This window comes from Mesorhizobium sp. M0626, assembly GCF_040320665.1.
GTDB lineage: Bacteria > Pseudomonadota > Alphaproteobacteria > Rhizobiales > Rhizobiaceae > Mesorhizobium.
In genome coordinates this window covers 166,266-220,844 of the sequence record NZ_JAMYQD010000001.1, presented here as the reverse complement: position 1 = coordinate 220,844, position 54,579 = coordinate 166,266, and the positions used below count along the sequence as shown (strand labels likewise).

Annotated in this window: 60 protein-coding genes (2 of these 60 running past the window's edge); 35 read left to right on the top strand and 25 right to left on the bottom strand. The window is 63.0% G+C overall.

Annotation, left to right across the window (positions count from 1 at the left end; all coding sequences use genetic code 11):
• Together NKI37_RS01180 and NKI37_RS01175 are read right to left on the bottom strand one after the other, a co-directional pair.
• Positions 1 to 1,482 carry the 5' portion of an MDR family MFS transporter gene (locus NKI37_RS01180; protein WP_023673505.1) on the bottom strand. 3 nt of this gene lie to the left of the window's left edge, so the window shows 1,482 of its 1,485 coding nt (coding positions 1–1,482); it begins with the start codon at positions 1,480 to 1,482; its stop codon lies off the left edge, out of view.
• Between the two features lie 231 nt (positions 1,483 to 1,713).
• Complete coding sequence (locus tag NKI37_RS01175) at positions 1,714 to 2,334, bottom strand: DUF922 domain-containing Zn-dependent protease (RefSeq protein WP_023728091.1); 621 nt, start codon at positions 2,332 to 2,334, stop codon at positions 1,714 to 1,716.
• A 148-nt stretch (positions 2,335 to 2,482) separates the two neighbouring features.
• Between NKI37_RS01175 and folP the strand changes: the two genes are divergently transcribed.
• Genes folP through folK form a run of 3 tightly spaced genes read left to right on the top strand, consistent with a single transcriptional unit; the run spans position 2,483 to position 4,207 of the window.
• The gene (gene folP, locus NKI37_RS01170; protein WP_023673503.1) at positions 2,483 to 3,328 is read left to right on the top strand and encodes a dihydropteroate synthase; all 846 of its coding nucleotides are present in this window, start codon (positions 2,483 to 2,485) and stop codon (positions 3,326 to 3,328) included.
• Positions 3,329 to 3,345: 17 nt separating this feature from the next.
• Positions 3,346 to 3,705: a dihydroneopterin aldolase gene (gene folB, locus NKI37_RS01165; protein ID WP_023673502.1), complete on the top strand. Its 360-nt coding sequence runs from the start codon at positions 3,346 to 3,348 to the stop codon at positions 3,703 to 3,705.
• Positions 3,689 to 4,207: a 2-amino-4-hydroxy-6-hydroxymethyldihydropteridine diphosphokinase gene (folK, locus tag NKI37_RS01160; RefSeq protein WP_023685987.1), complete on the top strand. Its 519-nt coding sequence runs from the start codon at positions 3,689 to 3,691 to the stop codon at positions 4,205 to 4,207. The genes folB and folK overlap by 17 nt, the downstream gene beginning before the upstream one ends.
• Here folK and NKI37_RS01155 read toward each other — a convergent pair.
• Positions 4,204 to 4,752: a DUF924 family protein gene (locus NKI37_RS01155; RefSeq protein WP_023673500.1), complete on the bottom strand. Its 549-nt coding sequence runs from the start codon at positions 4,750 to 4,752 to the stop codon at positions 4,204 to 4,206. The genes folK and NKI37_RS01155 overlap by 4 nt on opposite strands.
• Positions 4,752 to 6,599, bottom strand: coding sequence for a monovalent cation:proton antiporter-2 (CPA2) family protein (locus NKI37_RS01150; RefSeq protein ID WP_352788328.1), 1,848 nt, complete (start codon positions 6,597 to 6,599; stop codon positions 4,752 to 4,754). The genes NKI37_RS01155 and NKI37_RS01150 overlap by 1 nt, the downstream gene beginning before the upstream one ends.
• A gap of 160 nt (positions 6,600 to 6,759) precedes the next feature.
• Here NKI37_RS01150 and NKI37_RS01145 point away from each other — a divergent pair, with 160 nt between their 5' ends.
• The 3 genes from NKI37_RS01145 to NKI37_RS01135 all read left to right on the top strand — a co-directional run bounded on the left by NKI37_RS01145 (position 6,760) and on the right by NKI37_RS01135 (position 9,468).
• Positions 6,760 to 7,749 (top strand): AraC family transcriptional regulator, encoded by a 990-nt coding sequence (locus NKI37_RS01145; protein ID WP_352788333.1) that lies wholly within the window; start codon positions 6,760 to 6,762, stop codon positions 7,747 to 7,749.
• A gap of 60 nt (positions 7,750 to 7,809) precedes the next feature.
• Entirely contained in the window at positions 7,810 to 9,018 is a 1,209-nt protein-coding gene (locus NKI37_RS01140) for an MFS transporter (RefSeq protein WP_023688655.1), read from the top strand.
• A gap of 183 nt (positions 9,019 to 9,201) precedes the next feature.
• Positions 9,202 to 9,468, top strand: coding sequence for a hypothetical protein (locus NKI37_RS01135; RefSeq protein WP_023754918.1), 267 nt, complete (start codon positions 9,202 to 9,204; stop codon positions 9,466 to 9,468).
• A gap of 344 nt (positions 9,469 to 9,812) precedes the next feature.
• On the opposite strand, the gene NKI37_RS01130 is transcribed toward NKI37_RS01135, so the two are convergent.
• The 4 genes from NKI37_RS01130 to NKI37_RS01115 form a co-directional block, all read right to left on the bottom strand.
• Positions 9,813 to 10,361, bottom strand: a complete 549-nt coding sequence (locus tag NKI37_RS01130; RefSeq protein ID WP_023673495.1) for a hypothetical protein — start codon at positions 10,359 to 10,361, stop codon at positions 9,813 to 9,815.
• A gap of 82 nt (positions 10,362 to 10,443) precedes the next feature.
• A complete protein-coding gene (locus NKI37_RS01125) occupies positions 10,444 to 11,511 on the bottom strand; it encodes a YcjF family protein (RefSeq protein ID WP_352794343.1) in 1,068 nt (355 codons plus the stop codon).
• Entirely contained in the window at positions 11,508 to 12,986 is a 1,479-nt protein-coding gene (locus NKI37_RS01120; protein WP_023707484.1) for a YcjX family GTP-binding protein, read from the bottom strand. The genes NKI37_RS01125 and NKI37_RS01120 overlap by 4 nt, the downstream gene beginning before the upstream one ends.
• Before the next feature lie 86 nt (positions 12,987 to 13,072).
• A complete protein-coding gene (locus NKI37_RS01115; RefSeq protein WP_023693370.1) occupies positions 13,073 to 13,576 on the bottom strand; it encodes a SixA phosphatase family protein in 504 nt (167 codons plus the stop codon).
• Between the two features lie 69 nt (positions 13,577 to 13,645).
• Between NKI37_RS01115 and NKI37_RS01110 the strand changes: the two genes are divergently transcribed.
• Both NKI37_RS01110 and dksA read left to right on the top strand, forming a co-directional pair.
• Positions 13,646 to 13,825 carry a hypothetical protein gene (locus NKI37_RS01110; RefSeq protein ID WP_023696495.1) on the top strand — a complete coding sequence of 60 codons (180 nt, stop codon included), beginning with the start codon at positions 13,646 to 13,648 and terminating at the stop codon, positions 13,823 to 13,825.
• 5 nt (positions 13,826 to 13,830) lie between these two features.
• Entirely contained in the window at positions 13,831 to 14,247 is a 417-nt protein-coding gene (gene dksA, locus NKI37_RS01105; RefSeq protein WP_023673491.1) for an RNA polymerase-binding protein DksA, read from the top strand.
• Between the two features lie 175 nt (positions 14,248 to 14,422).
• Here the strand turns inward: dksA and NKI37_RS01100 are convergent, their stop codons facing one another.
• A complete protein-coding gene (locus NKI37_RS01100) occupies positions 14,423 to 15,139 on the bottom strand; it encodes a flagellar biosynthetic protein FliO (RefSeq protein ID WP_023693371.1) in 717 nt (238 codons plus the stop codon).
• 205 nt (positions 15,140 to 15,344) lie between these two features.
• On the opposite strand from NKI37_RS01100, the gene cckA reads away from it, so the two are divergent.
• Both cckA and NKI37_RS01090 read left to right on the top strand, forming a co-directional pair.
• Positions 15,345 to 17,915: a cell cycle histidine kinase CckA gene (gene cckA, locus NKI37_RS01095; protein ID WP_352794341.1), complete on the top strand. Its 2,571-nt coding sequence runs from the start codon at positions 15,345 to 15,347 to the stop codon at positions 17,913 to 17,915.
• Between the two features lie 83 nt (positions 17,916 to 17,998).
• Positions 17,999 to 18,709 carry a purine-nucleoside phosphorylase gene (locus NKI37_RS01090; protein WP_352543550.1) on the top strand — a complete coding sequence of 237 codons (711 nt, stop codon included), beginning with the start codon at positions 17,999 to 18,001 and terminating at the stop codon, positions 18,707 to 18,709.
• A 5-nt stretch (positions 18,710 to 18,714) separates the two neighbouring features.
• Here NKI37_RS01090 and NKI37_RS01085 read toward each other — a convergent pair whose 3' ends face one another.
• Positions 18,715 to 19,017: a ribbon-helix-helix domain-containing protein gene (locus NKI37_RS01085; protein WP_023670924.1), complete on the bottom strand. Its 303-nt coding sequence runs from the start codon at positions 19,015 to 19,017 to the stop codon at positions 18,715 to 18,717.
• A gap of 220 nt (positions 19,018 to 19,237) precedes the next feature.
• Here NKI37_RS01085 and NKI37_RS01080 point away from each other — a divergent pair, with 220 nt between their 5' ends.
• From NKI37_RS01080 to NKI37_RS01070, 3 genes are all read left to right on the top strand, one after another.
• The gene (locus NKI37_RS01080) at positions 19,238 to 19,633 is read left to right on the top strand and encodes a VOC family protein (RefSeq protein WP_023670926.1); all 396 of its coding nucleotides are present in this window, start codon (positions 19,238 to 19,240) and stop codon (positions 19,631 to 19,633) included.
• An 81-nt stretch (positions 19,634 to 19,714) separates the two neighbouring features.
• Entirely contained in the window at positions 19,715 to 20,239 is a 525-nt protein-coding gene (locus NKI37_RS01075; RefSeq protein WP_023696497.1) for a twin-arginine translocation pathway signal, read from the top strand.
• Between the two features lie 50 nt (positions 20,240 to 20,289).
• Complete coding sequence (locus tag NKI37_RS01070) at positions 20,290 to 21,861, top strand: GMC family oxidoreductase (RefSeq protein ID WP_023688646.1); 1,572 nt, start codon at positions 20,290 to 20,292, stop codon at positions 21,859 to 21,861.
• 62 nt (positions 21,862 to 21,923) lie between these two features.
• Here NKI37_RS01070 and NKI37_RS01065 read toward each other — a convergent pair whose 3' ends face one another.
• Positions 21,924 to 23,837, bottom strand: a complete 1,914-nt coding sequence (locus NKI37_RS01065) for a PhoX family protein (RefSeq protein ID WP_023754911.1) — start codon at positions 23,835 to 23,837, stop codon at positions 21,924 to 21,926.
• Between the two features lie 117 nt (positions 23,838 to 23,954).
• Positions 23,955 to 24,350: a hypothetical protein gene (locus NKI37_RS01060; RefSeq protein WP_023688644.1), complete on the bottom strand. Its 396-nt coding sequence runs from the start codon at positions 24,348 to 24,350 to the stop codon at positions 23,955 to 23,957.
• Positions 24,351 to 24,662: 312 nt separating this feature from the next.
• Here NKI37_RS01060 and urtA point away from each other — a divergent pair, with 312 nt between their 5' ends.
• The 6 genes from urtA (at position 24,663) to NKI37_RS01030 (ending at position 31,156) form a co-directional block, all read left to right on the top strand.
• Complete coding sequence (gene urtA, locus NKI37_RS01055) at positions 24,663 to 25,973, top strand: urea ABC transporter substrate-binding protein (protein WP_023688643.1); 1,311 nt, start codon at positions 24,663 to 24,665, stop codon at positions 25,971 to 25,973.
• Between the two features lie 112 nt (positions 25,974 to 26,085).
• Positions 26,086 to 27,702: an urea ABC transporter permease subunit UrtB gene (gene urtB, locus NKI37_RS01050; protein ID WP_023684622.1), complete on the top strand. Its 1,617-nt coding sequence runs from the start codon at positions 26,086 to 26,088 to the stop codon at positions 27,700 to 27,702.
• A complete protein-coding gene (gene urtC, locus NKI37_RS01045) occupies positions 27,699 to 28,931 on the top strand; it encodes an urea ABC transporter permease subunit UrtC (protein WP_023688641.1) in 1,233 nt (410 codons plus the stop codon). The genes urtB and urtC overlap by 4 nt, the downstream gene beginning before the upstream one ends.
• Before the next feature lie 4 nt (positions 28,932 to 28,935).
• The gene (gene urtD, locus NKI37_RS01040; protein WP_023696501.1) at positions 28,936 to 29,682 is read left to right on the top strand and encodes an urea ABC transporter ATP-binding protein UrtD; all 747 of its coding nucleotides are present in this window, start codon (positions 28,936 to 28,938) and stop codon (positions 29,680 to 29,682) included.
• Between the two features lie 69 nt (positions 29,683 to 29,751).
• A complete protein-coding gene (gene urtE / locus NKI37_RS01035) occupies positions 29,752 to 30,447 on the top strand; it encodes an urea ABC transporter ATP-binding subunit UrtE (protein ID WP_023706182.1) in 696 nt (231 codons plus the stop codon).
• 532 nt (positions 30,448 to 30,979) lie between these two features.
• A complete protein-coding gene (locus NKI37_RS01030) occupies positions 30,980 to 31,156 on the top strand; it encodes a hypothetical protein (protein ID WP_023670936.1) in 177 nt (58 codons plus the stop codon).
• A gap of 91 nt (positions 31,157 to 31,247) precedes the next feature.
• On the opposite strand, the gene NKI37_RS01025 is transcribed toward NKI37_RS01030, so the two are convergent.
• From NKI37_RS01025 to NKI37_RS00990, 8 genes are all read right to left on the bottom strand, one after another.
• Positions 31,248 to 32,393 (bottom strand): GGDEF domain-containing protein, encoded by a 1,146-nt coding sequence (locus tag NKI37_RS01025; protein ID WP_023670937.1) that lies wholly within the window; start codon positions 32,391 to 32,393, stop codon positions 31,248 to 31,250.
• 314 nt (positions 32,394 to 32,707) lie between these two features.
• Positions 32,708 to 33,511 carry a DUF72 domain-containing protein gene (locus NKI37_RS01020; RefSeq protein WP_023693383.1) on the bottom strand — a complete coding sequence of 268 codons (804 nt, stop codon included), beginning with the start codon at positions 33,509 to 33,511 and terminating at the stop codon, positions 32,708 to 32,710.
• A 28-nt stretch (positions 33,512 to 33,539) separates the two neighbouring features.
• Positions 33,540 to 34,004, bottom strand: coding sequence for a GNAT family N-acetyltransferase (locus tag NKI37_RS01015; protein WP_023670939.1), 465 nt, complete (start codon positions 34,002 to 34,004; stop codon positions 33,540 to 33,542).
• Between the two features lie 34 nt (positions 34,005 to 34,038).
• Positions 34,039 to 36,960 (bottom strand): excinuclease ABC subunit UvrA, encoded by a 2,922-nt coding sequence (gene uvrA / locus NKI37_RS01010; protein ID WP_352787713.1) that lies wholly within the window; start codon positions 36,958 to 36,960, stop codon positions 34,039 to 34,041.
• A 783-nt stretch (positions 36,961 to 37,743) separates the two neighbouring features.
• Complete coding sequence (locus NKI37_RS01005) at positions 37,744 to 37,965, bottom strand: hypothetical protein (protein ID WP_032891865.1); 222 nt, start codon at positions 37,963 to 37,965, stop codon at positions 37,744 to 37,746.
• A 146-nt stretch (positions 37,966 to 38,111) separates the two neighbouring features.
• The gene (locus NKI37_RS01000) at positions 38,112 to 38,720 is read right to left on the bottom strand and encodes an ATP-dependent Clp protease proteolytic subunit (RefSeq protein WP_023684630.1); all 609 of its coding nucleotides are present in this window, start codon (positions 38,718 to 38,720) and stop codon (positions 38,112 to 38,114) included.
• A 29-nt stretch (positions 38,721 to 38,749) separates the two neighbouring features.
• Entirely contained in the window at positions 38,750 to 39,217 is a 468-nt protein-coding gene (locus tag NKI37_RS00995; protein ID WP_023696505.1) for an SRPBCC family protein, read from the bottom strand.
• A complete protein-coding gene (locus NKI37_RS00990; protein ID WP_023670944.1) occupies positions 39,214 to 39,528 on the bottom strand; it encodes an ArsR/SmtB family transcription factor in 315 nt (104 codons plus the stop codon). The genes NKI37_RS00995 and NKI37_RS00990 overlap by 4 nt, the downstream gene beginning before the upstream one ends.
• Before the next feature lie 133 nt (positions 39,529 to 39,661).
• On the opposite strand from NKI37_RS00990, the gene NKI37_RS00985 reads away from it, so the two are divergent.
• From NKI37_RS00985 to NKI37_RS00970, 4 genes are all read left to right on the top strand, one after another.
• On the top strand, positions 39,662 to 40,156 hold the full coding sequence (locus NKI37_RS00985; RefSeq protein ID WP_023715843.1) for a hypothetical protein: 495 nt from the start codon (positions 39,662 to 39,664) through the stop codon (positions 40,154 to 40,156).
• A 116-nt stretch (positions 40,157 to 40,272) separates the two neighbouring features.
• On the top strand, positions 40,273 to 40,803 hold the full coding sequence (gene ssb, locus NKI37_RS00980) for a single-stranded DNA-binding protein (RefSeq protein WP_023715842.1): 531 nt from the start codon (positions 40,273 to 40,275) through the stop codon (positions 40,801 to 40,803).
• A gap of 37 nt (positions 40,804 to 40,840) precedes the next feature.
• Positions 40,841 to 41,239, top strand: a complete 399-nt coding sequence (locus NKI37_RS00975) for a DUF2306 domain-containing protein (RefSeq protein WP_023726685.1) — start codon at positions 40,841 to 40,843, stop codon at positions 41,237 to 41,239.
• 23 nt (positions 41,240 to 41,262) lie between these two features.
• Complete coding sequence (locus tag NKI37_RS00970; protein WP_023706191.1) at positions 41,263 to 41,688, top strand: OsmC family protein; 426 nt, start codon at positions 41,263 to 41,265, stop codon at positions 41,686 to 41,688.
• Positions 41,689 to 41,698: 10 nt separating this feature from the next.
• On the opposite strand, the gene NKI37_RS00965 is transcribed toward NKI37_RS00970, so the two are convergent.
• From NKI37_RS00965 to NKI37_RS00955, 3 genes are all read right to left on the bottom strand, one after another.
• Complete coding sequence (locus NKI37_RS00965; protein ID WP_023670949.1) at positions 41,699 to 42,328, bottom strand: MarC family protein; 630 nt, start codon at positions 42,326 to 42,328, stop codon at positions 41,699 to 41,701.
• Between the two features lie 106 nt (positions 42,329 to 42,434).
• On the bottom strand, positions 42,435 to 42,812 hold the full coding sequence (locus tag NKI37_RS00960; RefSeq protein ID WP_023715840.1) for a VOC family protein: 378 nt from the start codon (positions 42,810 to 42,812) through the stop codon (positions 42,435 to 42,437).
• Positions 42,813 to 42,846: 34 nt separating this feature from the next.
• Entirely contained in the window at positions 42,847 to 43,383 is a 537-nt protein-coding gene (locus tag NKI37_RS00955) for a hypothetical protein (RefSeq protein ID WP_023706193.1), read from the bottom strand.
• An 87-nt stretch (positions 43,384 to 43,470) separates the two neighbouring features.
• Between NKI37_RS00955 and NKI37_RS00950 the strand changes: the two genes are divergently transcribed.
• Both NKI37_RS00950 and gyrA read left to right on the top strand, forming a co-directional pair.
• Positions 43,471 to 44,322, top strand: coding sequence for a helix-turn-helix transcriptional regulator (locus NKI37_RS00950; protein ID WP_023739981.1), 852 nt, complete (start codon positions 43,471 to 43,473; stop codon positions 44,320 to 44,322).
• 222 nt (positions 44,323 to 44,544) lie between these two features.
• Positions 44,545 to 47,334 carry a DNA gyrase subunit A gene (gene gyrA, locus NKI37_RS00945; protein WP_023696506.1) on the top strand — a complete coding sequence of 930 codons (2,790 nt, stop codon included), beginning with the start codon at positions 44,545 to 44,547 and terminating at the stop codon, positions 47,332 to 47,334.
• A 55-nt stretch (positions 47,335 to 47,389) separates the two neighbouring features.
• Here the strand turns inward: gyrA and NKI37_RS00940 are convergent, their stop codons facing one another.
• A complete protein-coding gene (locus tag NKI37_RS00940; RefSeq protein WP_023670953.1) occupies positions 47,390 to 47,536 on the bottom strand; it encodes a hypothetical protein in 147 nt (48 codons plus the stop codon).
• Positions 47,537 to 47,730: 194 nt separating this feature from the next.
• Between NKI37_RS00940 and coaD the strand changes: the two genes are divergently transcribed.
• The 7 genes from coaD (at position 47,731) to tgt (ending at position 52,384) form a co-directional block, all read left to right on the top strand.
• Complete coding sequence (coaD, locus tag NKI37_RS00935) at positions 47,731 to 48,231, top strand: pantetheine-phosphate adenylyltransferase (protein ID WP_023670954.1); 501 nt, start codon at positions 47,731 to 47,733, stop codon at positions 48,229 to 48,231.
• 169 nt (positions 48,232 to 48,400) lie between these two features.
• Positions 48,401 to 48,895, top strand: coding sequence for a peptidylprolyl isomerase (locus tag NKI37_RS00930; RefSeq protein ID WP_352545852.1), 495 nt, complete (start codon positions 48,401 to 48,403; stop codon positions 48,893 to 48,895).
• Between the two features lie 44 nt (positions 48,896 to 48,939).
• Complete coding sequence (locus NKI37_RS00925) at positions 48,940 to 49,452, top strand: peptidylprolyl isomerase (RefSeq protein WP_023693397.1); 513 nt, start codon at positions 48,940 to 48,942, stop codon at positions 49,450 to 49,452.
• 12 nt (positions 49,453 to 49,464) lie between these two features.
• On the top strand, positions 49,465 to 49,914 hold the full coding sequence (locus NKI37_RS00920) for a DMT family transporter (RefSeq protein ID WP_023693398.1): 450 nt from the start codon (positions 49,465 to 49,467) through the stop codon (positions 49,912 to 49,914).
• Positions 49,914 to 51,002, top strand: a complete 1,089-nt coding sequence (queA, locus tag NKI37_RS00915) for a tRNA preQ1(34) S-adenosylmethionine ribosyltransferase-isomerase QueA (protein WP_352787716.1) — start codon at positions 49,914 to 49,916, stop codon at positions 51,000 to 51,002. The genes NKI37_RS00920 and queA overlap by 1 nt, the downstream gene beginning before the upstream one ends.
• The gene (locus NKI37_RS00910; RefSeq protein ID WP_023684641.1) at positions 50,992 to 51,261 is read left to right on the top strand and encodes a hypothetical protein; all 270 of its coding nucleotides are present in this window, start codon (positions 50,992 to 50,994) and stop codon (positions 51,259 to 51,261) included. The genes queA and NKI37_RS00910 overlap by 11 nt, the downstream gene beginning before the upstream one ends.
• Positions 51,254 to 52,384: a tRNA guanosine(34) transglycosylase Tgt gene (tgt, locus tag NKI37_RS00905; protein WP_023824852.1), complete on the top strand. Its 1,131-nt coding sequence runs from the start codon at positions 51,254 to 51,256 to the stop codon at positions 52,382 to 52,384. Before NKI37_RS00910 ends, tgt begins: the two co-directional genes overlap by 8 nt.
• A 7-nt stretch (positions 52,385 to 52,391) precedes the next feature.
• Here the strand turns inward: tgt and NKI37_RS00900 are convergent, their stop codons facing one another.
• Positions 52,392 to 52,814, bottom strand: a complete 423-nt coding sequence (locus tag NKI37_RS00900; protein WP_023730151.1) for a DUF4864 domain-containing protein — start codon at positions 52,812 to 52,814, stop codon at positions 52,392 to 52,394.
• A 192-nt stretch (positions 52,815 to 53,006) separates the two neighbouring features.
• On the opposite strand from NKI37_RS00900, the gene NKI37_RS00895 reads away from it, so the two are divergent.
• The 3 genes from NKI37_RS00895 to NKI37_RS00885 form a co-directional block, all read left to right on the top strand.
• Positions 53,007 to 53,618 (top strand): DsbA family protein, encoded by a 612-nt coding sequence (locus NKI37_RS00895; RefSeq protein WP_023824853.1) that lies wholly within the window; start codon positions 53,007 to 53,009, stop codon positions 53,616 to 53,618.
• A 68-nt stretch (positions 53,619 to 53,686) separates the two neighbouring features.
• Positions 53,687 to 53,923, top strand: a complete 237-nt coding sequence (locus NKI37_RS00890; RefSeq protein WP_023670963.1) for an Lrp/AsnC family transcriptional regulator — start codon at positions 53,687 to 53,689, stop codon at positions 53,921 to 53,923.
• 273 nt (positions 53,924 to 54,196) lie between these two features.
• Positions 54,197 to 54,579, top strand: the 5' end (the start) of a protein-coding gene (locus tag NKI37_RS00885) for a circularly permuted type 2 ATP-grasp protein (RefSeq protein ID WP_023670964.1). Its footprint extends 1,030 nt past the window's final position; 383 of the gene's 1,413 nt are visible here — the first part of the coding sequence; the start codon lies at positions 54,197 to 54,199; its stop codon lies beyond the right edge, outside the window.

Here is a 54,579-nt window from a genome sequence, read left to right as displayed (position 1 = left end):
CTCCACCAGAACGACTGGCGCCTCGGCGTCGTCGCGGCCGCGCAGTGACTTCTCCGGCATCAGCGCCAGCGTCATCAGCGCCAGCACGAGCGTGACGGCCGCGGCAAGGAAGATCATCATGAAGGGCGTCGCCGAGACGATCTGTCCGGCAGCCGGCGCGCCTTCGCCGGCAAGCGGCAGGCCATAGCCGAGCGCGACGGCGCCGAGCATGGCGACGCCGAGCGCGCTGCCCAGCGAACGCAGGAAGGTCAGCACGCCGGTGGCAACGCCGAGATGCGCGCGGTCGACGGCGTTCTGCACCGATACGGTGGCGACCGGGAAAGTGGTGCCGCTTCCAAGGCCGATGCAGATGGTCAAGAGCTCGACCACCAGCAGCGAGGCGCGGCCGGCGACCAGGCTGAGCACGCCAAGGCAGATAATGGCGAAGAGAACGCCGACCATGGCTATACGCTTGTAGTGGAAGAAGCGCGGTATCGTGCGGCCGCTGAAGGTCGCGCCGGCGACCGTTCCGAGCAGCAGGCCGAGCATGGCAAGGCCCGACTGGCTGACCGACAGGCCGATGATCGACTGCAGATAGACCGGCAGGTACACCGACAGGCCGATATTGGCGGCCTGCAGCAGGAACATCGACGCCGTGCCGGCAAGCACGATCGGATTGCTCAGCACTTCAAGCGAAATCAGCGGCTCGGCCGCACGCATCAGCCTGAGGGCGAACGCACCCCAGAAGACCGCCGAACAGGCGAGCAGGCCGACGATCTCGCGCGAGGCCCATGGATAGGCGCTGCCGCCCCAGTTGAGGGCCAAAAGCAGCAATGCCGTCGCCACCACCAGAAGCAGCGCGCCCGGCGCGTCGATGCGATGCCGCTTTGCGGCGACCGGCAGTTTGCGCAGCGGCTTGTTGATGATGGCCATGGCCAAGATGCCGAGCGGGATATTGATCCAGAAGATCAGCGACCAATGCAGATGTTCGGCAAATCCGCCGCCGAGCAAAGGCCCGGCGATGCTGGCGACCGCCCAGGTGCCCGAAATCCAGGCGGCATAACGCGCGCGTTCGCGCGGCGGCACCAGGTCGCCGATGACGATCTGCGCCAGGGCGAACAGGCCGCCGCCGCCCGCACCCTGGATCGCCCGGCCGACAACCAACACGAACATGTTGGGGGCCATGGCGCTGACCAGCGATCCCAGAAGGAAGATCAGGATCGCCGCATAGACGGTCGGCCGGCGGCCATAGACGTCGGAAATCTTGCCGTAGAGCGGCGCCATGGCCGTCGCCGTCAGGAGATAGCCGGTCACGATCCACGGCAGGTAGTCGGCATGGCCGAGCGAACGGCCGATGGTCGGCATGGCCGGCGCGACGATTGTCTGGTCAAGCGCTGCCAGCAGCATTGACAGTAGGATGCCGGCGATGATGACGTTCTTCTCGCTTTCCGTCAGCGGTGCGGCGGGAGGCAGCCTAGCCGGCTTGTCGACAGCTTGGTCCATATCAGTTCATCCATAAAGTTTGAGAGCGATTGCGCGGCGCCAAATGGCCGCTCCGCTACGCGCCGCCTCAATTGGTCTTGATCTGGTGTTTCGAAGCTCGCGCCTTGCCAGCCTGACATATCTTGCGAGCCTGACATATGTCGTCCCGTATAGGCCGATTTCGACCTATGCCCGAAAATTTTCTGGGGCTGGCCTCATGTTTCGGCAGAATTGGCTTGGTATCGCCGTGTTTCAGCCGGGCGGAAGCTGGCCGTTCTCGACGCGCTGCATGCGGTAGCGCAGCAGCCGCAGGATGCGGCTTTCGAAATTCACGCCTTCCACGCGGTCGAAGCGCAATTGGTCCTGGTCATGCCTGGCGAGTTCGGCCGCGGTGATCTGCGCCGCCTTCGCCTTTGCCCCGGCGCAGGTCTTTTGCGCAAAGCTCGCGTTCAGCGCGTCTTCGAGCAGACGGCCGTGGTTCTTGGCGATCTCGACATGACGCTCCTCATGGCGCTTGATGTCGGCCGACAGGGTGTCCCAGAACAGCCTGACATCGGGATCGGCCTTGCGCGGCCTGCGCCACTCCGGAAGGATGACCTTGACCTTGACGGTAACGGCGGCCTTGGCGATGCGGCAGGTGTCTGCGGTTTGCGCGTAGCTGATGCGGGTGGTGAACGCCATCTGGGTGGCGCCTGGATGCCGCATCCCGGTGCTTTTCACCTCGGGTCCATGCTTCGACAATTGCGTCTCGATGTCATCGAGCGTGCTGCCGCCGATGGCAAAATAGCTGTAGGTCTTCACCAGATTGGCAGCATTCGCCGGCAGGACGGTCAAAGCCAGCATCAGGGCGCAGAGCAGGGGTCGTTTCATCATGTTGCCTCTTCACTCACCTTGCTTTACGGCCGTTGCCGGCGCAACGGAATTGATCTTCCACCGATCACGCATCGTTGATGGATTGCAAGCGCTCGATGAGCCACATGCCAATGAGCCACATGCCAATGAGACACATGGTTGAAGGACAATGACGACAAGGCGATGGCAACTGGCGCATAAGTGCCATCTCGACCTTGGCGAGAAAGCCATTGTGGTCGGCATTCTCAACGTCACGCCCGACAGTTTTTCGGATGGCGGACTGTTCATCACGCCTGACCAGGCGGTGGCGCAGGCGCACCGCATGGTGGAAGAAGGCGCCGCCGTCGTCGATATCGGCGGGGAATCGACGCGCCCCGGCGCCTCGCCCGTGACGCCTGAAGAAGAGCAGGCCCGCATCCTGCCGGTCATCGCCGCGCTCGCCAGTTCAGGCGAAGCCCTGATTTCGGTCGACACCTATCGCGAGGAAACCGCGCGCCTCGCCGTCGCCGCCGGCGCGCATATCGTCAACGATGTCTGGGGCTTGCAGCGTGAACCCGGCATCGCCCGCGTCGCCGCCGAGACCGGCGCCGGACTGGTCATCATGCATACCGGGCGCGGGCGGCAAAAACTGCCCGACGTCATCGCCGACCAGTTTTTGTTCCTCAAGGCTTCGCTGGAAGTCGCCAGGCGCAGCGGCGTTGCGGACGATCATATCGTACTCGATGCCGGCTTCGGCTTCGCCAAGGAGACGGCTGAGGAAAACCTCGACCTGATGGCGCGGTTTTCCGAGCTTAAGGAGCTCGGTTTTCCCTTGATGGCCGGCACCTCCAGAAAACGCTTCATCGGCACCGTCACCGGCCGCGAAGCCGGCGCGCGCGCCGCCGGGACGGTAGCCACCAGTGTCATTCTGAGGCTGAAGGGCGCCGATCTGTTTCGCGTCCACGATGTCGCAATCAACGTGGACGCACTGGCGGTCGCCGATGCTATGCTGGCGCGCGAAAAGCCAGGACGCTGAGCCCAGGACACTAAGAAATGTACGTCATCCGCATGAAGAACTGCGCCTTCTTTGCCCGGCACGGCGTGCTGGATGAGGAAGAGGCGCTTGGCCAGCGTTTTTATGTCGATGCCGAGTTGACGGTCGAGCCCAGCCGCCCGCTGGAGGATGATTCCATCGAGGACACCGTCAATTACGGCATCGCCTTCACGGTGATTGAAAAGATCGTCACTGGACATCGCCGCTTCCTGATCGAGGCGCTGGCGCTCGAAGTGGCGAAGGCGCTGACTTCACGGTTCCCGCAGATCAGGAAGGCCGAGATCACCGTGCGCAAGCCCAACGCACCGGTGCCCGGCGTGCTCGATTATGTCGAGGTGACCGTTGTCTGGCCAGAGTAACAATAACACGGTCTATCTCAGCCTTGGCGGCAATCTTGGCGATCCCTCGGCCTCGATGGCGGCGGCGCTGCGCCTGCTCGACGCCGACGAGAGCACGCGCGTCGTCGCCGTCTCCTCACTTTACCGCACGCCGCCCTGGGGCAAGCTCGACCAGCCGGATTTCCTCAACGCCGCTGCCGAAATCTCGACCTCGCTGGCGCCAAGGGCGCTGCTCGACCTCTGCCTCGAGGCCGAGCGCAAGCTGAAGCGGGTGCGCGAGGAGCGCTGGGGTCCGCGCCTGATCGACATCGACATATTGGTGTTCGGCGACCGCACAATCCACGAAACCGGGCTGGAGGTGCCGCATCCCCGAATGGTGGAGCGCGCCTTCGTGCTGGCGCCCTTGGCAGAGATCGCGCCGGATCTGGCGGTGGGCGGCAGGAGCGTGACCGAGCGGCTCAGCGCCGTCGATACGTCAGGCATAGAGCGGCTGGCTTCCGGCCGCGATTGGTGGCTGGGTTAACCGGAGAAGCCGCCGCCATCGAGAAATGCCTGTTCGTCCGCCGTCGTCTCGCGGCCAAGCATCTTGTTCCTGTGCGGAAAGCGGCCGAAGCGCTGGATGATGTCGCGGTGCTCGATGGCGTATTTCACATACTCCGGCGCCCTGGCGGTGGTGAGCTCGACCGATCTGTCCTGGTCGGCGGGCAGTTCCGAATGTTCGTAGGGCAGGTACAGGAAGACGCGCAGGTTTTCTTCCAGCGAAAGGTCATGGCCGGCCGCAATCGCCTTGGCGGCAAAGTGCCGTGCCAGCGGATCGGTGGCGTACATATGGCCTGAGCCGCGAAAGCAGTTGCGCGGAAACTGGTCGAGCAGGATCATCAGCGCCAGCGAACCCTCGGCATGCTCCGACCATGCGTCGCACTCGCGCCGCGCGGCGGCAAAGTGCAGGTCGAGAAACCTGCTGCGGAAATCCGCGTCGAAGACGTCGTTCTTCTCGAACCACGCGTCTTCGCCGGCCTCGCGCCAGAATTTGGTGACGGCGAGCGCGCGCTCATCCGATGCGGTCATCAGCTTTCCCCCTGATCGGCGGGCTCGGGCTTGTGCAGCACGCCGGCCGTCTCTTCGTTCAGCGCCTGGCCGGGCCGGCGCGGTTGCGTCAGCGGCGTCGGGATCGGCGTGCCGGTATTGCCCCTGAGGAAACGTTGCCCGGCGCGGACGCCTTCGGCCAGCTGCGTCTCCAGTCGGGCATTGTCGCGCCGTCGCACATCCTCGATGACATCGGCGACATCTTCCGGCTCGACGCCCAAAACCTCGAGCGCGGAACCGCCGAAGACGAGGGCCGATTCGAAGGTCTCGCGCAGCTGGAAGTCGACCCCGGCGCGGATGAGCGACAGGGCGGTGCCGCGATCGAAGGCACGCGCCATGACAGTCAGCAACGGGAACTCCGCCTTGATCAGTTCCGCCATGCGCACCGTGGCGTCCGGCTTGTCGACGCAGATCAGCACGGCGCGCGCGCGGCCTGCACCTGCGGCGCGCAGAATGTCGAGCCGCGTGCCGTCGCCATAGTAGACCTTGAAGCCGAAATCGGCGGCCGCCTGTATCATCTCGACATCATTGTCGATGATCGACACATCGATGCCGCGCAACAAAAGCGGCTGGCTCGCGATCTGGCCGAAACGGCCGAAGCCGATGACCAGCACGCTGCCGGTAAGGCCGTCGGCGATGTCGACGCCTTCAAGCGACTGCTCGTCGCGCGGCGTCAAATATTTGAGCGCAATGATGGCCAGCGGCGTCAGCACCATGGAGATGATGATGATAGCGGTCAGCGTTGCGTTGGCCCGGCTGTCGATGATGCCAACCGCCGCTGCGGCCGAATAGAGGACGAAGGCGAATTCGCCGCCTTGCGCCATGATCACGGCGCGTTCCAGCGCTTCACGATGACCGCTCTTCAGCATGCGGGCGACGAGGTAGATGCCGAGCGCATTCATCGCCATGTAGGCGACGACATAGACGGCGATCAGCCGCCAGTTGTCGGCCACCACATGCAGGTCGAGCGACATGCCGACGGCGAGGAAGAACAGGCCAAGCAGGATGCCGCGGAATGGCTCGACGTCGGCCTCCAGCTGGTGGCGGAAGGTCGATTCCGACAACAGCACGCCGGCCAGGAAGGCGCCCATCGCCATCGAGAGGCCGGAAAGCTGCATAACCAGCGCCGACCCCAGCACGACCAGAAGTGCTGCCGCCGTCATGACTTCGCGCGCCTTGGCGTCGGCCAGGATGCGGAAGAACGGATTGAGCAGATAGCGGCCGGCCACCACCAGCCCGACGATGGCGCCAAGACCGATGCCGATTTCGGTCAGCCTCTGCTGCAGGGTCATCTCGCTGCCGCCCGGCGCCAGGAAGGCGACCAGCGCCAGAAGCGGCACGATTGCCAGATCCTCGAGCAGCAGGATGGACACGATGCGCTGGCCCTTGGGGCTGGCCATCTCGCCACGCTCTTCCAGAAGCTGCATGACGATCGCCGTCGAGGTCAGGACAAAGCCGGCGCCGGCAACGAAGGATTGCGCGATCGGAAAGCCGCCGGCGAGACCAACACCGGTGAGCAGCAATGCGCAGACGCCGACCTGCAGCGCGCCGAGGCCGAAAATCTCGCGGCGCAGGCCCCATAGCCGCGACGGCTGCATCTCCAGCCCGATGATGAACAGGAACATGACCACGCCGAGTTCGGCGACATGCAGGATGGCTTCCGATTCGGAAAAAATGCCAATACCGAACGGGCCGATGACCACGCCCGCGGCGAGATAGCCGAGGATCGAGCCCAGCCCCATGCGTTTGAAGATCGGAACGGCGACGACGCCTGCGGCAAGCAGCGCCACCACCTGAATGAGATCGCTGCCCGATGCTTCCGCTGCCATGCCTCTTGTCCCTGTGTCCGACAGCACTCCTTGCATGCACTGGGAGCGGGAGGCAAGGGCGGGAAGCCTGCCAGGATGGGTAGGGTGCCGCGGCAGCGATTCCCCGGTGGAACAACAGTCTGCGCTTGCCTGTCGGACGGCCGGTATCTATATCTGACAAATGCCTGATTATTCGTCCCGGCCGTCGCCGCTGCCACATATCCCGATGGATGCGCTCAGCGAAGTTCTGCAAGACTTTCGCTTGAGTGGCGTCAACTATGGCCGCTGCGAACTCCGGCACCCATGGAGCATAGACTTTCCGCAACAACAACTGCTTCGTTTTCACTTTGTCGGCCAGGGTCCATGCTGGATTCACACCGAAGCGCAAGGCTGGCAGGAGTTGCGCGATGGCGATCTGGTGCTGCTGCCGCAAGGCATCGCCCATCGGCTGGCGAGTGCGCCGGACGTGGTGGGCGATTCGCTCGAGGGCTGCCAGGTGATCAAGTTGGGCGGCAACGTTTGCGAAGTGATACGGCAGGGAACGGGCGCGACAAGCACCCTTTTCTGCGGCTCCATGTCTCTCGGCTCCTATGCGCTCAATCCGTTGATCACGTTGATGCCGCCTCTCATCAAGGGTTGCGACGTGGCCGGCAATGACCCGATGGTCGGCCCTTTGCTGGCGGCCATGACGGCGGAGGCCGCGCAACCGCAGATGGGCAGCGCCACCATCCTGTCGCGTATGGCGGATTTGCTGACAGCCAGGCTCATACGCTGCTGGGTCAATTGCAACGGCGCCTCGACCATCGGTTGGCTTGCAGCCATCCGCGACCCCCATATAGGGCGCGCTCTGGCGGCCATGCATCGCGATCCCGGCCACAACTGGACGCTGGGAAGCCTGGCCGGCGTGGCAGGCCAATCGCGTTCGATTTTCGCCGAGCGCTTCAGCGCGGTATTGGGTGAGGGCGCCGCACATTATCTCGCCCGCCTGCGCATGCAGCTTGCCCGCGAATTGCTGGGCCAAAACGGCTTGTCTGTTGCCGAAGTCGCTACCCGTTTGGGCTATGATTCCGAGGCGTCCTTCGCCCGCGCGTTCAAGCGCATTACCAATGTCTCGCCAGGCGTTGTGCGCCGCACAATTCCCGGACGAATGGATATGAATTTCGGATTTTAAGGTACATAACATCCGGGCGGACTCGCCTATCTAAGATCTCCAAACTGTGGAGATCTTCCCGTGACTGACACAACATTACAGCTTGAAGACGCCGCCATTGGCCTTGATGCCGATGCACCAGCCGCGTGGAGCGCGGCCACCTGGTTCGCGGTCCTTTCATTGGCGGCCACCAGCTTTGCCCTGGTGTCTGCCGAATTCTTGCCGGCAGGTCTGTTGACGCCGATGGCGCGCGATCTCGGCATCAGCGAGGGAACGGCCGGACAGGTCGTCACCGCCACCGCTTCCGTTGGCGCCGTGACGGCCATGTTGAGCAATGTTCTCATAGGTCGATTGAACCGCAAGGCGGTGCTGGTTGGCCTCATGGCCCTGGCGGTCGGTTCCAATATTCTTGCGGCGCTGGCGCCCAATTTCTGGCTGCTGTTGCTGGGCCGGGCCGGGTTGGGGATCGCTCTTAGCGCTTTCTGGGCACTTTCCGTTGCCGTCGTGGCGCGGCTGGTTGGCGCCAATGCGACAGGTCGCGGCATGGCGATCGTGACCCTCGGCGTCTCGCTCGCCACTATTGCCGCGCCGTCGATGGGTGCGTTGATCAGTGACTGGCTGGGATGGCGCAGCGCCATGGCCATGACGGCGGGGCTGGCCGCGCTTGCCATGCTGCTGCAGCTTCTCAGCCTGCCGACCTTGCCTGCGGCGGCAAGCAACAGCCTTGCAGACGTCTTTCGGCTGACACGGCGGCGTGGCATCCAACTCGGTATGCTTGCCATTGTTCTGCTGATGACCGGGCATTTTGCCGGCTCGGTCTATGTGCGCCCGTTCCTCGAACAGGTGACGCTCCTCACAACCGGGCCGATTGCCCTGGCGCTGCTCGGGTTCGGCATCGCCGCTGTGATCGGCAATATTGCCGGTGGCCGCCTGGCCGACACCAACATCCACATGGCCCTCGCAGTAACCGCCGCGTTGATGGCGTTTGCGGCACTCGCTTTGGTGCTTTGGGGCGCGCAAACCGGCGTTGCCTTCGGCTTTGTTACGCTGTGGGGCTTCGCCTTCGGCATGGCGCCGGTGGTGCTGCCGACCAATATGTCTCGCGCGGCACCTGATGCGCTGGAAGCAGCAGGCAGCCTGATGGTCACTTCCTTCCAGGTTGCCATCACCGTCGGTGCGGTTGTCGGCGGCTATGTCGTGGACACCTATGGCGCTACGGGACCTTTGACCCTAACCGCCGTCCTTGCAGCGGCGACGGCCGCACTGGCGCTGCTGCAGCCTCGTGGCTGAAACCTTGCTTCGTCTGACACGGGCGGCCTCAATCAGGCCTCCCGCGCCGTTGCAGCAGCGCTGCACAGGTTTATGCGCCGCACACGTTGCGTTTTGCCGCAATCGGCGGCTATGGGACGCCAGGCTTCGGCCGTTGGAAGGCAGCGACGATCAAGTTCTGCCTTCGTGAGGAGAATGACTGACATGAAGAAGTTTTTGCTCGTCGGCGTGGGTGTCGCCATGCTTGCCGCATCGGCCTGTTCGAAGGCGCCTGAATGCACGCAGGAAATCGCGGCCAAGAAGGCGCAGGAAATGACCGCCGCGCTGCAGGAAGCGATCACCAAGGATCCGACCAAGGCCGCCGACCTGACCGCCAAGGTGCAGGCTGTGACGACCAAATATCAGGGCGCCACCACGCCGGCCGACGCCTGCAAGGCCTATGACGAGCTGACGGCCTCCATCAAGGGCTGATTCTTCGTTCGGAAATTGAGAAAGGCGGTGGCTCGAGTAGCCGCCGCCTTTTTTGCTGGTGTTCTTAAAGCGCATCGCGCTGACACGAAGGACGGCCGGCACGCACAGGACCCTGACACGTTGGCCTTGCTGTGGCTTGGGCCGTCGGAGACGCTGACATCGTCGGTTGCGCGCCACATGTCCGGTCGCGGCAGAAAGGTGCCGCACCGAGCGGCCCGTGCTTGAGGAGCGCCGACCCGGCCGCAAGGTGGCCTGTCATTTCCCGACATCGAGCTGAGCGGAACAGCTCAGCTATCGCGCAGTGCAACCCCGTTCCGCGCTTTTTTCGGGGAACCGCTTGAGAGTCAGTTTTTGGCGATGGAGCCGACTTCGACGGCGTCGACGCGCTTGAGGCTCATGCCGATGACCGGCACCAGTTGCTGGTCGACGCGCACGGCGATAGTCACCGTCATCGAATTGTCGTCGGGAATGCGGGCCTGCATGACGCCGCGCAGCTGGTTGCGGTTGATAGTGAAGACGACTTTGCGGGCATCGACCACGTTGCCGCCGATGATGTCCAGGCCCGACCCCGCGGCGCCGCCCATGAAATTGCCCTTGTAGTCGCGGCCCTTGCGCTCGACGGTCGCCGACATTTTCTGGGTGAAGACACCGACGCGGCAGTCGCCATCGAGCGTCATGCCGGTCTTGTTGTCCGGCGTCGAGCCGTCGAAGCTGCAGGTGAACTTCGTGCCCTTGTATTTGCCGGCGATGATTTCGCCCGGGCCGACCCATTTGCCTTCAACGGTCCGGAAGAACTGCTTGTCGGGCTCGGCTGCAAAGGCTTTCCCGGTCGGGCCCAGAGGTGCTGCAAGCGCGACCAGGGGCAGGACGCAGGACAAGATTACGCTTTTCATAGACGACACCCGGCAACAAGGAGGCTGTTGTTGGACGACCATGAACAAGATTGGTTAATGCTTGGTGACCGCGAGAGGGCGTTCACTTGCTTGAGGCGGGTGCTTCATTCTCTTTTTTGGCCGCAAACGAGGTCAGCGCCGACAGGAAATCGCCCATACCCGGCCGCCTGCCGGCAATGAAGGGCAGGGGCCGCGCCGTCTCCATGGCAGCAATGCCGATACGCGCCGTCATCATGCCGTTGACCACGCCTTCGCCGAGTTTCGCCGAAAGCCGTGCGGCAAGGCCATGGCCGATGATCTGCTGGACAAAGCTGTCGCCGACGGCGATCGAGCCGGTCACCGCCAGATGGGCAAGAACGCTGCGCGCCAGCCGGAAAAAGCCCAGCGTGCCCGGCCTGCCGCCGTAGAGTTCGGACAAGCGGCGGATCAGGCGCCCGGCCTCGAACACGACATAGGCAACGTCTACGAGTGCGCGGGGGCTGACGGCGGTGACCAGCGACACGCGTTTGGCTGCTTCGAGGATCATCACCTTGGCTCTCGCATCGAGCGGCCCGAGAATCTCGGTCTCGGCCAGTCGCACCAGATTGCCGCCATCGATGATCTCGCCGCGCAATTCGGCCAGGGAGCGCCTGCCGGCCGCGGTTTCGGGTTTCGCAGCGACAAAGGCCGAAAGCTCTTCGACGACGGCCCTTGCAGCCTTCGGATCGTCGCGCGCCATGGCATCGAGCGCCCGCTTTTGCAGTTTTTCGACCTCGGCCAGCCGGGCGATAGCCAAGAATTCGCGCACCAGCACGACCGCGAGGGCCAACACGGCAATTGCGGCCATTCCCGCTGCCAGCCACCCCAGCCACTCTGCGCGCTCGAACAGGTCGCGGATGAGTTGGTCGGTCCACAGGCCGACGGCGAGCGAAACCAGCACGCCGACCGCGCCGAAAAACAGGCTGGCAAACAGCGAGCGCCTGCGTGGCGCGGTCGCCGGCGGCGGTTCGGCGGCGACAATGTCGGGTTCCTCGAAGACATCGATCTCGGCCGGCACGACGACGGCGCGCGACTTGCGTGCCGGCGGCTCGGCATGGGGGCGGCGCGTTTCCTGCTTCGGTTCGGCCTCCGGCTCGATGCGGAAAGCTGCCGGTCTGCGGGGCGCGGTCATGCCAGATGGTCTCCGATCAGGAACTGCAAGGCGCGGTCGAGCCTGATATGCGGCAGCGACAGCGTGACGCCTTCAGCGGTGCGTTCGAGCTTTGGCGGGCGAAAGCGCACGAAACGGATCGCCGGATCGTCGCTGCTCTGCCGGTGGTCGGCTTCGGAAACGTCGAAAACCGCGTCAATTTTCTCCGGCAAGTCCCCGGGAAATATGGCGGTTTCGGCTTTGCCATCAAAGGTTTCGCCGTTGATCTTCTCGCCCTTCAGCGGCGTGCCGATGATCACCGGCAGGGTTTCGCGGCCTTGCTTGACCGTGCCTTCGCGCGTCGCGCGCACCGCCGCCATGGCGACCACGTCGACATCGGCGCCGGTGAAATTTGCCCGCGCCACGGCGCGGTCGGCAAGCCGCCGCACGATTGCCTGCAGCCGGTCATGGCTTTCGTGATGCAAATGGTCGGCCTTGGTCGCGGCAACCAGGATGCGGTCGATGCGGCGTGAAAACAGGTCGGTGAGGAAATTGCCTCGGCCAGGACGGAAACAGGAGAGGATTTCGGTCACCGCGCGTTCCAGGTCGGCCATCGCGCCGGGGCCGGCGTTCAGCGCCTGCATGGCGTCGATCACCACGATCTGCCGGTCGAGGCGGGTGATGTGTTCGCGGAAGAACGGTTTCACCACATGCGTCTTGTAGGCCTCGTAGCGGCGCTCCATCATCGCTTGCAGCGAGCCGGAGCGCGGCCGTTTCTCACCCTTGAGCAGCAAGGGCGCGAAGGTCAGCGCCGGCGATCCCTCGAGGTCGCCAGGCATCAGGAAACGGCCGGGCGGCAAGGTCGAAAGCGCCCGCTCGTCGAACTTGCAGGCCTTGAGGTAGGCGGCAAAACTCTCGGCGAGGCGCCGCGCCGTCATCTCGTCGGCGTCGGCATTGGGGTCGATCCTCGCCGACAGCGCCCGCCAGTCCTGCGACAGGTCGGCCCGCACCGGCAGCATAGCCATCTCAAAAGCTTCATGCGAAAAATCGGCGAAGGATTTGCCGAGCAGCGGCAGGTCGAGCAGCCATTCGCCGGGGTAGTCGACGATGTCGACCGACAATCGGCCGCTGGAAAACATCCGGTTCCAACCGGAGGCAGACTCATATTCGATGGTGAGCCTGAGTTCCGAAATGGCGCGCGTCGAGTCCGGCCAGACACGGTCGTTGACCAGGGCGGAGATATGGTCCTCGTACTGAAAACGCGGCACGGCATCGTCCGGCTGTTCCTCGAGGAAGGCGCGAGCGATCCGTCCCGACTTCTGCGCCTCGAACAGCGGCAGGCGCCCGCCATGGATGAGATTGTGGACGAGAGCCGAGATGAACACCGTCTTGCCGGCCCGGGACAGTCCGGTGACGCCCAGCCGAAGCGACGGCGAAAAAAGCCCGCTCGCACGCCCCGACAGCGTATCCAGGGCAATTCTCGCTTCGTCGGTGAAAGTGGTCAGCGATGATGCCAAAATCTGTTCTCTCAGGCGTGCTCTTGCGCCCGATATAGGCTTTGCGGTTCAAGTTTGAAATGGCGCCCGGCCTCGGCCGGCTCGGCTCAGAGATCGACGGGCGTCAGGAAGGCTTCGAGGTAGCCCGCGCCTTGCGCAGCCTCGGTGAGGGTGCCGTCGAAGCGCACGACCGCAAGGCCGGAGGTCGGGAAACCATGGTTCATGATGGCCCGAGCAGCCTCGTCGCCGTCGCCCGAGACCGCCATGGCAAGGTCTTCCGTCATCGGATTGTGGCCGATGACCAGCAGCGAGCCGGGGCCGCCATTGCTGCGGATGATGGCGAGGTAGCCGGCGGCATCCTCGCTGTAGAGCGTGTCGAAGAACAGCACCCGGCCGGTATCGGTGTGGCCGGCGATGCCTTCCAGCGTCTGGCGCGCCCGCTTGGCGTTGGAGCAGAGCGTGATATCGGGGATGTAGTTGCGGGCACGCATCGCAGTCCCCATCATTTCGGCATCGGCAATGCCGGATGCGTCGAGCGGGCGATCGAAGTCGCGCACGCCGGGAAGGGCCCAGCCAGCCTTCGCATGCCTCAACAGATACAGTCTGCTCACCGGACCCCCAATGGTGTGCTGCCCACCAATGACACAACTGGATTAGCCACGAGAAAGGCCTGAGGCACAATGGGCGGCGACGCCCAAGCGCAGCGAATCATGTGCGAATTCGCCCGCGCCCTTGCTATGGAAGGCTTTGCTGAGGATCGCCCGCGCGGCATTAACAATTGCGTGAAACGCGCGCGGATTACGCTTGTGCAGCCTTCTCTGCGCGAATATATAGGCGCCAAATTTGGGGTTGTTGGGTGAGTCGAATGAACGATATCGTTACAGCCAATTACGTACCCTCCGAAGACGAGCCGTTCATGAACGAACGGCAGAAATCCTACTTTCGCCTGAAGCTCGTCACCTGGAAGACCGACATACTGCGCGAAGCGCGCGAAACCCTCGAAATCCTGCAGCAGGAAAACGCCAACCATCCCGATCTCGCCGATCGCGCTTCCTCGGAAACCGACCGCGCCATCGAGCTTCGGGCCCGCGACCGCCAGCGCAAGCTCATTTCAAAGATCGATTCGGCGCTGCAGCGCATTGATGAAGGCACATACGGCTATTGCGAGGAAACCGGCGAGCCGATCGCGCTGAAGCGGCTGGATGCGCGTCCGATCGCGACCTTGTCGATCGAAGCGCAGGAGCGCCACGAACGCCGCGAGAAGGTCTATCGCGACGATTGAGCCGCTGCCGTCAGGCAGGACTGTTTCATCAGAAATGGCCGGGTTTCCCGGCCATTTCTGTTTTTGGCCGAAGGGTTTAGTCCGCCCCCAAGTTAAAGCGCGTCGCGTTGAAACGGACGAGACGCTTAAGCGGCGTTCGATCGGGAATCGGCAAGATGTGACGGTTCGCCGGGCTTTATCGTTTCTGGCTGGCGAGTTCGCCGAGCAGCTTGGTCATCTCGTCGTCGAGAGACTGCGGTGCCTTCGCAGCCGGCTTGCTTGCCGGTTTGGGGTGCGAATCGTCGAGCGAGACCTCGAGTTCCCGCATCAGGGTATCGTCGATGGACTCATGCTTCGGTGGCGGGGCCTGCCGGGCAGTATTGGCGGCGGAGCCATAGGCCGGCAGCGGTGTCACATTGCTCGCCTGGTAGATTTGAGCCGGTTTCGGCGCCGGTGCGGCCTGGCGCGGCGGAACGGCGGCTGGAGCAGCCCTTACCGGTTGCGGCGGTGGCGCCTGCCTTGCGGGCGCGGTGGGAGCGGGTTGTGCTGCGCGCGGCCGCGGCGCCTGTTGCTGCTGGCCAACACCGCCATCGCCGGTCAATGCCGGACGGCGTGGCGCTGCAAGTCTGATATCGCGCTCGACGACAACGTCGGTCGGGCCGCCGATCAAAAGCAGGTGTTCGATGTCGTCGCGACGGATGAGCACCAGCCGGCGGTGGCTGTCGACCGCCGTCGCGTCCATGACCGCCAGCCGTGTCTTGCGGTTCCTGCCGCCGGCAACGAAGGTGCCGAAGGTCAGGTTGCGGACCAGCCTGATGATGATGAGCACGATGACCAGCAGGACAAGGGCAGCAAACGTCCACAGCAGCGCTGCGGCATATCCGGGACCCGCCACATTATCCAGCCACTGCATCGGTGCCCCCAATCGGCTTTTGAAGTGGAGGGACACTAGACCGTTGCGGCCAGCCACCGCAAGTTGCCTTCACGCTTCGTGAACAGCTTGAAAACACCGACGCGTCATTTTTATCCGACATTTGCCGCCAAGGCCTTTTCCGGATTAGGAGAATGTGATTCAACCGGCCGGGGGCGGTGTCGGACAACTCACGAGCAGGGGGCATATGGCCAGGGAAACGCGAGGCGATTTCTATCCGGTACCGATCGTCGATCAGAACACGCGGCCAGGCGCGGTTACCCGGCTCATCGTGTTCATCATCGTCCTGACTGGGGCCGCGATCGTTTTCGGCATTTTCCGCGAGCGTCTTGGCGATCCGTTCCTGCTCGGCATGCTGGGCGTGCTTGCCATGATCGGCGTCGGCTTCCTGTTCGCCACGGCCATCGGCTTCGTGCAGATCGCGCCGCGTTCGACCGGGGACGAACTGTCGAAGGCCTTCGTCGATTCGATGTCGCAGGGCCTGATCGTCACCGACACCAAGGGCCGCGTCGTCTACGCCAACCGGGCCTACGCCGAGATGACCGGTGCTGCGTCGGCCGCCGATCTGAAGACGGTCGAAGGCCTGCTTTCCGATGTCCCCGAAGCTTCGGTGACCATATACCGGCTGGCCTCGGGCTTGCGCGATGGCCAGGCCGGCGACGGTGAGTTCCGGCTAGCACAGTCGATCCGGCCGGGCGCCGAACCCGGCGCGCGCTGGTACCGGGCGCGGGCCCGGACCTTCAGCGTTCCCGGTCAGCGCCTGCCGATGCTTGCCTGGCAGCTTGCCGATATCTCGCAGGAACGGGCCGAGCAGGAGCGTTTCTTCCTCGACTTGCAGAAGGCCATCGACCATCTCGACCATGCGCCGGCCGGTTTCTTCTCGGCCGACCAGGAAGGCCGTGTCACCTACATCAACGCCACGCTCGCCGAATGGCTGGGCATCGATCTGGCGAGCTTCACCCCTGGCGCCGTGACACTCCCGGAAATCGTCGCCGGCGACGGCATGGCGCTGGTGCGCTCGGTCAAGGCCGATCCCGGCACCACCCGCAACGCCGTCATCGATCTCGATCTTACGACGACGACCGGCGAGGCGCTGCCGGTGCGCTTCATGCATCGGGTCTCGGCCAGCCGCGAGGGGACCAACGGTCCCACCCGCACCATCGTGCTCAACCGCACGCAGGGCGAGGACGCATCGGCCGATCTTCGGGCTTCGGAGGTACGCTTCACTCGCTTCTTCAATTCGACGCCGATGGCCATTGCCGCCGTCGACAATGGCGGCCGCATCCTGCGCACCAATGCGCCGTTCCTGTCGCTGTTTTCCTCCGTCGTCGACGGCGACGCGGTCGACCGCCGCGTGCGGCTGGACACCGTGATCCACGAGCGCGACCGGCCGGCCTTTGCCGCCGCGTTCGAAAAGGCGCGGCTGAGGCAGGCCGACATCGAGCCGATCGACACGCTGCTGCCCGGCAATGAGGAGCGTCACATCCGCTTCTACGTTAACGCCGTCGCCGACGGCACCGGCGAGGGCGCCGAGGAATCGGCCATCGTCTATGCCGTCGAGACCACCGAGCAGAAGGCGCTCGAGGGCCAGATGGCGCAGAGCCAGAAGATGCAGGCGGTCGGACAGCTCGCCGGCGGCATCGCCCACGACTTCAACAATGTGCTGACTGCCATCATCATGGCGTCGGATCTTTTGCTGACCAATCACCGGCCGTCGGACCCGTCCTTCCCCGACATCATGAACATCAAGCAGAATGCCAACCGGGCGGCCTCGCTGGTGCGGCAGTTGCTCGCCTTCTCGCGCAAGCAGACATTGCGGCCGGAAGTGCTGAACCTGACCGACGTGCTTGCCGATCTCCGGATGCTGCTTGCCCGCCTGGTTGGCAACGAGATCAAGCTGAAGGTCGACCACGGCCGCGATTTGTGGCCGGTCAAGGTCGATATCGGCCAGTTCGAGCAGGTGGTGGTCAACCTGGCCGTCAACGCGCGCGACGCCATGCCGGCCGGCGGCGACCTCACCGTGCGCACCCGCAACGTCACCGCCGAACAATGCAAGAGCTTCTCCTACCGCGAGCTCACGCCTGCCGACTATGTCGTGGTCGAGGTCGAGGATAGCGGCTCGGGCATTGCCCCGGACGTGCTGAAGAAGATTTTTGAGCCGTTCTTCACCACCAAGGAAGTCGGCAAAGGAACCGGCCTTGGCCTGTCGATGGTCTATGGCATCATCAAGCAGACCGGCGGTTTCATCTTCTGCGATTCCGAAGTCGGCAAGGGTTCGACCTTCCGCATCTTCCTGCCGCGCCATTTCGTGGAGGCGAAAAAGCCCGGCGACGTCAGCGAGGCGCCGGCTGCGCCGGTGAAAGCCGCCGACAGCGCCAAGGACCTGTCGGGCTCGGCCACTGTGCTCCTCGTCGAGGATGAAGACGCCGTGCGCATGGGCGGCTCGCGGGCGCTGACCTCGCGCGGCTATACCGTCCATGAGGCCTCCTCGGGCGTCGAGGCGCTGGAAGTCTTCGAAGCGCTCGGCGGCAAGGTCGATATCGTCGTGTCAGACGTGGTGATGCCGGAAATGGACGGACCGACGCTGCTCGGCGAACTGCGCAAGCGCCAGCCCGACATCAAGTTCGTCTTCGTGTCCGGCTATGCCGAAGACGCTTTCGCCAGAAACCTGCCGCCTGACGCGCAATTCGGCTTCCTGCCGAAGCCGTTCTCCCTCAAGCAACTGGCCACCGTGGTCAAGGATGTATTGGAGTCCTAGGGCGCCCTAATTCAAAGCTTGCGCAATGACGTGACACTGCCATGATTGCAGGCGAAACGGGCGGCGGGTTTGGGGAGCATGTCGTGACGCCGCACAACGAGGCTGCCAGGGGCGACTATGCCGCAACGGTGCTGTTGCCGGGCGATCCGCAACGCGCCGAGTGGATGGCAAAGACATTTCTTGAGGCGTCGCGCTGCGTCAACCGCCGCCGGGGCGCACTCGGCTTCACCGGCCTCTATCGCGGCCGTCCCATCAGCATCCAGGCCACCGGCATCGGTGTCCCGTCTTTCCTGGTCTATGTGCATGAACTCCTGGATGTTCACGGCGTCAAAACGCTGATCCGCACAGGCACCTGCGGCGGCCTGACACCCCGCGTGCCGCTGCGCTCCTTGGTGATCTCGCAGTCGGTGCGCGCCGAAAGCGACCAAAGCGGCCAGGTCTTCGGCCTCTACGATGCTGCCGCCGGGCCCGATCCCGGCCTGTTCACCCACGCTTTGGCCTGCGCCGCCCAGCTCGGCATCGACCACCAGGCCGGGCTGACCATCTGCAGCGATGTCTTCTACCACCCTGAAGGGCGCGACCGCTTTGCCGAAGCGCAGGCGCTTGGCGCTCTCGCTGTCGATATGGAAACCAGCGCACTCTACCGAATCGCGGCGCATTTCGGCGCCCGCGCGCTGTCGCTGCTGACCGTCGTCGACAACATCGTGACCGGCGAACAGACTGCCTATTCCGAACGTCAGGCGCTGTTCACCGATATGGCGCGGCTCGGGCTCGACGTTGCGGCGGAAGGCTAGCTTCCTCAGGCCGCTTCGCGCTTCGGCGTCAGCTCATCCATGTCTGGCCGGTGACCGCGCAAATAGAGCGCGCAGGTGGTGCGCAGCATCGACGCGAAGTTGGGAATGGCGCCGTTGATCTCGATCGCCTCGTCATAGAGTTTTGAGATGAACTTCGGCGTCGTCAGGCCTTGGCTGTCGGCAATTTCGTCAAGCAGCGCCCAGAACGTTCCTTCAAGCTGGATACTCGTAGAGTGACCGTCGATGCGGATCGACCGGTTGATCTGTCGATAGCCTTCCGGATCCTGCCCGGCAAAAACCCTGCACATCCTTACCTCCCGATATTGTTGGTTTTGGGCGCAGCGTGTCGCGCCTTCAAGTTATGGTTGTCCCTGCATGTTCGGCCTTGTGGGCCGAATCGGCAATCGGACTTTCGTCTTTAGGCGCAGGCATAGCAGCGATTGCAAATTTAGCCGTGGTAACCGGCTGCCACCACCTTTCGCGCGTGCCGCCCATAATCGCCTCCAGCATGCAGCGGCGGAGACTGATTTGGCGAAGGCAATCCATTCCATGATCCGGGTTCTCCAAGAGGCCAGATCCGTCGATTTCTACAGAAACGCTTTCGGGCTCGATGTCGCCGACAGGCTGGATTTCGAGACATTCACGCTGATTTACCTTGCCAACGCCGAAACGGGGTTCGAGCTCGAACTCACCGTGAACAAGGGCCGCACCGAGCCTTATGAGCTAGGCGACGGTTACGGCCATCTGGCGGTCTCGGTGTCCGATCTCGACAGTGAACACGACCGGATCGGCGCGCTCGGCCTCAACCCCAAGAAGATCGTCGAATTCAACCGCGACGGATCGCTGATCGCCCGCTTTTTCTTCATCGAGGACCCCGACGGCTACAAGATCGAGGTTCTGCAGCGTGGAGGCCGCTTCCAGTAGGGGATTATCGGCCGCATTCAGCCGCGCAACGCCAGCAACGGCGCTGTTCAAGGGCGCAAACAGCAAGCAGGGAGGAACAAAATGGTCACGATCTATGACGCGAGGCTCTCACGTCGTGAACTTCTCAAACGCGGCGGCATCGGCGCGTTGCTCGTCATTTCCGGCAGCGCCGTCATCAGCCCTGAAAATGCCTGGGGGCTCGAGACATCGGCGCTCAAGCCCGAAACCATGGCGACGCTGATCCAGATGGCGCGCGACATCTATCCGCACGATCAGGTGCCCGACAAATACTACGCCATCGCGGTAAAAGGCCATGACGAGCAGGCCGGCAAGGACGCTGCCTACAAGATGATGATCGAAGACGGCATCGCCGACCTCGACAAGAAGTCGGGCGAGGGCGGCTATCGCGGCCTCGGCTGGGAGGAGCAGCGCGTCGCCGTGCTGCAGCAGATCGAGGCGACGCCGTTCTTCCAGTCCATCCGCGGCGGCCTCGTCGTCAGCCTCTACAACCAGCAGGAGGTGTGGCCGATCTTCGGCTACGAGGGCGAATCCTACTCCAAGGGCGGCTACATCGCGCGCGGTTTCGACGACATAGAGTGGCTCTGAGCCCTCCGTCGTTCTGAAACCCCGCAAACAGGAATTCATGGGAGGAAACCATGGCAGCTTCATTTGATCTCAACAACGATGGCGTGGTCGTGATCATCGGCTCCGGCGCCGGCGGCGGCACGCTCGGCAACGAACTCGCCCAGAAAGGCGTCGATGTCGTCATCCTCGAGGCCGGCGCGCGCCACGAATACGAGGATTTCATCAATGATGAGTGGGGTTCCTTCAGCCAACTCGCCTGGACGGACAAGCGCACGACGTCCGGCGACTGGCGGGTGTCGAAGGATTTCCCCAATTTGCCGGCCTGGATAGTCAAATCGGTCGGCGGCTCGACCACGCACTGGGCCGGCGCCTCGCTGCGCTTCCAGGAGCATGAGTTCAAGACGCTCTCGACCTACGGCAAGCTGGAAGGCGCCAACCTGCTGGACTGGCCGGTCACATTGGCCGAGATGGAGCCGTACTACGCCAAGGCGGAAGCCAAGATGGGCGTCACCGGCACCAATGGCTGGCCGCGGCTGCCCGGCAACAACAATTTCAAGGTGCTCAAGGCCGGCGCCGACAAGCTCGGCTACAAGGAATGTCATACCGGCAACATGGCAATCAATTCGGTCGAGCGTGATGACCGGAACTCCTGCCAACAGACCGGCTTCTGCTTCCAGGGCTGCAAATGGGGCGCCAAATGGTCGACGCTCTATACCGAGATCCCCAAGGGCGAGGCCTCCGGCCATCTCGAAGTCCGGCCGAATGCCATGGCGATCAAGATCAACCACGACGCCTCAGGCAAGGTGACCGGCGTCGTCTATGCCGACAAGGACGGCAAGCTGCAGGAACAGAAGGCCCGCATTGTCGCCGTCGCCGGCAACTCGATCGAAAGCCCGCGCCTGCTGCTAAACTCCGAGTCAGCGAAGTTTCCGCAAGGGCTTGCCAATTCGTCGGGGCAGGTCGGCAAGAACTACATGCGCCACACCACCGGTTCGGTCTACGCCATCTTCGACCAACCGGTGCATATGTATCGCGGCACCACCATGGCCGGCATTATCCGCGACGAGGCGCGGCACGATCCCTCACGCGGCTTTGTCGGCGGCTATGAATTCGAGACGCTGTCGCTCGGCTTGCCCTTCATGGCCGCCTTCCTCAATCCCGGCGGCTGGGGCCGTTCCTTCACCACCGCGCTCGACCACTATGATCACATGGCTGGCCTGTGGATCGTCGGCGAGGACATGCCGCGCGCGGAAAACCGCGTCACGCTGCACAAGGACGAGAAGGACGCGCACGGCATGCCGATCGCCGACGTGCATTTCGATGATCATCCCAACGACACGGCGATGCGCAACCATGCCTACAAGCAGGCCACAGCGCTTTATGATGCGGTCGGCGCGACGCGCTCCTTCCCGACGCCGCCCTATCCCTCAACCCACAATCTCGGCACCAACCGGATGAGTGAAAAGGCGGAAGACGGCGTCGTCAACAAGCACGGCCAGGCGCACGACATCAAAAACCTGTTCGTGTCGGACGGCAGCCAGTTCACCACCGGTGCGGCTGAAAATCCGACGCTGACGATCGTGTCGCTGGCTATCCGCCAGGCCGAATACATCGCTTCGCAAATGTCGGCCAAGACGATCTGAGCCGTCCTCCCGGATCGCTACGCGGAACGCGCATGGCGCGTTCCGCCCTTTTCCCTAGGACACTATGCGCCGACCGGCTGTCCGTCCTTGCGGCGGATGGCGACGACGGACGGCCGCGGCAATTGGCCATCCCTGAAGTCGGGCCACAGCGTCTGCGCCTTGTCGAGCGTCTCTGCATCTTCCGCAGGGTGCTGCACCGACAGGAACAAAGTCGAGCCGTCCGGCGTGAAGCACGGGCCGGTCGCTTCGGCGCCGTGCGGGCAGGTGAACAGCAGCTTCGGCAGGCCGCGCGCCGCACCTTCGGTGTCGACGCCATAGACGCCGTCCGGCAGGTCGAAATCATTGGCGCCGTCCGTCGCCACCCACAGCCGCCCGGCCGGATCGAAGGTGATGTTGTCGGGGCAGACGAACCAGCCATTGTCCGACGTATCCGGATGGAAGGTGGCGCCGACCTTGGCATCCCTGGGATTGCCGCAGAGCACGAACAGGTCCCAGGCATAGTTTTCGGCCGTGTGGTCGGCGTCCGCGCCGCGGCCGCCGGGCGGGATCAGTTCGACAATATGGCCCCAGAGATTTTCCGGCCGCGTGTTGGCCGGATTGACCTTTGACTGGTCGCGCTTCTTGTTCTTGGTCATCACCGCATAGACGCGGCCGGTCACCGGATTGGTCTCGATGTCCTCGGGCCGGTCCATCGGCGTGGCGCCGAGCGCATCTGCCGCAAACCGCGTCTTCAACAGCACCTCGGCCTGGTCGGCAAAACCGTTCTCGACGGTAAGCTTGCCCTGGCCGTGCACCAACGGCAGCCACGTCATCGAGCCATCGGCATCGAAGCGGGCGACCGACAGCACGCCATCGTCGAGCAGATCGGCGCCGGAGGCCGGGTTGGCCTTGTCATAGGCCTTGGCCGAGACGAAGCGGTACATATATTCGAAATAGTCGTCGTCACCCATATAGACGACAACGCGGCCGTCCTTGTTGAGGACCACGGTCGAGGCCTCATGCGACATGCGGCCAAGTGCCGTGCGCTTCACCGGCCTGGACTGAGGATCGTAAGGGTCGATCTCGACCACCCAGTCGAAGCGGTTGGCCTCGTTCGGTTCCTTGTCGAGGTTGAAGCGGTCATGGAAGCGGCCGCGGCCATAGATGTCGGAGCCGTCGAAGCCGTAACGGTCGAGCAGGTCGGCAGTCGGCGCCTTTTTCGGGTCGCCGCCGAAAATGTCGGACACGCCTTCCTCGCAGGTCAGCACCGTACCCCAGGGGGTGAAACCGCCGCTGCAATTATAGCTGGTGCCGAGCACTTTCGTGCCAGTCGGGTCGGCCGAAGTTTTCATCAGCGCATGGCCGGCAACCGGTCCGGAAACGGTCATTTCGGTGTTGGCGGTGATGCGGCGGTTGAGCGGGCTGTCCGCCACGCTTGCCCACTTGCCGTCCTTCAATTGCACCTCGACGATCGAATGGCCCATCGCGGCCATGCCGAGATCGACCTGTTCCCTGGTCATCGTCTTGCCGGCATCGCCCTCGGTCATCCCCGGAAACATCACATTGGGCGAGATGTATTCGTTGTTGACGCAGAGCAGGCCATGATCGGAATTCACCGTGCCCTTGGGCAGCGGCATGAAGGCGATGTAGTCGCAATTGTAGCCGAAGCGCTTTTCCTGTTCCTCCGCCGCGACCTTGTTGCCGTCGAATTCGGCGAGGCCGGCTGCAAGCGGGTCGCCCCAGCGCGCGACGATGGTCGTCTCATAGCCTTCGGCGGCGGCATGGGTCTTGCCGTAGACCCGTTTCAGCTCGGGAAAGCCGAGCGTCGACTGCGCTGTGGCGGCATGCGTTTCGCCGGCAAACAAGGAGCCGACAAAGCTGCCGCCGGCAATCAGCGCGCCGGAGGCGAGGCTGCCTTTCAAAAGAGACCGGCGCGAGACGCGCTCGGCAATGATTTCGCGGATGACGGGGGAGGATGAAGACGGTGCATTGGCCATGGTGTCTGCCTCTCAGGGTGGATGTTACGGCGCACCGTTGCCCTAGTCTGCCTAGGCAACATTCACATGACATAAGAGGAAGGTTTTGCCGCAACTGGGCGCGGCACTACGCATCGCTCAGCCCTTGGTGCAGGTCGAGGCGGTGAAGGCGCCGTCGGGCTGCTTCAGAATGATGTCGAATGACGGGGCGGTCTCGCCGTCCAGTGTTGCCTGTGTCATGGAGACGGAGTTGCCACCGGTGGTATAGCCGCCCAGCGGCCCGAGCCAGGTGATCTCGCCATTGGCATTCATCTGATAGTTGTAGCCTTGCGTCGCGGTGCCGAATGTCACCGGACCACTATAGACATTGCCCTTGATAGTGATGTCGCCGAGGTTGAGGAAGGCGCCGAGCAAATAGACCTCGCAATGATAGGTGCCGTCCGGAAGCTTGCCCTCGCTGAAATCGGCGCGCGCGGCGCCGCTCGTTGCCATCAGCAGCAGGATGCCGGAAATGCATGAGGTGCGAGATGTCATGACGTCACTCTTTTGAAGGGCGAGCTTGCCCTATTTTTGCGCGGTACCGCAACATTGTTAGCCCGGAACACACGGCCGGAGATCAAAAACTAGGCATTTGTCTCAATTGGGCAAAAATTAGGCAAAAGCCATGTGCGCTGCGCAAATTTGCCTCAATCAATTTTCGCCGGCTACCACTGTTTTCTCGAGGCTAATATACCAACCGGCTGATAACGCTCGGCTATTCCATCTTCGTGAGCGGCGCCTTTGCGTTTGGCACGGCAGTTGCATTGCATTATCGCGGTGCAATCAAACAGCTTGGGAGTCTTCGGTATGAGGGGTAATTTCTCCACAATAACAAAAATGTTTTCGGCCGGCGTGGTCGCCGCCGGCCTGTCGATGTCGTCTCCGGCCCAGGCCGCCGAAGACACGATCAAGGTCGGCATTCTGCATTCGCTGTCGGGGACCATGGCGATTTCGGAGACGACGCTGAAAGACGCCATGCTGATGCTCATCGAAGAGCAGAATGCCAAGGGCGGTCTGCTCGGCAAGAAGCTCGAGGCGGTCGTTGTCGATCCGGCCTCCAACTGGCCGCTCTTTGCCGAAAAGGCGCGCGAGCTGATCTCGAAGGACAAGGTCGCCGCCGTGTTCGGCTGCTGGACCTCGGTGTCGCGCAAATCGGTGTTGCCGGTGTTCTCGGAACTCGACAACATCCTGTTCTACCCCGTCCAGTATGAGGGCGAGGAAAGCGAGCGCAACGTGTTCTACACCGGCGCCGCCCCGAACCAGCAGGCGATTCCTGCCGTCGATTATCTCATGAGCGAGGACGGTGGCTCGGTGAAGCGCTGGGTGCTGGAAGGCACCGACTACGTCTATCCCCGAACCACCAACAAAATCCTCGAGGCCTATCTGAAGGCCAAGGGCGTCGCCGCCGAAGACATCATGGTCAACTACACGCCGTTCGGCTTCTCCGACTGGCAGACCGAAGTCTCCGCAATCAAGAAATTCGGCTCGGCCGGCAAGAAGACCGCCGTCGTCTCGACCGTCAATGGCGACGCCAACGTTCCGTTCTACAAGGAACTCGGCAACCAGGGCATCAAGGCCGAGGACATCCCGGTCATGGCCTTTTCGGTCGGTGAGGAAGAACTGGCCGGTCTCGATACCGCGCCGCTGGTCGGCCATCTCGCTGCCTGGAACTATTTCGAGAGCGTCGACACACCCGAAAACAAGAAGTTCATCGCCGACTGGCACAAGTTCATCAAGAATGACAAGCGCACCACCAACGACCCGATGGAAGCTCACTATATCGGCTTCAACATGTGGGTGAAGGCGGTCGAAAAGGCCGGCACCACCGATCCCGACAAGGTCATCGACGCCATGGTCGGCGTGTCCGTGCCGAACCTCACCGGCGGCTATTCGACCATGATGCCGAACCATCACATCACCAAGCCGGTGCTGATCGGCGAGATCCAGGCCGACGGCCAGTTCGAGACCGTGTCGCAGACGCCCGGCCTCGTGATGGGCGACGAATGGTCCGACTATCTGCCCGATTCCAAGGACCTGATTTCGGATTGGCGCGCGCCTCTGTCCTGCGGCAACTTCAACGTTGCCACCGGCAAATGCGGCGGCAAGGGCACGAACTGATCCCTCCCGGGACCGACCGATCGTGGACGCGTCCACGATCGGTACCGCCAAGCGTCCGGGCGCTTCAGCCCGCCCGGACGCGGAATTTCCCCACAGAAGAGTATCTGAACGGATGATCCTGTTGCGCACTCTCGGCCTCATGCTGGTGTTCCTGGTGGCAAGCCTATTGCCGTCGAACGCAGCCGAAGCCGATCTGCGCGCCATCGTCGCCAAATTCGCCACGGGCACGGGCTTTGCCGCCACTGAGGCCGTCGTGCGCGAACTTGCCGCCACCGGCGATCCGCTGGTCGAGCGCCCGCTTGCAGCGCTCGCCGAAGGCAACCTTTACATCCGTAAAGCCGATTCAGCCGTCTTCGTCGGCAGTGAGGCCGCCGACAGCGTCACGCTGCTCGACCCGCTGAGTGGCGAGAAAGCCGGCGACGCCCCCAAGGCCGACATCACGAAGATCAAGGTCAACAACACGCTGCGTCGTGTCATCCGAGATGCACTGGGAACGCTGACGTTGCGCGCGAAAGATCCTTCTGTCCGCATCGCCGCCGCCGACACCATGTTCAAGACCCCCGATGCCGCCAATATCGAGCCGCTCGATGCAGCCATCGCCGCCGAGACCGACGCCAAGGTCAAGGCATTGTTCGAACAGGCGCGCGCGGCATCGGTGCTGGTCTCCGACAAGCCGGAGGCCGACAAGCTTGCCGCCATTGCCCTGATCGGCGCGCGCGGCGACCGCGACGCGGTCTCGCTGCTCACCGCGGTCGAGGCCAATGCGCAAGGCGCGGTCAAGGATGCCGCGACGGCGGCAATCGCCAGCATCAATTCGAGCCTGGCGCTGTGGGATGCCGGCCAGAACATATGGTACGGCATCTCGCTTGGCTCGGTGCTGCTGCTGGCCGCCATCGGCCTCGCCATCACCTTCGGCGTCATGGGCGTCATCAACATGGCGCATGGCGAGATGGTGATGCTCGGCGCCTACACCACCTTCGTCGTCCAGCAGGTGATCCGAACCTCATTCCCCGGCCTGTTCGACTGGTCGCTGGTGATCGCGCTGCCGCTCGCCTTCCTGGTTGCCGCTTCCGTCGGCCTGATCATCGAGCGCGGCGTCATCCGTTTCCTCTACGGCCGGCCGCTGGAAACGCTGCTCGCAACCTGGGGCGTCTCGCTTGTCCTGCAGCAGGCGGTGCGCTCGATCTTCGGACCGACCAACCAGGAGGTCGGCAACCCCTCCTGGATGTCGGGATCGTTCGATGTCGGCCAACTCGCCGTCACCTGGAACCGCCTCTGGATCCTGGTCTTCGCGCTCACCGTCTTCGGCGTGCTGCTCTTTGTTATGAAGCGCACGCCCTGGGGCCTTCAGATGCGCGCCGTCACCGCCAACCGCCGCATGGCCGCCTCGATGGGCATCAGGACGCCTTGGGTCGATGCGCTGACCTTTGCGCTCGGCTCCGGCATTGCCGGCATTGCCGGCGTCGCGCTCAGCCAGATCGACAATGTCTCGCCCAATCTCGGCCGCGGCTACATCATCGACAGCTTCATGGTCGTGGTCTTCGGCGGCGTCGGCAATCTCTGGGGCACGCTGGTCGGCGCCTTCTCGCTCGGCATCGTCAACAAGGTTCTCGAACCCTATGCTGGCGCGGTGCTCGGCAAGATCGTCGTGCTGGTGCTGATCATCCTGTTCATCCAGAAGCGCCCGCGCGGCCTGTTCGCGCTCAAGGGCAGGGCGGTGGAAACATGATCACGGGACGCTTCTTCGCCGCGGGTGCCGACCGTCGCATCGCCATCACTATTTTCATCCTGCTGACGGCCGCCATTATCGTGCCGCTGCTCAACCTCGCAGTGTCGCCGCAAAGCGCGTTCTATATTCCGTCCTACATCGTCGCGTTGACGGGCAAGTACCTCTGCTATGCATTGCTTGCCTTGGCGCTCGATCTCGTCTGGGGCTATTGCGGCATCCTCTCGCTCGGCCATGGCGCCTTCTTCGCCCTCGGCGGCTATGCGATGGGCATGTACCTCATGCGCCAGATCGGCTCGCGCGGCGTTTACGGCAATCCGATCCTGCCCGATTTCATGGTGTTCCTGAACTACAAGGAATTGCCCTGGTTCTGGACCGGTTTCGACCACTTCTGGTTCGCCGCCATCATGGTGCTGGCGGTGCCCGGCCTGCTCGCCTTCGTCTTCGGCTGGTTCGCCTTCCGCAGCCGCGTCACCGGCGTCTATCTCTCCATCATCACCCAGGCGATGACCTACGCGCTGCTGCTCGCCTTCTTCCGCAACGACATGGGTTTCGGCGGCAACAACGGCTTGACCGATTTCAAGGATATTCTGGGCTTCAACGTGCAGGCCGACGCCACCCGCTCGGCCCTGTTTGCCGCCAGCGCCATCATACTCGCGCTCGCCGTCTTCATCACCTGGGCGATCGTCGGCTCCAAATACGGCAAGCTGCTGATGGCGGTGCGCGACGCCGAGAGCCGCACCCGCTTCCTCGGCTGGCGGGCGGAGAACGTGAAGCTGTTTGCCTTCACCGTCTCGGCTGTCATGGCCGGCATCGCCGGCGCGCTCTATGTGCCGCAGGTCGGTATCATCAATCCCGGCGAATTCGAGCCGTCCAATTCCATCGAAGTCGTGATCTGGGCAGCCGTCGGTGGGCGCGGCACCATTGTCGGCCCGATCGTCGGCGCGCTGCTGGTCAACGCCGGCAAATCCTGGTTCACCGGCCTGCTGCCGGAGTTCTGGCTGTTTGCGCTCGGCGGCCTGTTCGTCGCCGTAACCCTGTTCCTGCCCAAGGGCATCGTCGGCATGTGGGATTCCTGGCGCGGTAACGCTCGGGCGATGCGGGCTGCAGCGATTGCAGAGGAAGCGGGCACAGACCCTGATGCCGCGCCGCCATTGAAGATCGTGCGCAGCGCAGCAACAACGCCCGGTGCCTGGTCCGCGTCCGGGCCTGAACCGCAGCCGGCGGAATAGAGCGATGTCGAAGTCCAACACCATCCTCTATCTCGACGGCGTCTCGGTCTCCTTCGACGGTTTCCGCGCCATCAACAATCTGTCGCTGGTGCTCGACAAGGGCGAGATGCGCGCCATCATCGGTCCCAACGGCGCCGGCAAGACGACGATGATGGACATCGTCACCGGCAAGACCCGGCCCGACGAGGGCGAAGTGTTCTTCGACGGCCAGGTCGATCTGACCCGGCACGACGAGGCGGAGATCGCCATGATGGGCATCGGCCGCAAATTCCAGAAGCCGACCGTCTTCGAAAGCCACAGCGTCGAAGACAATCTGATGCTGGCGCTGAAGGGCCCGCGCTCGATCTTTCCGGCGCTGTTCCATCGCCGCTCGGCCGCCGAAGCCAGACAGATCGACGACATCCTCGGCATCATCCGGCTGGGCGACAAGCGCCACGATCTGGCAGCCAATCTCAGCCATGGCCAGAAACAGTGGCTGGAGATCGGCATGCTGCTGGCGCAGGACCCGAAGCTGCTTTTGGTTGACGAGCCGGTCGCAGGGATGACCGATGCCGAGACCGAGGAAACCGCGCGGCTGCTCAAGGACATAGCGCGCGACCATTCGGTCATCGTCGTCGAGCACGACATGCATTTCGTGCGCGAACTCGGCGTCAAGGTCACCTGCCTGCATGAGGGCTCGGTGCTGTCGGAAGGCTCGCTCGATTTCGTCTCGGCCGACGAGCGGGTCGTCGAAGTTTATCTCGGGAGATGAGCATGGTCTGGCGGGTGCAATTCCATCGCTTCGACTTTTCGTTCCTCCGCTTCTGGAGAAGGCGCTGACATGCTCGAAGTTTCCAACGCCACGCTCCATTACGGCGCTGCTCAGGCGTTGCGCGGTGTGTCGCTGACGGCGGGTGCCGGCAAGATCACCTGCGTGCTCGGCCGCAACGGCGTCGGCAAGACCAGTTTGATGAGATCGATCGTCGGCCACCACCGGCTGACGAGCGGAAGCGTTGCCTTCGAGGGGAAGGCGCTCGACCGGAGCGCGGCGTATGATCGCGCCCGGTCGGGCATCGCATTCGTACCGCAGGGCAGGGAGATCTTTCCGCTGCTGACGGTGCGCGAAAACCTGGAGTCCGGCTTTGCGCCGTTGAAGCGCGCCGACCGCAACGTGCCGGCGCATGTCTTCGAACTGTTTCCGGTGCTGAAGCAGATGCTGGGGCGGCGCGGCGGCGATCTCTCAGGCGGCCAGCAGCAGCAGCTCGCCATCGGCCGGGCGCTCGTCATGCGGCCGAAACTGCTGGTGCTCGACGAGCCGACCGAAGGCATCCAGCCCTCGATCATCAAGGACATCGGCCGCGCCATCCACTATTTGCGCGATCAGGCCGGCATTGCGGTGCTTCTGGTCGAGCAATATCTCGATTTCTGCCGCGAGCTCGCCGACGAGGTCAACATCATGGACCGCGGCCAGATCGTCCACACCGGCCCGGCCGAAGATCTCGACCGGGCGGACGTCAGGAAGTTTCTGACGGTTTAACGCAGGTCGACGGCTGCACGGATCGTACACGTCGAAGATTGGCTGAAATGCCCACAATCACTTCGTCATTCTAGGGCGGAGCCAAGGAGCGGAGCGACGCGCGCAGACCCTAGAATCCATGCCGCGACATCAGCCAAAGAGTGCCGCGATGCAGAACAAGATCGCTTCTGCGGCACATTGGCCATTCCACATTCTGCACCGTTAATGACGCTTCTTCGTCCCGGCATGGATCCCTGGGTCTTCGCTCCGCTTCGCGTCGCTACGCCCAAGGATGATGAAGTCGCGAAGGTCCGCACCCGTTGCGTCGGACTTTCGTCCGAGGCCGCCACACTCTGGCACGCCGAATACTGCATGCTAGTCTTTCCTAGGCCTCGGTGAGTCGGCCGCTTCCGTATCAGTCTGGTTCTGTAGCAGATCGAGGGAATATGCTGGCTCAGCCTGCAAGTTCCACGCAAGCAAGCCACCCTAGCTTCCCTCGCAGTTCTGATTGTCGGTCAATGCGTTCAGATAATCTTGCCAGGAGAATAGGGCTATGGAACGGTTCGTCGAGGACCACCAGAAACGACGGCTGACAGAGCGTGTCGACATCATTACCGCCATCAACATTCTGCGCTCGCAAGGCTACCAGCAGGATGAGCTGATCGGCGAAATCACCAAGGTTTTCTACGTCGACCTCGACACTTACAACGAGATCGTCATAGCGGCCTAAAAACGCCTCGCGCCTGAACGGCCTCATGCGACGCGCTTTAGGTTGTTGTTTTACGTGTGGTGAGGTTCAGGCCCGCTGAATATCAGCCAGCCTACCCGGCGCGCCGGAAGGCGAGCACACGATTGCGGCCGCCGCGCTTGGCGCCGTAAAGCGCCTTGTCGGCGGCGCTGAGCACCTTGTCGAATTTGGTGCCGCCCTCGCTGCCGAAGGCGTAGCCGGCGCTGACCGTGCAGGAGAGCAGGCGGGTCTCGGTATCGATCCGGCGCATGGCAAAACTGGCCCGGATGCGCTCTGCTATGAATTCCACCTTTTCAGGCAAGGTGCGATCGAGCACCAATGCAAATTCCTCTCCGCCCATGCGCGCGGCGACATCGCCTGGCTGGAGATTGGCGGTCAAATCCTTGGCGAATAGTTTCAGCACCTCGTCGCCGGTGGCATGGCCGAACTCGTCATTTATGGCCTTGAAGCCGTCGAGGTCGAACACGATCACGGCGGTGAAGGACCGGACCGGTGTTTTGCCGTGCAGGTCGAACAAAGCGCGCCGGTTGAGCAGTCCGGTCAGCGGATCGGTCAGCGCTTCGCGGCGATGATGCTGCGCCAGGCGTCCCTGGTTAAGCGCCAGCGAGAGCGCGCCGATGCCGGTCATGCAGGCGATGACGACGATGAGGCTGAAATCCTCGGCCCAGTTGCTCGGCGCATGGCCAAGCACCAGCCTGCCATCCCAGACAAGTGCACCGGAGCACAGCACGAAGGAAATTGCGGTGGCGGTGTAGAGCCCTGCAATGCCGAGGATCGGGGCCGGGAATTCCGTACGACCCTTCCAGTATTCATAGGCCGTCGCAAACAAAAGCAGCGCGGCGAAGGCATTCTCCAGCATGAAGCCCAGCCCGTCATAGCCAAGCGCCATCGGCGGCAAGGCGACTGCCAGCGAGACGCCGGCGCCGACAGCTATGCGCGGCAATGGCGAGCGGCCGGTCGTGAACTGATGGGCCGCGCCCAGCATGGTCGCGAAGCCGAGCAGCAGGAACGTGAAGCTGGCGAGGCCGAGCAGGCGTCCGGGCGCGTCGATATAGGCCTGGTAGGCGAAGACGTCGGCGACGATCAGAAGCACGCTGACCGCCCAGGTCAGCAGGAATTTTTCCGAGCGCGCGGTAAGCCAAATGCCGAACAGCGTCAGGCCGAGGCAAGCGGCGGAAAACCCGACAGCCAACAGAAGGGAACTGTAGTCGAGCGACATGCCCTCGTCCTTGCGCGCGGCGGCCGGCCTCTAGAAAGGACCCGCACCGGATTATGCAGGATGGAGGTATCGATAAGGTTACGATGCGCATAAGCTATCACGCTTCGGTTCATCGTAGCAATTCTGGGTTGAAACCCTTTTCAAGGGAAAGCGCTGACCGCTTTCCCGGGAAAACCGTTCCACACTTTTCCTGGAATTGCTCCTAATGCATGTCGCCCAGAAGTGTGCCGCGGTTCTGGGACAACGGCATGCATCAAGACAAAGACTTAAATCGCGGCGTATGAATCCGTTTCAGCGCGACGCGCTTTAACCGATCAGCTCACCCGCTTCATCAGCGCCATGGCGCCGAACGGCGCGCGCACCTTGCCCTCGGTGATGAAGTAGACGAACACATCGCGCGGTTTCACCGGCGCGTCGAAAGTCGGATCGGCGCGCCGCAGATCGGCCGGCTGCTTGCCTTGCGCCCAGGTCTTCACCCGCGCTGCCCATTCGTCCAGGCCATTCGGCGTATAGCAATCCGGATTGTCGTCGCTGCCGGTCTGCAGCCGCGCATAGATAAAATCGCCGGTGATGTCGGCGATACCAGGATATTTGGCATGGTCGGCATAGACGATTGCCGCCTTGTATTTGCGCGCCAGGCCCACAAATTCCGGCACGCTGAAACTGTCGTTGCGCACTTCCAGCGCATGGCGCAGCGCCACGCCATCCTGCTTTTCCGGCAGCAGCTTCAGGAAGGCCTCGAAATCGTCGGCGTCGAACTTTTTCGTCGGCGCGAACTGCCACAGGATCGGGCCCAGCTTGTCGCCCAGCGCGGCAATGCCGGAGCCGAGGAAGCGCGTCATGGACTCGCCGGCTTCGCCAAGCACGCGGCGGTTGGTGACGAAGCGATTGCCCTTCAGCGAATAGACGAAACCGTCCGGCGCCTCGCCCGCCCATTTGACGAAGGTCGGCTCCTTGAAGCTGGAATAGTAGGTGCCGTTGACCTCGATGCTCGGTACCTGGCGGGTGGCGTAACTCAGCTGTTTGGCCTTGGAAAGCTTGTCCGGGTAGAAGGACGTATCCCAGGGTTCGAAAGTCCAGCCGCCCATCCCGGCGCGGATTGTTCCTTGGCTGATCATCGTCTTCCTCCCAGTTCTAAAAATGCGGTCAGGCTATTTTTCCAACCGGTTTGATCATGTCGACCGCGGTCCATCCGGGACGGTGGGGATTGGCTCGGCGGCCCGTTTCGTGGAAGCCATAGGCCGTATAGATCTCGATGTTCCGCTCCATGCGCGAATTGGTGTAGAGCCGCACCTCCGGCACACCCCATAGCCGCGCCTGTTCCTGGGCGAAGTCGAGCAGCGCGGTGCCGAGTTTCCTGCCCTGGAAAGCGGGGGAGACCGCGACGCTGAAGATCATCGCATGATCGGGATGGCGCTCAATAACGATCAGCCCGGCGAGTTCCGCGCCGCTCTCCAAGAGCCAGACCTCGCCACGCTCGATGCGTGGCGCATAGTCCTCGGTGACTGGGAGCGGCGGCGCGCCTAACAAGGGCGTGTAGTGCTCATAGGCGGTCTGCGTCAGCGAGACGACTGCGTCGAGATCACCGGCAAGCGCCTGTCGGACTGTCATTCAAAGCTCTCCAGGCGCCCGACCGGTCTGTCAGTTACTCCGCCGCTTCGCGCTTGCCTCCGGGCCGCCGCTCCAAAAGCTCCTTCAGGAACTGGCCGGTGTAGCTGCGCTTTTCGCGCACGATGGCTTCCGGTGTGCCCTGTGCCACCAGTTCGCCACCGCCATCGCCGCCTTCGGGGCCGAGGTCGAGCACCCAGTCGGCGGTCTTGATGACTTCGAGATTGTGCTCGATGACCACCACCGTGTTGCCCTGGTCGACCAGTTCGTGAAGCACTTCCAGCAACTTGGCGACGTCGTGGAAGTGCAGGCCGGTGGTCGGCTCGTCGAGGATGTAGAGCGTCTTGCCGGTCGCCTTGCGCGACAATTCCTTGGCGAGCTTGATGCGCTGCGCCTCGCCGCCCGACAGCGTCGTCGCCTGCTGGCCGATATGGATGTAGCCGAGGCCGACCTGCTTCAGCGTCTCCAGCTTGTCGCGCACCCCGGGCACGGCGGCAAAGAAATCGACGCCTTCCTCGACCGTCATGTCCAGGACGTCCGCGATCGACTTGCCCTTGAACACGACATCCAGCGTCTCGCGGTTGTAGCGCTTGCCGTGGCAGACGTCGCACGTGACGTAGACGTCGGGCAGGAAGTGCATCTCGATCTTGATGACGCCGTCGCCCTGGCAGGCCTCGCAGCGGCCGCCCTTCACGTTGAAGGAGAAGCGGCCCGGCTGATAGCCGCGGGCCTTGGCCTCGGGCAACCCGGCAAACCAGTCGCGGATCGGTGTGAAGGCGCCGGTGTAGGTGGCCGGGTTCGAACGCGGTGTGCGGCCGATCGGCGACTGGTCGATGTCGATGACCTTGTCGAGGAATTCGAGGCCCTCGATGCGGTCGTGATCGGCCGGATGCTCGCGCGAGCCCATGATGCGGCGCGACGCCGCCTTGAACAGCGTCTCGATCAGGAAGGTCGATTTGCCGCCGCCAGACACGCCGGTGACGGCGGTAAAAGTGCCGAGCGGGATTTCGGCAGTGACGTTCTTGAGATTGTTGCCGCGCGCGCCGACGATCTTCAGCCGGCGGTTTTTCTTGGCCTCGCGCCTGACACCGGGCGTGGCGACTTCGAGCGCGCCCGACAGATATTTACCGGTGATCGAGTTGGGATTGGCCATCACCTGCTGCGGCGTGCCCTGGGCGATGATCTCGCCGCCATGAATGCCGGCGGCCGGACCCATGTCTACGACATAATCGGCATGCAGGATGGCGTCCTCGTCATGCTCGACGACGATCACCGTGTTGCCGATGTCGCGCAGATGCTTGAGCGTGTCGAGCAGGCGGGCATTGTCGCGCTGGTGCAGGCCGATCGACGGCTCGTCCAGCACATAGAGCACGCCGGTGAGGCCGGAGCCGATCTGCGACGCCAGCCTTATGCGCTGGCTCTCGCCGCCCGACAGCGTGCCGGAATTGCGCGACAGCGTCAGATAGTCGAGGCCGACATCGTTGAGGAAGCGCAGGCGGTCACGGATTTCCTTGAGAACGCGCACCGCGATCTCGTTCTGCTGGTCGTTGAGATGTGGCGGCAGTTCGGTGAACCACTGGTCGGCCTTGCGGATCGACAGCTCGGTGACCTCGCCAATGTGTTTTCCGGCGATTTTGACCGCCAGCGCTTCCGGCTTCAGCCGGTAACCCTTGCAGACCGGGCAGGGCGTCGCCGACATGAAGCGCTCGATCTCCTCGCGCATCCAGGCGGATTCGGTTTCCTTCCAGCGCCGTTCGAGATTGGGAATGACGCCCTCGAACGTCTTGGTCGTCTTGTAGGAGCGCAGGCCGTCATCATACTGGAAGGTGACCTCGCGCTCACCGGTGCCGCGCAGGACGGCATCCTTTGCCTCTTCGGTCAGGTCTTTGAACTTGTCGCCGAGCTTGAAGCCGTATGCCTTGCCCAGCGCTTCCAGCGTCTGCGCATAATACGGCGAGGTCGATTTCGCCCACGGGCTGACGGCGCCGTCGCGCAGCGAGACGTTTTCGTCCGGCACGATCAGGCTGGCGTCGATGGCGCGCTGGTTGCCGAGGCCGTCGCAGGTCGGGCAGGCGCCGAACGGGTTGTTGAACGAGAACAGCCTGGGCTCGATCTCCGGAATGGTGAAGCCGGAAACCGGGCAGGCGAATTTTTCCGAGAACAGGATGCGCTCATGCGTCTCGTTCTTCGATTTGTTGACCGAGTCCTCGCCGGTCTGACTGGCGTCGAGCGGCCGGTCGGCGAACTCGGCCACCGCCAGCCCTTCGGCGAGCTTCAGCGCCGTTTCGATGGAATCGGCAAGCCGTGTCGCCAGGTCGCCGCGCACGACGATGCGGTCGACGACGACGTCGATGTCGTGCTTGTACTTCTTGTCCAACGCCGGCACATCGGCGATCTCATAGAAGACGCCGTCGACCTTGACGCGCTGAAAGCCCTTCTTCTGCAGCTCCAGCAGTTCCTTGCGATACTCGCCCTTGCGGCCGCGCACGATCGGCGCCAGCAGGAAAAGGCGCGTGCCTTCCTCGACCGCCAGCACCCGGTCGACCATCTGTGAAACCGTCTGGCTCTCGATCGGCAGGCCGGTCGCCGGCGAATAGGGGATGCCGACGCGCGCGAACAGCAAGCGCATGTAGTCGTAGATCTCGGTGACGGTGCCGACCGTCGAACGCGGGTTCTTCGACGTGGTCTTCTGCTCGATCGAGATGGCCGGCGACAGGCCGTCGATCTGGTCGACATCCGGCTTCTGCATCATTTCGAGGAACTGGCGCGCATAAGCCGACAGGCTCTCGACGTAACGGCGCTGGCCCTCGGCATAGATGGTGTCGAAAGCAAGCGACGATTTGCCGGAGCCCGACAGGCCGGTCATGACGATCAGGCTGTCACGCGGCAGGTCGAGATCGACATTCTTTAGGTTGTGTTCGCGTGCCCCGCGAATGGAAAGGTATTTATGGTCGGCCATCGCCGGTCGCCGCCTCAGGTCTGGTGTCAGTGGGATCGGCGGGTTTTCCCGGCCATTCCCTATGTAGGTATTTTTGCCGCCACGTCGAGAGACGCCACACTTCTCGACCAAAGCCGTTTAACCGTCTTTCGCGCGAACGGGCAAGCGGAAAGAACAAAGACCGAACACGCTCCTGACAAAGCTGTGCAGAAACTGACAAGGGTGTTTCAGAAACTGACCCTGACGTAAGCTCCCGGCGATCACATTTTCCGTAACCGGCTATTCAAGGTTGACGCCGTCGAATCAGGGGCGCACTCTGCCGGAGTCAACGGAGCCGGCCGTCTTTGATGGCCTCGCCGCCCATAGCGGCCTGCGAGACGCCGCAGGTTTTTGCGATTTGTGCTTCGGATTGACACCAGTCGCAACGGACATAGGAGCGGAGCATGACGCCACCGGATAGTCCCTTGAGGCTCCACCTGCTAGTGGAGCCGCGGCGGGCATAAGTGCCAGGTAGTTTCAAGGCATTGGAGTGTATGCGTCCAAACGAACGCATCGCGTCAGTCCAACAAACCACCAGACAAACCGTGACCTGCCGAATCCCACAAAAATCAGAGACGGCTAGTCGGATCGTCGGCTGAATGCCGCGAAGCATCCGAAATCAAAGTCGGTATAACACTACCGGCAGTTTGGATTTGAAATCCAAAAAAAGCCCCGACCGTTTGCGGAAGCAACGGCGGGGCTGTTCGTTTGCGAGGAAGTCGTCGGCGCAGGCTTTCTCTCCCGTATAGTAGCTGGGAGAAGGGGCTACCGGCGCGGCGGCTTGATCCCACCCGTGCCGACATCGACAGTGATGCTGCCGGAAATTCTGACATCGGTGTCGCCGATCTTGAACGTGCCGTTCTCGCCGGCAGGCAGCGCGTCGTCCGGCTCCGGCTGCGGCGCGGGCTTGGCGATGCGGTAGTCGCCGGTCACGCCGGGCAGGGCGCCTTTCCGCGACGTGCTGGTGCTGCCCCCGGCAAAGGCCATGCTCGATGTCGCCGCCGTGATGGCAAAGGCTATGGTCAGTCTGTTCAGGTGGTAGCGCATGGCAAGACTATAGTGCCGCGCTCAAGGCGAGGCCAGACCAGCGGCGTTGAAATTGAGGGAACACCGGCCTGCATTCAATCCGCCGATCAGGCCGCTGCCTGCTTGCGGGTGTCGAAGACGTGGTCGACGAGGCCCCAGTCCTTGGCCTCCTTCGCGGTCATGAAGAAATCGCGGTCGAGCGTGCGTTCGACCTCTTCGTGGGTGCGGCCGCAATGGTGAGCGTAGAGGTCGGCCATGTGCCGCTTGGTGCGCAAAATGCCTTCGGCGTGACGCTGGATGTCGGAGGCCTGGCCCTGGAAGCCGCCCAGAGGCTGGTGCAGCACGATGCTGGCATTGGGCAGCGCGATGCGCCGCCCCGGCGTTCCCGCCATCAGCAGGAAGGAGGCCATCGACGCGGCAAAGCCCATGCACACGGTCGACACCGGGCAGCTGACATATTGCATCGTGTCGTAGATGGCGAAGCCGCTGGTCACCACGCCGCCCGGCGAGTTGATGTAGAGCGAGATCTCCTTGTCGGGATTGTCCGATTCCAGCGACAGGAGCTGGGCGCAGACCAGCGCCGACATGCCGTCATTGATCTCGCCATTGACGAAGATGATGCGCTCGCGCAGCAGCCGCGAGAAAATGTCGAAGGCACGTTCGCCGCGGCTCGATTGCTCGATCACCATCGGCACCAGATTGGCAAAGCCGCTCATCTCATTGTCTCCGTTTTGATTTTTCCGGGTCAGGCAGCGCGCAGCAACAGGCGTGGCGCGTTGGCGGCGACAGGCGGTTTGGGCTTGTATGCGCGCAGCCAGAGCCGGCAGCCGGCGCCGGCCATCGCGACCGCAGGCGTCAGGACAAACCCGTCATGGACGATGCGCAGATGCGTGCCGCCGGAAACGGTGCGGGCGAGTGTGAAGGTGACGATGCTCTCCAGCTCCTCGCGGTTGGCGTCGCCGGAACGCTCGCGCCAGGAATAGCGCAGCAGGCGCCCCGGTTCGGCATCGAGCACTTCGCACTCGATCGGCTTCTCAGGCCCGGCAAAGGCAAAGCGGCTGCCGGTTTCCGGATTGATGTCGTTCGGCATCATCCATTCCGCCAAGAGGTCCGGCACGGTCAGTGCCCGCCACACTTTTTCCGGTGCGTCCGGCAGATCGCATTCGAAGGCGAGGGCATCCTTGGCGGTCTGCGTCTGCTTTTCGTCGGTCATTGGTCCATGTCCTTCAAAACGGCCTTCAGTCTTTCGATGCGCTCCGGCCAGAATGCGCGGTAGCGTTCGATCCAGCCGAGCAGCGGCTCGAGCCCTTGCGGATCGGCGCGATAGTAGGCGTTGCGGCCGGCGCGTCTTTCGCTGACCAGGCCTGCGCCGCGCAGCACGGCAAGGTGCTGCGACACCGCCGGCTGCGACACGCTCATGCCGGTGCGCAACTCCGACACGCTCATCTCGCCGGAAGTCAGCCGCTCGTAGACGGCGCGTCGCGTCGGGTCGGCCAGGGCGCGAAAAATCTCTGCTTCGATCATGGCAAAAGCATAAGTCGATACTTATCGATTTGGCAAGGGGTGTTTTGAATGCCGCGTATTGATTGGATCCTGCCGGGCCTCTAAGCCGTGGGGAACAAGATGGGCCGATCATCGCGAGGCAGGAGTAGTATTTATGAATTCCAACGTCGATCTTTCGTCCGCCGAGAACCTCAACGAGGCTCTGAGGCTCTATCGCCGCCTCGTACTCGGTATAGGAGCGATCGCCGTCATCGGTTTCGTGGCCGTGATCTTGTTGGCCAAGCTGGGTACGGCGCTATCCCCGCCATACGGGATTTACATCTTCGGCGAAGGATTGGGGACCTGGGGCCTGATCGCGGTGGTAGCGGCGCTCGTCGCTCAGGTGTGGTGGCACGGGCGCGCGATCGGGAAATTGCTGAATGACCCGGCTCTGAAATCTGAACCTGCAGTCGGGCTGATGTCGGCGCCAACCGTGATCGCACAGCGCGCCCATGCATGGGCATGGAGTGGAGCGGCTTTTCCGGTCCGTTGCCACCAGCTAAAAAACGGCGCTGACGACACCGCTTCTCGCCCCTGCGTGTCAGCTAAATCCACGCGCCCGCGTCGGCGATTGCTGCCATTCCTTGACAATCCGTGGTTAACAGTATAGGAACGAAAAGGGAACAAAAACCTTGTGGGAAAAGCCAGCCGCGGCAAGCCAGGATTGTGCGCGGCCTGTAAGGTGAACGACTTGAAATTTGTTTCGGATGAGCACGGAGAAGTGTCATGGCGGGTAGCGTCAACAAGGTCATTCTGGTCGGTAACCTCGGCGCGGACCCTGAAATCCGCCGCCTGAATTCCGGTGATCCGGTCGTCAACATCCGCATCGCCACGTCGGAAAGCTGGCGCGACAAGAACTCCGGCGAGCGCAAGGAAAAGACCGAATGGCACAACGTGGTCATTTTCAATGACCAGATCGCCAAGGTCGCCGAGCAGTACCTGAAGAAGGGCATGAAGGTTTACGTCGAAGGCCAGCTGCAGACACGCAAATGGCAAGACCAGACCGGCGCCGACAAGTACACGACCGAAGTCGTGCTGCAGAAATTCCGCGGCGAGCTGCAGATGCTCGATTCTCGCGGCGAGGGCGGCGGTCAGGTCGGCAACTATGCCGGCGGCGGCGCGAGCCGTGGCTCGGATTTCGGCCAGTCTGGCCCCAATGAGAGCTTCAACCGCGGCGGCAATAGCGGTGGCGGCGGTTCCAAGGGCGGCGGTGGCGGCGGCTCGTCGCGCGAACTGGACGACGAAATCCCGTTCTGAGCTGACGATAGTCAGCGATATCTGAGGAGAGGGTGCGATGTCGCTCGGACCGCTTCTATCGGCGCGCCCTCCCATTCCATGGCACGCCTTCGCGGCCCTTGCCGCGCTGGCCGTTGGCGCTACGCAACTGGCGCTGCCGAAAGGCACGACGCGTCATCGTGTCGTCGGCTATGCCTGGGCGGCGCTGATGATGGTCGTCGCCATCTCCAGTTTCTGGATCCAGCAGATACGCCTCGTCGGTCCGTTCAGCCCGATCCATCTCTTGTCGATTTTAGTGTTGATCGCCGTGCCGCTTGCGGTCTGGCACGCGCATATGCATCGGGTCGCCAAACATCGCAGGGTGATGATATCGCTGTATGTTTTCGCCCTGATCGGCGCCGGCGTGTTCACGCTGCTGCCGGGGCGGATCATGCACACGGTCGTCTTCGGCCAGTGACGCTTTCTGAAAGGAAGATTGCCGTGAAAGCACGGATTAAATGGGTCGAGGAGCGCACCTTCGTCGGCGAGTCCGGCAGCGGCCACAAACTGGTGCTGGGGACCGCCCCCGGGCCGGAAGGCAAGACGCCAGGTCCGAGCCCGATGGAGCTGGTGCTGATCGGCACCGGCGGCTGCTCGGCCTATGATGTCGTCCACATCCTCGAAAAAGGCCGCGAGGCGATCGAGGACTGTGTTGTAGAACTCGACGCCGACCGGGCCGAAACCGACCCCAAAGTCTTCACCCGCATCCATATGCATTTCATCGTCACGGGCCACGCGCTGTCGCGCGACAAGGTCCAGCGCGCCATCAACCTGTCGATCGAGAAATACTGCTCGGCCTCGGCCATGCTGGCCAAGACGGCTGTCATCACTCACGATTTCGAGGTCGTCGATACGGCGGTGGAGTAGGGGCTGCCGCTTACCCCGCCATCAGCGCCTTGATGCCATCCGCGACGAACTGAACCGCAAGCGCGGCCAGGATGACGCCGAGCAGGCGGGTGAGGATCGAGCGGCCGGTCTGGCCGAGGATGCGGTCGATGCGCTCCGACAGCACGAACACCAGATAGGTGATGGCAAGGCAGACGAAGATGATGCCGACCAGCGCCGCTTGTGCTGCAAAACCCTGAAACGAGCCCGACAGTAGCACAGTCGCCGAAATCGCACCGGGGCCGGCGATCAGCGGGATCGCCAGCGGGAAGGCCGCGATGTTGTGGATCATGTCCTTGGTGATGGCGACGTCGCCGATCTTCTCCTTGCGGTCCTGGCGGCGCTCAAACACCATTTCGAAAGCGATGAAGAACAGCAAAAACCCGCCGGCGACACGGAAAGCCGGCAGCGTGATGCCGAACACCGACAGGATGGACGCCCCGGCCACCGCAAACAACGCCATCACGAGGAAGCCGATGATCGAGGCGCGCACCGAAACCTGCTGACGTTCCTCGCGGTTCATGCCGCGTGTCACCGCGAGGAAGAGCGGCGCGAGACCTGGCGGGTCGATGGTCACCAGAATGGTGACGAAGGCGTTGAACAGGCTGTCGAAACTCGGCATCGCTGACCCCTCCCGCCGGGCCGGACCCCTGCGCCACCATAGTGGTAGAGCAAAGCCCGACCGGTGGGAACCGTCTGACATGGCGATACCGGAGACGGCGTCAGTGTTAGGCGGCAGCGTTGCAATAGGCCTCCCGGCGATAGCCGTCGGGATCGACGACGAAGGCAGCGTAATAGTTCTCGCCATATTCGGCGCGCAGGCCCGGCGCGCCATTGTCGCTGCCGCCTGCACGCAAGGCGGCGGCATGGAAGGCGACGACACTCTGCCTCGTCGGCGCGGCAAAGCAGAAATGCAGACCGGACTTCTCGTCCGATGGCACTGGCCGCTCCGCGTCGTTCACCCACAGCGCGACGGCTTGCGCACCATAACCCAGTGAGCCTGGCGACTGGCTGAGGCAGGAATAACCGAGCGGCTTTAGCGCGGCATCGTAGAAGGGCTTCGAAACGTTGGTGTCGCGGACGCCGATCGAGACATGGTCAAGCATGCTTTTGGTCACCTTTTTGCAATATGTTGCGTCATCAGTCGTGGGCGACGCGGCGCGCCAGGAACTCGACTTCGAGACGCCATGTCTTGCCATCGTCGTGCGAACGCTCGCCGAGCCAGCGGAAGCTGTCTTTCGTGATGCGCGAAAAGCTCCAGCGGACCGAGGAACCAGTGCCGTCGGCGCCGACCTGCACAATCGTGTCGCCTTCGGCGCGACCAAGCTGGCGGCTGTAGTATTGGTTGCGCGGGTCGCTCCAGAAGATGTGCCAGGCATCCGAGCCGGGATCATAGGCCCGCAGCGTTGTGCCATAGAAAGTCCATTTGCCGAGAGAAGGCGAGGGGCCGGCATCCCGCGCGGGCAGGATCCATACATCCTGGATCGCCCTGCCTTCCAGGACCCAGCCGAAATGCACCTCGCCGCGTCCGGTGAGAACCGTGCCGTCCTCGAGATGGCGCGTGGCATCGAATGTCCAGGCGCCGACGAAGCGGCCGTAGAGATCAAGCTTGTCAGCCAGACCGGGGTTGGGGCCGTCGCTGTGGAGCGCTTCGGCAAAGGAGGATGTACCGATCATACTTGCTGCCTTCGTTGTGTCAGGAGGCTGCAAGCGATAGGCCCCGGCAGGGTGTCGCGCTTGGGAAAAATTGCTATCTTTCAAGCCATGACGACGAGCGAACAAAACCTGGCATCGGGGCAGGGCTGGCATGTGTCCGACGTGCTGTGCACGGCCGGCGCCGGCGACCGCCCGTTCGAGGAGGCGCACGACACCTTCTGCGTTGCCGCTGTCACCAGCGGCACCTTCCGCTACCGCACCAGGCAAGGCGCCGCCATGCTGGCGCCGGGCGCAATCCTGCTAGGCAATGTCGGCGCCTGCTATGAATGCGGGCATGAGCATGGCGCCGGCGACCGTTGCCTGTCCTTCCACTTCGCTCCGGCCTATCTCGACCGCATCGCCAGCGACGTGCCCGGCGCGAGCAAGCTCGCCTTCGGCGTGCCGCATATGCCGCCTTTGCCGGCGCTCGCATCGCTGCTGGCCGAGGCGGAAGCGGCGCGCGAGATGGTCGACATCGACGCCTTTGAAGAGCTTGGCCTGCGAATTGCCGGTGCAGCACTGGCAGTTGCCGGCGCAGCACTGCCCGTCGCCAGCGATGCGGTGCCTGGCGTTCGACCGCCGAGCCGCCGCGACCAGAAACGGGTTGCCGAGGCGGTGCGGCAGATCGAGCTCAATGCCGACAGGCCGGTCTCGCTTTCCGAGCTTGCCTGCGCGACGGCGACCAGCCCGTATCATTTCCTGCGCACCTTCCGGCAGGTCGCCGGCATGACGCCCTATCAGTTTCTGCTGAGAACCCGGCTGCACCGCGCGGCGGTGCGGCTGCGCATGTCAGGCGATGCCATCTCGGCAATCGCCTTCGAGGCCGGTTTCAACGATTTGTCGACGTTCAACCGCCGTTTCCGGCGCGTCATGGGCGAAACGCCCGGCGACTATCGCGCCCGGCGGATGGCTACCCGCTAATGCGTCCGCCTGCCTCCTGATACGTTCTGGCTTGGAAAACTGTCCTTCGCAGGCTTTTGCCCCTGGCGGCGGCGAATGCGTTATGGCCAAATCGTCGCAATCAGAGGTATCCATTTGAATTTACCGCTGAAATCGTCATTGGAAAAGCACCACGAATATTGGAGTTTCGGCCGTGCTTCCTATATAAGCGGTCAATGATTCCTGATTAGATTGTGATCCGATTTGACCGACCAAAAACCCCCGCGCGGCGCCGACGGCGGCCCCACCGGCATCGAGCCCATCTCCATCATCGAGGAGATGCAGAGCTCCTACCTCTCTTATGCCATGAGCGTGATCGTCAGCCGTGCGCTGCCCGATGTGCGCGACGGCCTGAAGCCGGTGCACCGCCGCATTCTCTATGCGGCGCATGAGAGCGGCTATCACTGGAACCGCAAATATGTGAAGTCGGCCCGCCCGGTCGCCGACGTGATGGGTAAATACCATCCGCATGGCGACGCCTCGATCTACGACGCCTTAGTGCGCATGGCGCAGGACTGGTCGCTGCGCGTTCCGCTGATCGACGGGCAGGGTAATTTCGGCTCCATCGACGGCGATCCGCCGGCGGCGATGCGCTACACCGAATCGCGGCTGACCAAGGTCGCACATGAGCTGCTGGAGGACATCGACAAGGAAACCGTCGATTTCCAGGAGACTTATGACGCCTCCGACACCGAGCCGAAGGTGCTGCCGGCTCGCTTCCCCAACCTTCTGGTCAACGGTTCCGGCGGCATTGCCGTCGGCATGGCCACCAATATTCCGCCGCATAATCTGGCCGAGATCTGCAACGGCGCCATCGCCATCATCGACAATCCGGCGATCGATTTGCCGGCGCTGATGGAGATCATTCCGGGTCCCGATTTCCCGACCGGCGGCATCGTGCTCGGCCGTTCCGGCATCTACAGCGCCTATGCGACGGGTCGTGGCTCCATCGTCATGCGCGGCAAGGTCAATGTCGAGCAGCGCGGCAACGACCGTGAATCGATCATCATCACGGAAGTCCCGTACCAGGTGAACAAGGCCTCGATGATCGAGAAAATGGCCGAGCTGGTGCGCGACAAGCGCATCGAAGGCATTTCCGACATTCGCGACGAAAGCGACCGCCAGGGCTACCGCGTCGTCATCGAGCTGAAGCGCGACGCTGTCGCCGACGTCATTCTCAACCAGCTTTACCGCTTCACGCCGCTGCAAACCTCCTTCGGCGCCAATATGGTGGCGCTGAACGGCGGCAAGCCGGAAGTGATGAACCTGACCGACATGCTGAAGGCGTTTGTCAGCTTCCGCGAAGAGGTGATTAGCCGGCGCACGAAATTCCTGCTGCGCAAGGCGCGCGACCGCGCCCACGTGCTGGTCGGCCTCGCCATCGCCGTCGCCAACATCGACGAAGTGATCAAGCTGATCCGCACCGCGCCCGATCCGCAGACGGCGCGCGAGCAGTTGATGGAGCGGCGCTGGCCCTCCGGGGACGTGGAGTCATTGATTCTGCTTATCGACGATCCGCGCCATCGCATCAATGAGGATGGCACCTACAACCTCTCCGAGGAACAGGCGCGCGCAATCCTCGAACTGCGCCTGCAGCGCCTGACCGCGCTCGGCCGTGACGAAATCGCCGACGAGCTGAACACGATCGGCGACGAGATCAAGGATTACCTCGACATTCTGTCGTCCCGCGCCCGCATCCAGCAGATCGTCAAGGACGAGCTTGCCGCCGTGCGCGACGAGTTCGGCACGCCGCGCCGCACCGAGCTCACCGACGGCGGCGCCGACATGGAAGACGAGGACCTGATCCAGCGCGAGGACATGGTCGTCACCGTCAGCCATTCCGGCTACATCAAGCGCGTGCCGCTGTCGCTCTACCGGGCGCAACGCCGCGGCGGCAAGGGCCGCTCCGGTATGTCGACCAAGGAAGAGGATTTCGTCACCCGGCTGTTTGTGGCCAACACGCATACGCCGGTGCTGTTCTTCTCCTCGCGCGGCATCGTCTACAAGGAAAAGGTCTGGCGGCTGCCAATCGGCAATCCGCAGTCGCGCGGCAAGGCGCTGATCAACATGCTGCCGCTGGAGCAGGGCGAGCGCATCACCACCATCATGCCGCTGCCCGAGGACGAGACCAGCTGGGGCGAACTCGACGTCATGTTCGCCACCACGCGCGGCACCGTGCGCCGCAACAAGCTGTCCGAATTCGTCCAGGTCAACCGCAATGGCAAGATCGCCATGAAGCTGGAGGAGGAGGGCGACGAGATTCTCGGCGTCGAGACCTGCACAGACAATGACGATGTGCTTTTGACCGCCAGCTCCGGCCAGTGCATCCGCTTCCGCGTTGGCGATGTGCGCGTCTTCCAGAGCCGCAATTCGGTCGGCGTGCGCGGCATAAGCATGGCCGAGACCGACCGCATCATCTCCATGTCGGTCATCGAGCATGTCGATGCTTCACCGGCGGAACGCTCCGCCTACCTCAAGCGGGCAGCACTGGAGCGGCGGCTTGCCGCCGAGGTGACCGGCGAGGAAGAAGAGATTGCACTCACCAATGAGGAGATTGGCGAGGAGACCGAGCTTTCCGACAGCCGTTACGAAGAGCTCAAGGCGCATGAGCAGTATGTGCTGACGGTGACCGAATATGGCTACGGCAAGCGCTCGTCATCCTACGATTTCCGCCTGACCGGACGCGGCGGCAAGGGCATCCGCGCCACCGACGTGTCGAAGGTGGCCGAGATCGGCCAGCTGGTGGCGACTTTCCCGGTCGGCAATGACGACCAGATCATGCTGGTTTCGGATGGCGGCACGGTCATCCGGGTGCCGGTCAACGGTATCCGTTTCGCCAGCCGCGCCACCAAGGGCGTGACCATCTTCAACACCGCCGAAGGCGAGAAGGTGGTTTCGGTCGAACGGATTTCGGAGCCGCAGGCCGACGAGGATGTCGAAGAGGGTGTCATTGAGGCCGGCGCCGGAGATGCCGTACCGGACAGCACCGAATAGGTTTGAGCAACAACGCCGGCCCGATGGGCCGGCGCAAACAAGAACTAGCAATAAATCAGGGGCGACGGTGGGGCCAGCGAGCGCCGAAACCTTCGAACCGCTTTGTGCGGACACGGACGCGCTCTGCCTCGCTATGCAATCCGAATGCGGTGGCGATCAGCATGGCGACGGTCATTGCGGTGGCGAGCATGTAGATCAGCATGTGCGTGTTCTCCTGCGCCTATCCAACGGTTAGATCGGGTTTTGGTTTCATTTTCCGAAGTGCAAACTAGCGAACGCGGCGTGAAGTCTTCGTGATCAAGGCATTCATCTGTCGTTCATGTCTGCGAAAAGGTTCACGCAGATGTTCCCAATCGCATTTGCCTTCCGCCCAATGCCCCGCTAGAAGCACCTCCCATGACCGATCGCATCGCCCTTTATGCCGGCTCCTTCGACCCGCTGACCAACGGCCATCTCGATGTCCTGAAGGCATCGCTGGCTGTCGCCGACACGGTTTATGCGGCGATCGGCACCCACCCCGGCAAGACGCCGCTGTTTTCCTTCGACGAACGGGTGAAGCTGATCGAGGCCGCGACCAAGGCTGAATTTGGCCGCGACGGCGACCGGATCAAGGTCGTCGCCTTTGACGGGCTGGTCATCGACGCGGCCCGCAAGCATGGCGCCTCGATCATGATCCGCGGCCTGCGCGACGGCACCGATCTCGATTACGAGATGCAGATGGCCGGCATGAACGAGACCATGGCGCCGGAACTGCAGACGGTTTTTCTGCCCGCCAGCCCATCGGTACGCACCATTACCGCCACACTTGTGCGCCAGATAGCCTCGATGGGCGGAGACATCCGTCCCTTCGTACCGGCCGCCGTTGCCGGTGCGCTCACCGCCAAATTCGCGAAATAGTGCATGTCGCCCCAAAGTGGATGCCGGTTTTTGGGGCAACGACATGCACCCTAACAAAGACCTTCGGAGATCCCTTATGCAGCTGAAAAAGCTCGCCTCGTTTCTCGTCGTGCTTGCCGGTCTCGTGACCGCATCCGTTTCGGCCTTCGCCGCCGAACCGGAAAACACCATGGTCATCACCTTGAAGAACGGCGACGTCACCGTCGCGCTACGCCCCGACCTGGCACCCAAGCATGTCGCCCAGATCAAGAAGCTGGTGCGCGAAGGGGCTTATAACGATGTCGCATTCCACCGCGTCATCAACGGCTTTATGGCGCAGACCGGCGACGTCAAGTTCGGCAACATGAAGAAGGGGTTCAGCCCCGAGGCCGTCGGCACCGGCGGTTCAGACCTGCCCGACCTGCCGGCCGAATTCTCGCAGAGCGAACATTTCAAGCGCGGCACGCTCGGTATGGCCCGTTCTCAGGACCCGAACTCCGCCAATTCGCAGTTCTTCATCATGTTCGCGCCGGCTCCGAACCTCGATGGCCAGTACACCATCGTCGGCAATGTCGTCAGCGGCATCGAACTGGTGGACAAGATCAAGAAGGGTGACGAGGCCGACAACGGCACGGTCAGCGAGCCCGACCGCATGATCAAGGTACGCATCGCCGCCGACAAGTAAACCAATCAAATCAATCTGTTTTTCTGAGATAAAGGATATACGACATGGCTGAGATCAAGGACCGCGAGAACGCGCTCATCCTGGAAACGACCAAGGGCAAGGTCGTCATCGAACTGTTCCCCGATTTGGCTCCCGGCCACGTCGCCCGCATCAAGGAACTGGCCCGCGAAGGCGCCTATGACGGCGTGGTCTTCCACCGCGTCATCGAAGGCTTCATGGCGCAGACCGGCGACGTGAAGTTCGGCAATTCGTCGAAGCCGACCTTCGCGCCGTCGCGTGCGGGCATGGGCGGCTCGGAAAAGCCGGACCTGAAGGCTGAATTCTCCAACGCCAACCATGGCCGCGGTACCTGCTCGATGGCACGTTCGCAGAACCCGAACTCCGCCAATTCGCAGTTCTTCATCTGCTTCGACGATGCCGCCTTCCTCAACCGCCAGTACACGGTCTGGGGCCAGGTCATCGAAGGCATGGACAATGTCGACAAGATCAAGCGCGGCGAGCCGGTCGTCGATCCCGACAAGATCGTGTCGCTGAAGGTCGCGGCCGACGTCAGGTAAGGACAAACGAAGATGATGGGCGTGGTCTGGTCGCTGCTCGGCATCCTGTCAGGCGCCTTCATCGCCGTCCAGGCGCCGATCAACTCGCAGCTGGCGCGCGGCCTGGGGCTCCCGGTCGCGGCTGCTGCGTTTTCGTTCCTGTCGGGCGCGATCGTGCTTGGTATCATCTCCATTGCCGTTGTGCGGCTGCAGGACATCTCGCTCGACTGGAAGGCACCGGCGCCTTGGCTGTTCATCGCCGGCGGCATGCTCGGCGGTTTCTATGTTACCCTGTCAACCATTCTTACGCCGCGCATTGGTGCAGCCGCGTTGATGGCGTTCCTGGTTGCCGGCCAGTTGCTGGCCGGCATGCTGATCGATCGCGTCGGCTTTCTCGGCGTGGCGGTGCGCGAGATTTCGCTCGGCCGCATCGCCGGCGCGGTGCTGCTGTTGGCCGGAGCGCTGCTCGTCCGGCTCTACTGATGCGCGTCGACCTCTTCGACTTCGACCTGCCTGAGGAGCGCATCGCGCTTCGCCCGGCCGAGCCGCGCGACAGCGCCAGAATGCTGGTGGTCAGGCCGGGCGAGGGTCTTTTGGACCGCTCGGTGCGCGACCTTCCGTCCTTGCTCAGACAGGGCGACGTGTTGGTCTTCAACGACACCAAGGTCATTCCGGCACAGTTGAGAGGCATCAGGCGGCGCGGTGAAGCGCAGGCGCAGGTCGACGCCACGCTGCATATGCGCATGGCGCCGGACCGCTGGCTGGCCTTCATGCGGCCGGGCAAGCGCATCGCCGCCGGCGACCGCATCCATTTCGGCCATGACGGCAATTCCTGTTTCCTCGGCCAGCTCGACGCCACGGTGATCGAGAAGGGCGATGCCGGCGAGGTGCTGCTCGGTTTCGACCTGTCGGGGCCGTTTCTCGACGAGGCGCTGCATGCCGTCGGCCGCATCCCGCTGCCGCCCTATATCGCGTCGAAGCGCGACGACGACGCGCGCGACCTGACCGACTACCAGACCATCTATGCCAAAGAGGAAGGTGCTGTGGCAGCGCCCACCGCCGGCCTGCATTTCACGCCGGAACTGTTTGCAGCACTCGACTCTAAAGGCATCGAACGCCGCTTCGTCACCTTGCATGTCGGCGCCGGCACCTTCCTGCCGGTCAAGGCGGACGACACCGCTGACCACAAGATGCATGCCGAGACCGGCTCGGTCAGCGAAGCAACAGCCGACGCTCTGAATGGCGCCAAGGCGCGGGGCGGGCGCATCATCGCTGTCGGCACGACCTCGCTGCGCCTGCTGGAGAGCGCGGCACGGCCTGATGGCTCGCTGACCGCCTGGTCCGGCCCGACCGACATCTTCATCACGCCGGGCTATCGGTTCAAGACCGCCGACCTGCTGATGACGAACTTTCATCTGCCGCGTTCGACGCTGTTCATGCTGGTTTCGGCCTTCAGCGGCCTAGATACGATGCGTGCGGCCTACGCTCATGCCATCGAGAACCGTTACAGATTCTACTCTTATGGAGACGCAAGCCTGCTTTATCGAGCGGAGATGAGCGATGGACGATGATCTGCAAGCCTTTGATCGCGAGAGCCTGATCGCTGAAGTGAAGAAATTGCGTGCCGGCATTCGCCAGCACCGAGATTCTACCGGCCATGATTTATGCTGGCATCATCCCAACCTGTGGGACCTGCTGCCGGAAAAGACCGATCCATCGATTGCTGTGCCGCCATGGCCGAAATTCATGCGCGGCTGCATCCAATACCGGCAGTCGCTCGACAGGCAGGCGCCAGGCGCGCCTGTCCATGACAAGGAATTCAATGGCTGAGACATTCACCTTCAAGATTCTCGCCACCGACGGCAAGGCGCGGCGCGGTGTCATCGACATGCCGCGCGGCGAAATCCGCACGCCGGCCTTCATGCCGGTCGGCACCGGCGGCACGGTCAAGGCCATGTATATGGACCAGGTGCGCGGCGTCGGCGCCGACGTCATCCTGGGCAATACCTATCATCTTATGCTGCGGCCAGGCGCCGAGCGCGTGGCGCGGCTTGGCGGCCTGCATGAGTTCGCCCGCTGGCCACAGCCGATCCTGACCGACAGTGGCGGTTTTCAGGTCATGTCGCTGTCGAAGCTCAGAAAATTGACCGAGAAGGGCGTCACCTTTCGCTCGCACATTGACGGCGCTGCCTACGAGATGTCGCCGGAGCGCTCGATCGAGATCCAGGGCCTGCTCGATTCCGACATCCAGATGCAGCTTGACGAATGCACAGCGCTGCCGGCCGACCTCAAGGAGATCGAGCGCGCGATGGAGCTGTCGCTGCGCTGGGCCGAGCGCTGCAAGACAGCGTTCGGCGACCAGCCCGGCAAGGCCATGTTCGGCATCGTCCAGGGTGGCGACAACGCAGCACTCAGGGTGCGCTCGGCGCAGGCGCTGAGCGCGATGGAGCTGAAGGGCTATGCCGTCGGCGGCCTGGCCGTCGGCGAGCCGCAAGCGGTGATGCTGAATATGCTGGAGATCACCTGTCCGGAATTGCCTGACGACAAGCCTCGATATCTCATGGGCGTCGGCACGCCGGACGACATCGTGAAATCGGTGGCGCGCGGCATCGACATGTTCGACTGCGTCATGCCGACCCGCGCCGGCCGCCATGGCCTGGCTTATACCAGGCGCGGCAAGGTCAATCTCAGGAATGCCCGCCACGCGGACGATCCGCGGCCGCTGGATGAGGAGAGCGACTGCCCGGCCGCGCGCGACTACTCACGCGCCTATCTGCACCATCTCGTGCGCTCGCAAGAGGCGCTGGGGGCGATGCTTCTGACCTGGAACAACCTGTCCTACTATCAGAAGCTGATGCAGGACATTCGCGCCGCGATCGAGGCCCGGGCCTTTGAGGCGCGCACGGCTGAGATTTCCGAGGCATGGGCGAGGGGTGATATTCCGGTGCTGTAGCCGGGCCTCAGGTACTGAGCGAATTCGCTGCGCGCAAGCTGCAGCCGGTGATCTGAAAGCTGCCGTCGGGCTGCTGTTCCAGCGTGTAGACCGCCTCATAGTCCTTGCCGTCGGGTCCGACGATCAGCACTTGCTGGATTATCGAAGTTGGCCCCATCTGCTCGACCTTGCCGAAGGAATAGCTCTGCGGCTGGCGCACCGGCGGATAGCCGTTGGTCACCATGTTCATGAAGGTGTCGACGGTCGGAAAGATGCGCTTCACATTTGGAGCGGCGAAACTGTACGCCTTGGCGCCATCATTGGCGATGAGCGCCTTCAACTGACCATCGATGACGGCCTGGCCGGCCTTGACTTCGGCGTCGCCGGCAAGGGCTGCCGAGACGAACAACGCGAACAGCAATGAAACGACTGCGAATGCGATGCGGCGCATGGCCTGTCTCCATTGTCCTCAACAAAACCTGTCCCAGGACGCATCATACCATACGCTTGGCGGAGCCTCACGGTTTCAGCAACCGCAATATTTGCCACGCAAGTGCCACAAGATCATGCTTAAGCCTCCTTTAACGCGGGGCGCGCATCGTAGGGACGGGTGGGGACCCGTTCGCGCAACCAGGGGACGACCATGTTCAAGCAGCCGATCGACCGGCGCCTTTTGCTGAAGGGCGCGGCAAGCCTCGCAGTTTTGGCTCCCTTGCCCGCCTGGGCAAGCACTGGGCCGACCGTCACGGAAGTCGCCTTCGACCCCGCCATTCCAGCGCTCGGCAACCCCGATGGCGATGTCACCATCGCCGAATTCGTCGACTATCAGTGCCCGATCTGCAAACTCGTTTTCGTCGAGCTGAAGAAGTTGATGGAAGAGGACAGCGGCATTCGGCTTGTGATGAAGGACTGGCCGATCTTCGGCGACGTGTCGCGCGACGCGGCGCGGGTGACGCTGCTGAGCGGCGAACACTATGCCGCGGCGGTCGATGCGCTGATGACCAACCAGCGCGGCCTTTCGGAACGCCGCACCAACGACATCCTTTCTTCCGTCGGTGTCGATGTGGCGATGGTGCGTGCCGACCTCGCCATCCGTGAACCCGACATCGACGCTGCCCTTGTCCGCACGGAAGCCCAGGCGACGGCTTTCAAGCTGCGCGGCACGCCAGCCCTGGTCATCGGCGGCAACTTGTATCGGCGCGGCATGCCGGTGTCCGAACTGAGACAAGCCGTCGCCAAGGCGCGCTCGGCCTGATGCTTGAAAGCCGGGCGGCAGTCTGCCACAAGGGCCGCTTGTGTGCTGAAGCTTGATCGGGACCGGCAATGAAGACGTTTTTCATGCAGATAAAGTGCGATCTGGGCAAGTCCTATGAGGTCGCCAGCGCGCTCGCCGATGCCGAAATCGCCTCGGAAATCTACTCGACCGCCGGCAATTACGACCTGCTTGCCAAATTCTACGTCGACGACGAGGAAGATGTCGGCCACTTCGTCAACGAGAAGGTGCAGATTATTCCCGGAATCAAGGACACCTTCACGGTCGTCACTTTCCGCGCATTCTAAAGCAATTCCAGGAAAAGTGTGAAGCGGTTTTCCGCCCGGAATTGCGTCGAAGCAAAAAGCCATGGCAGGTCGCCGTTTCCATGAAACGGTGAACTGCTATGGCCGCATCAGGCACTTGCCCGGCGACAAGGCAGAGCCTGATTAAGGTCCTGTTCCGACTGCCCGAATTTTGGGCAGTCGGAACATACTGATCGCCGATATCCTCCAAATCACCGATTGCGCTTGATTTTCTCCCGCGACGCCAGTGAAATGGCGTCACAGGGGAGTATGCGATTGGCAGCGTTCGATGAAATGCTTCCGGAAGTTTCCGGGCTTAGACAACCGTATACGGCTTACGACCGCTGGCTGAAGGAGCAGGACCCGGCCAGGCTTACCGAAAAGATGCAGGACGCCGAGCGCGTCTTCCGCAAGACCGGCATTACCTTCGCCGTCTATGGCGAGCAGGAAGCCTCCGAGCGGCTGATCCCCTTCGACATCGTGCCGCGCATCATCTCCGGCAATGAATGGCGAAGGCTGACGCAAGGCATCGAGCAGCGCGTGCAGGCGCTGAACGCTTTCCTCGACGACATTTACCACCGCCAGGAAATCCTGCGCGCCGGCCGCGTGCCGAGGGAGCTGATCGCCAGGAACGAGGCGTTCCTGCCGGAAATGATCGG

Bases quoted from the DNA above. Each gene is read 5' to 3' on its own strand.
- NKI37_RS01155 (WP_023673500.1), bottom strand. From the start codon at position 4,752: ATGACCGCATCGGATGAGCGCGCGCTCGCCGTCACCAAATTCTGGCGC.
- NKI37_RS00985 (WP_023715843.1), top strand. From the start codon at position 39,662: ATGAATTCCAACGTCGATCTTTCGTCCGCCGAGAACCTCAACGAGGCT.
- NKI37_RS01075 (WP_023696497.1), top strand. From the start codon at position 19,715: ATGGTCACGATCTATGACGCGAGGCTCTCACGTCGTGAACTTCTCAAA.
- NKI37_RS00950 (WP_023739981.1), top strand. From the start codon at position 43,471: ATGACGACGAGCGAACAAAACCTGGCATCGGGGCAGGGCTGGCATGTG.
- NKI37_RS00900 (WP_023730151.1), bottom strand. From the start codon at position 52,814: ATGCGCCGCATCGCATTCGCAGTCGTTTCATTGCTGTTCGCGTTGTTC.
- NKI37_RS00925 (WP_023693397.1), top strand. From the start codon at position 48,940: ATGGCTGAGATCAAGGACCGCGAGAACGCGCTCATCCTGGAAACGACC.
- NKI37_RS01020 (WP_023693383.1), bottom strand. From the start codon at position 33,511: ATGATCAGCCAAGGAACAATCCGCGCCGGGATGGGCGGCTGGACTTTC.
- urtC (WP_023688641.1), top strand. From the start codon at position 27,699: ATGATCACGGGACGCTTCTTCGCCGCGGGTGCCGACCGTCGCATCGCC.
- NKI37_RS01150 (WP_352788328.1), bottom strand. From the start codon at position 6,599: ATGGCAGCGGAAGCATCGGGCAGCGATCTCATTCAGGTGGTGGCGCTG.
- NKI37_RS01000 (WP_023684630.1), bottom strand. From the start codon at position 38,720: ATGAGCGGCTTTGCCAATCTGGTGCCGATGGTGATCGAGCAATCGAGC.
- NKI37_RS01130 (WP_023673495.1), bottom strand. From the start codon at position 10,361: ATGAAAAGCGTAATCTTGTCCTGCGTCCTGCCCCTGGTCGCGCTTGCA.
- cckA (WP_352794341.1), top strand. From the start codon at position 15,345: ATGGCCAGGGAAACGCGAGGCGATTTCTATCCGGTACCGATCGTCGAT.
- NKI37_RS01025 (WP_023670937.1), bottom strand. From the start codon at position 32,393: ATGTCGCTCGACTACAGTTCCCTTCTGTTGGCTGTCGGGTTTTCCGCC.
- queA (WP_352787716.1), top strand. From the start codon at position 49,914: ATGCGCGTCGACCTCTTCGACTTCGACCTGCCTGAGGAGCGCATCGCG.
- NKI37_RS00920 (WP_023693398.1), top strand. From the start codon at position 49,465: ATGATGGGCGTGGTCTGGTCGCTGCTCGGCATCCTGTCAGGCGCCTTC.
- folP (WP_023673503.1), top strand. From the start codon at position 2,483: ATGACGACAAGGCGATGGCAACTGGCGCATAAGTGCCATCTCGACCTT.
- NKI37_RS01100 (WP_023693371.1), bottom strand. From the start codon at position 15,139: ATGCAGTGGCTGGATAATGTGGCGGGTCCCGGATATGCCGCAGCGCTG.
- NKI37_RS00995 (WP_023696505.1), bottom strand. From the start codon at position 39,217: ATGACCGACGAAAAGCAGACGCAGACCGCCAAGGATGCCCTCGCCTTC.
- NKI37_RS00930 (WP_352545852.1), top strand. From the start codon at position 48,401: ATGGTCATCACCTTGAAGAACGGCGACGTCACCGTCGCGCTACGCCCC.
- NKI37_RS01015 (WP_023670939.1), bottom strand. From the start codon at position 34,004: ATGACAGTCCGACAGGCGCTTGCCGGTGATCTCGACGCAGTCGTCTCG.
- NKI37_RS01135 (WP_023754918.1), top strand. From the start codon at position 9,202: ATGAAGAAGTTTTTGCTCGTCGGCGTGGGTGTCGCCATGCTTGCCGCA.
- ssb (WP_023715842.1), top strand. From the start codon at position 40,273: ATGGCGGGTAGCGTCAACAAGGTCATTCTGGTCGGTAACCTCGGCGCG.
- NKI37_RS01005 (WP_032891865.1), bottom strand. From the start codon at position 37,965: ATGGCCTTTGCCGGGGGCAGCACCAGCACGTCGCGGAAAGGCGCCCTG.
- NKI37_RS01060 (WP_023688644.1), bottom strand. From the start codon at position 24,350: ATGACATCTCGCACCTCATGCATTTCCGGCATCCTGCTGCTGATGGCA.
- urtA (WP_023688643.1), top strand. From the start codon at position 24,663: ATGAGGGGTAATTTCTCCACAATAACAAAAATGTTTTCGGCCGGCGTG.
- NKI37_RS01145 (WP_352788333.1), top strand. From the start codon at position 6,760: ATGCCTGATTATTCGTCCCGGCCGTCGCCGCTGCCACATATCCCGATG.
- dksA (WP_023673491.1), top strand. From the start codon at position 13,831: ATGAACGATATCGTTACAGCCAATTACGTACCCTCCGAAGACGAGCCG.
- NKI37_RS00940 (WP_023670953.1), bottom strand. From the start codon at position 47,536: ATGCTGATCTACATGCTCGCCACCGCAATGACCGTCGCCATGCTGATC.
- coaD (WP_023670954.1), top strand. From the start codon at position 47,731: ATGACCGATCGCATCGCCCTTTATGCCGGCTCCTTCGACCCGCTGACC.
- urtB (WP_023684622.1), top strand. From the start codon at position 26,086: ATGATCCTGTTGCGCACTCTCGGCCTCATGCTGGTGTTCCTGGTGGCA.
- NKI37_RS01085 (WP_023670924.1), bottom strand. From the start codon at position 19,017: ATGTGCAGGGTTTTTGCCGGGCAGGATCCGGAAGGCTATCGACAGATC.
- urtD (WP_023696501.1), top strand. From the start codon at position 28,936: ATGTCGAAGTCCAACACCATCCTCTATCTCGACGGCGTCTCGGTCTCC.
- NKI37_RS00990 (WP_023670944.1), bottom strand. From the start codon at position 39,528: ATGATCGAAGCAGAGATTTTTCGCGCCCTGGCCGACCCGACGCGACGC.
- NKI37_RS00960 (WP_023715840.1), bottom strand. From the start codon at position 42,812: ATGCTTGACCATGTCTCGATCGGCGTCCGCGACACCAACGTTTCGAAG.
- NKI37_RS00895 (WP_023824853.1), top strand. From the start codon at position 53,007: ATGTTCAAGCAGCCGATCGACCGGCGCCTTTTGCTGAAGGGCGCGGCA.
- NKI37_RS01175 (WP_023728091.1), bottom strand. From the start codon at position 2,334: ATGATGAAACGACCCCTGCTCTGCGCCCTGATGCTGGCTTTGACCGTC.
- NKI37_RS00955 (WP_023706193.1), bottom strand. From the start codon at position 43,383: ATGATCGGTACATCCTCCTTTGCCGAAGCGCTCCACAGCGACGGCCCC.
- NKI37_RS01030 (WP_023670936.1), top strand. From the start codon at position 30,980: ATGGAACGGTTCGTCGAGGACCACCAGAAACGACGGCTGACAGAGCGT.
- tgt (WP_023824852.1), top strand. From the start codon at position 51,254: ATGGCTGAGACATTCACCTTCAAGATTCTCGCCACCGACGGCAAGGCG.
- NKI37_RS00975 (WP_023726685.1), top strand. From the start codon at position 40,841: ATGTCGCTCGGACCGCTTCTATCGGCGCGCCCTCCCATTCCATGGCAC.
- NKI37_RS00890 (WP_023670963.1), top strand. From the start codon at position 53,687: ATGAAGACGTTTTTCATGCAGATAAAGTGCGATCTGGGCAAGTCCTAT.
- NKI37_RS01125 (WP_352794343.1), bottom strand. From the start codon at position 11,511: ATGACCGCGCCCCGCAGACCGGCAGCTTTCCGCATCGAGCCGGAGGCC.
- NKI37_RS00965 (WP_023670949.1), bottom strand. From the start codon at position 42,328: ATGCCGAGTTTCGACAGCCTGTTCAACGCCTTCGTCACCATTCTGGTG.
- NKI37_RS00910 (WP_023684641.1), top strand. From the start codon at position 50,992: ATGGACGATGATCTGCAAGCCTTTGATCGCGAGAGCCTGATCGCTGAA.
- urtE (WP_023706182.1), top strand. From the start codon at position 29,752: ATGCTCGAAGTTTCCAACGCCACGCTCCATTACGGCGCTGCTCAGGCG.
- folB (WP_023673502.1), top strand. From the start codon at position 3,346: ATGTACGTCATCCGCATGAAGAACTGCGCCTTCTTTGCCCGGCACGGC.
- NKI37_RS01070 (WP_023688646.1), top strand. From the start codon at position 20,290: ATGGCAGCTTCATTTGATCTCAACAACGATGGCGTGGTCGTGATCATC.
- uvrA (WP_352787713.1), bottom strand. From the start codon at position 36,960: ATGGCCGACCATAAATACCTTTCCATTCGCGGGGCACGCGAACACAAC.
- NKI37_RS01110 (WP_023696495.1), top strand. From the start codon at position 13,646: ATGGGCGGCGACGCCCAAGCGCAGCGAATCATGTGCGAATTCGCCCGC.
- NKI37_RS01065 (WP_023754911.1), bottom strand. From the start codon at position 23,837: ATGGCCAATGCACCGTCTTCATCCTCCCCCGTCATCCGCGAAATCATT.